This window comes from Pseudomonas sp. D(2018), from assembly GCF_005502555.1.
GTDB lineage: Bacteria > Pseudomonadota > Gammaproteobacteria > Pseudomonadales > Pseudomonadaceae > Metapseudomonas > Metapseudomonas resinovorans.
The window spans coordinates 1-55,537 of sequence record NZ_SCOK01000033.1 but is presented as its reverse complement, the minus strand read 5'-3'; the positions used below and the strand labels follow the sequence as shown (position 1 = coordinate 55,537).

Below are 55,537 nucleotides of genomic sequence, written 5' to 3'. Positions count from 1 at the left end.
GTGGTTCCGATCCAGAGGAAAGTGCAATGACCCACAACAACAAGCTCGAAGCCCTGTTCCCCACTGCCGACCAGATTCCCGAGCGCTACCGCCCCGGTGCGCCGATCGAACAGCGCGAATACCTCGTCAACGGCGAGCTGATCCGTTGGGACGGCCCCCTGGCCGCCGTGCGCAGCCCGATCTTCCTGGCCACCGACAAGGGTGATGAACAGGTGGTGCTGGGCAGCACGCCGCTGCTGGACGCCGACGCCGCGCTGGCCGCCCTGGAGGCCGCCGTTGCCGCCTATGACCATGGTCAGGGGCTGTGGCCGACGATGCGCGTGGCCGACCGCATCCAGCATGTGGAGAAGTTCCTTGCCCGCATGCGTGAGCAGCGCGACGCGGTGGTGAAGTTGCTGATGTGGGAGATCGGCAAGAACCTCAAGGATTCCGAGAAGGAGTTCGATCGCACCTGCGACTACATTGTCGACACCATCGAGGCGCTCAAGGAGCTCGACCGCCGCTCCAGCCGCTTCGAACTGGAGCAGGGCACGCTTGGCCAGATCCGTCGCGTGCCCCTGGGCGTGGCGCTGTGCATGGGCCCCTACAACTACCCGCTGAACGAGACCTTCACCACGCTGATCCCGGCGCTGATCATGGGCAACACCGTGGTGTTCAAGCCGGCCAAGTTCGGTGTGTTGCTGATCCGCCCGCTGCTGGAGGCCTTCCGCGACAGCTTCCCGGCCGGCGTCATCAACATCATCTACGGCCGTGGCCGGGAAACCGTCAGCGCCATCATGGCCAGCGGCAAGGTGGACGTGTTCGCCTTCATCGGCACCCACTCCGGCGCCGCCGACTTGAAGAAACTGCACCCGCGCCCGCACCGCCTGCGCGCGGCGCTGGGCCTGGACGCGAAGAACCCTGGCATCGTGTTGCCCAAGGTGGACCTGGACAACGCCGTCAGCGAAGCCATCACCGGTGCGCTGTCGTTCAACGGTCAGCGCTGCACGGCGTTGAAGATCCTCTTCGTCCACGAGGATGTGCTCGAACCCTTCCTCGACAAGTTCTGCGCCAAGCTGGCCGCGCTCAAGCCGGGTATGCCCTGGGAAGACGGCGTGGCCCTGACCCCGTTGCCCGAACCGGGCAAGGTCGATTACCTCAACACTCTGCTGGCGGATGCCGTGACCAAGGGCGCCAAAGTGGTCAACCCGGGTGGCGGCAGCCACCGGCAGAGTTTTTTCTATCCCGCTGTACTGAGCCCGGTGAGCCCGGCCATGCGCCTCTACAACGAAGAACAGTTCGGCCCGCTGATTCCCGTGGTGCCTTACCGCGAACTGGAAGAGGTGATCGACTACGTCCTGCATTCCGACTACGGCCAGCAACTCAGCCTGTTCGGCAACGACTCGGCACAGGTTGGCCGGCTGGTGGACGCCTTCGCCAACCAGGTGGGCCGCATCAACATCAACGCCCAGTGCCAGCGCGGCCCGGACACCTTCCCCTTCAACGGGCGGAAGAACTCGGCCGAGGGCACGCTGTCGGTACATGACGCCCTGCGCGTGTTCTCGATCCGCACCCTGGTGGCCACCAAATTCCAGGCGGACAACAAGGAACTGGTCAGCGAGATCATCCGCAACCGCGAATCGAACTTCCTGACCACGGATTACATTTTCTGACCATCCCAGCAGGGGCGACACTCTTGTAGGGGGGATTGAATTTGCCCCTACAAGATCGGTTAACGGAGATTCCAATGCCCCGCACCATCAGCCGGGATACCCAACTCTGCATGTCGCTGTCCGGCCGCCCCGGCAACTTCGGCACGCGCTTTCAGAACTACCTCTACCAAGCCCTGGACCTGGACTTCGTCTACAAGGCCTTCACCACCCGCGACCTGCCGGCCGCCATCGGCGGTATCCGCGCCCTCGGCATTCGCGGCTCGGCGGTGTCCATGCCATTCAAGGAAGCCTGCATTCCGCTGCTGGACGAGCTGGACGCCTCGGCCGCAGCCATCCAGTCAGTGAACACCATCGTCGCCGACAACGGCTGGCTGAAGGGCTACAACACCGACTACAGCGCGGTGGCCAGCCTGCTGGCGAGCCATGCCGTACCCAAGGACATCCACTTCGCCCTGCGCGGCAGCGGCGGCATGGCCAAGGCCGTGGCCAGCGCCTTTCGCGACAGCGGTTTGCGCCACGGCACCATCGTTGCCCGCAACCCGGACACCGGCCAGGCGCTGGCACGAGGCTGTGGCTATGAATGGCGGGCGGAACCGGGTGATGAAAAGCCGCAGATGCTGGTCAACGTGACCCCGCTAGGGATGGAAGGCGGCCCCGAAGCCACGGCCCTGGCCTTCACCCGCGAGCAGGTGCAGGCGGCCGACTGGATTTTCGACGTGGTGGCCCTACCGGTGGAAACCCCGCTGATCCAACTGGCCCGGGAGCTGGGCAAGCCGGTAATCACCGGCGCCGAAGTGATCGTGCTGCAAGCGGTGGAGCAGTTCGTGCTCTACACCGGCGTGCGGCCGGAGGCCGAGTTGATCGAGAAGGCGGCGGAGTTCGCGCGTGGTTGAACAGGGCAGGGGGGTCGACTTGTCCATCTATCTGGATTTGAGATAGTTGTTCTGAGCGATATTCGGGAGAGGCCCATGTTTATTGGGGTTCATGTGGTAGATTTCGAAATGTTCAAATTTATCGCTCTGGATGATTGTCGAGATGCCATCCTTTTCCCACTTTGAGCTGACCCTGCTAAATCCATCGTTCGATTCACCCCTGGTGGATGTGCTGAATGAACTCGAGCATCTGCGCCGCTTTCGCCTGAGTGGCTCCACGCCGCCTGCCATCTTCTTCCAGCTTAAGGACATCTTCCACATCCTCGAGAGCCTCGGGTCTGCCCGCATCGAGGGGAACCACACGACGCTTGCCGACTATGTGGAAAGCAGGGTTGAGGGGACGGATTCCGCCAGTGACCCATTGCGGGAGATTTCCAATATCGAGAAGGCGATGGCCTATATCGAAGAGGTCATCACGCCAGGCTGCGAACTGACCCAGCATTTCATCCGTGAACTGCATGCGATGACGGTCGCCAATCTCGATCGGGAAGGCGACCGAACGCCAGGTGCCTTTCGCACTGGGGAGGTACGGATCGCCTTGTCCAACCACCTCCCGCCTGACGCATTGCTCGTTCCCGGCTACATGGAGGAGTTGGTGGGTTTCGTGAATCGCAATGAGCCGCCAAAGTACGATCTGATGAAGGTCGCCTTGGCACACCATCGTTTCGGCTGGATTCACCCCTTCGCCAATGGCAATGGCCGGGTTGTTCGTCTGTTTACCTACGCGTTGCTCATCAAGTACGGCTTCAACGTTTCCACTGGCGGCCGTGTACTCAATCCGACGGCAGTCTTCTGCAACGACCGGGAGCGCTATTACGCCATGTTGGGCACCGCGGACCAGGGGGCGCCGGGCAGCCTGGAAAGCTGGTGTGTGTATGTGCTGGAAGGCATCCTGCATGAGTTGAACAAGGTCGGCCAACTGACCGACTACCAGTACCTGAAGCGTGCGATCCTCAGTCCGGCCATCAGCCATGCGCGAGAGCGCGGATTGATCAATTCCATGGAGCACAGCGTGCTGGAGCAACTGCTACGCACCGATGACGGCGTGGCCAAGGCGGGCGATTTGGCCGTTGCCATGCCCGGCCTGAAGCCGCCCCAGTGCAGCTACCAGATCAAGAAGCTGGTTGAGCGGGGGATGTTGCGGCCGATTCAGCCCAATGCGCGGCAATACACCCTGGGCTTCTCCAGCAACTACCTGATACGCGGTGTGATACGTGCTCTGGCGGCGGAAGGGTTCATTCCCGAGCCGGTCGCACGCGGCTGAGGCGCCAAACAGGAGGGCGCTCAATCCTCCGGCAGGTTCGCGTAGATCTTCTCTAGCGTGCCGTTGAGCTTGGCGATCTGGGCTGCGCTGAGGTCCTTGAAGCTGTTGGTGAAGATATGCGCGGTGTTGACCTGGATTTCTTCCACCATGTGCCGGCCCTTCTCGGTAATGGTCACCTGGGTGACGCGGCCGTCGTTGCTGCAGGGGGCGGTGTCCACCAGGCCGTCTTCCTTCATGCGGTAGACGATCTTGGTGACGGTGGAGAGCTTGGCGATGGCGTGCTCGGAAATCTCCGAGATGCTCGACTGGCCGTTCTCCTTGAGGATGAAGAGGATTCGCCAGCGCGGGATGTCCAGGTCGATCTTCTTCAGGGTCTTTTCCATGGCCATGTTGTAGCGGCCATAGACGCGGGCGATCCAGTAGAAGGGGAATTCCTCCTTCTTGAAATCGTCACTGGCGGGGTTGTAACGGTTGAGGCGCTTCTTCGGGGTGATCATGCGAAGTGGGGCAAAGGTTCCGGCTGACAGGGGAAGAGTTATAGGGGGTTGCGCGTGGGCTGTCGACAGTGATCTGTGCCCGGCTTGATCCTGGTTAGCGTTACGGGCCGCCCCGAGAGATGCGGAAGAGTGCGAGCGGGATCATCAGCCGCTCCGGCTTGGTGACGTTTCATCTTCCTGACTCTGTGGCGCCGCTCGATGCACATGGCGCACCGGCGGCTCGATCAGGCGAGGCCGCAGCGTCACTCCTTGACGTTAAGGTATTCCCCCGCCCAGGCGATGTAGTCGTCAGGGCTTGTGTATCGGGCCACCAGTTCCGAGGCATTGAGGCCGTTGCCGAGGGAGATGCAGCGCTGTTCCCGCAGGCTGTCGTAGGTGGCTTTGATCGCCGCGAAGTAGGGGGCGTGGCCGTCCACCACGATGCGCACGCCCAGTTCGGCAAGGCGGCTGTCGTCGCGCAGTTTCGGATTGCCGTAGGTGACCAGCATCAGCGGCACGCGCAGGTCCTCGGCAATGGCCTCGAGATGGGCGAGATCTTTCACTCCGACGAGGCAGATGCCGTCAGCGCCGGCGCCCTGGTAGGCGCGGGTGCGGTGGATGACGTCGGCAAGCGGCTGCCCGCCGGCGTGGGTGCGGGCGATGATCGCCATCGCATTGTCGTCGCGCACTTCCTGGGCGGCGCGCAGTTTGCCGATGCCTTCCTCGACGCTGATCAGGTCATACGACTTGCGGCCGAATTGCGCCGGCAGCAGCGTGTCTTCGAGCGTCAGTGCGGCAACACCGGCGCGCTCCAGCTCGATCACCGTGCGCATGGTGTTGAGGGCATTGCCGTAACCGTGGTCGGCGTCGGCGATCACCGGCAGACGGGCTACCCGGCCGATGCGGGTGGCTTGCTCGGCGAACTCGCTGAGTGTGATCAGGGCAATATCCGGGGCGGCGAGTACCTGCAGAGAAGCGACCGAACCGCCAAGGATGCCGATCTCGAAACCGAGGTCGGCGGCGATGCGCGCGGACAAGGGGTCGAACACCGAAGCGGTGTGGTAGCAGGTGGGGCTGGCAAGCAGTGCACGGAAGGCGTTGCGCAGCTCATGGTGACAGGCTTTCTGCATGATCTTATCCAGTGAGTCTTTGACGGGGTATTTGTCGTTCAAGCCTGCAAGACCTGCACCTGAAGGCTGTATTGCGCTTGTTCAGGCTGTTTGAGCCGCGATCCGGGCGATTGAGTGGAGAAAGGTCGCCGCTGCCCTTGCAGAGGATGGCGGAAATCCGCCGGGAGCCGCGTCAAGGCGGGCCTTGGGTGCCGGCGGGGCAAGGGGGCGATCACGGCTTCCCTGCCGTGCCCGCCCGGCCGCGTCACTTGATGAAGCGCACCTGGCTGTTGATCTTCTCGATGACCGAGCTCTTGCGCTCGTTGAAGCGCAGCTTGTTCTGCTCGAACAGGTTATTGCCCTTGGTATCGATGGAAATGATCAGCGGGCCGAACTCGCGAACCCGGTTCACCCATAGGGTCTCCGGCATGCCCAGGTCTTGCCACTCGGCGCGCTCGATCTCCTCCACCTTGGTGGCGGCGAGCACCGCGCAGCCGCCGGGGAAGACCGCATGCACCGCCTTGTTCTCCAGGCAGCCGGCGGTGGTTTCCGGGCCCATGCCGCCCTTGCCGATGATCATCTTGACGCCGGTTTCCTCGATGAATCGCTTCTCGAACTTCTCCATGCGCATGCTGGTGGTCGGACCGATGGAGACCATCTCGAAGCTGCCGTCATCCTTTGTGCGCACGATCGGCCCAGCGTGGAAAATCGCCCCGCCGCGCAGGTCGACTGGCAGTTCGCGCTTCAGTTCGATCAGTCGGCGGTGCGCGACGTCGCGGCAGGTCACCAACTGGCCAGTCAGGTAGACCACGTCACCGACGTTGAGGGCAGCGAGATCTTCGTCCTTGATCGGGGTGGAGAGGATCTTTTTCACAGTACTACTCCTTCGTGGGAGAGGATGTCGTAGGACAGGTCGGCGTTGATGCGGATCTTGCCGCGGCGGTGCGCCCAACATCCGGTGGAGACGGCCACGCCGATGGTAGAGGGGTGGCGCGCCGAGGATTCGATGTTCACGCCCATCACGCTGCTGTTGCCGGTCAGGCCCTGCGGACCGATGCCGATCTCGTTGAGGCCCTCCTCGAGGAGCCTTTCCATCATCGCTGCGTTCTCGTTCGGGTGACAGGAGTCCACCGGGCGCAGGATCGCCCGCTTGGACAGGCGTGCTGCGGTCTCCACCGAGGTGGACACGCCGACGCCGACCAGCAGCGGCGGGCAGGCATTGATGCCGCGCGAGGTGATCACGTCGAAGACGAACTCGGTTACCCCCTCGTAACCTTGGCCGGGCATCAGCACTTTGGCCGAGCCCGGTAGGGTGCAGCCGCCGCCAGCCATGTAGACGTCGATCAACGCGTAGTCGGCGTCAGGGATGATTTCCCAGTCCAGCCACGGGATCTTCGAGCCGGTATTGGTGCCGGTGTTCTTCTCGTCGAAAGTCTCCACGGCGTTGTGACGCAGCGGGCCCTTCCTGGTCGCTTCCAGGGTCGCGTTCTGCAGGATGCCTTCGAGCTCGCCGAGCAGCGGAAAACTGGCACCGGCGGAGATGAAGTACTGGATCACCCCCGTGTCCTGGCAACTCGGACGGTCGAGCTTGTCCGCGTAGTCCTGGTTCTCGGCCATGGAGTCGTAGATCTCGATGGCCAGCGAATTGGTTTCCGCGGCACGCAGCTTGGCAGTCTTTTCCTTGACGTCCTTGGGCAGACGCTTGCCGATATAGGCGGTGAAACTGGCCATCACGTCGGTAAGCGATTGAACGGCTGATTCTTTTTCCACTTTTGTTCTCCTAACTACATCTCAAGGCTGATTTGTTGGTGCGTTGCGGGCGTGTTTGCGGAGTCAGGCGCCGCTGGCGGGAGTTGCCGGTTTCACGGTTTGGATCAGTGGCGATGATTCCTGCGTCTGGTTCTGTGCCGGCAGCGAGCGGTCGTTCAGAACCTGCTCCATACGTGATTTGTCGAGCGCGCCGACCCACTTGGCGATAGCCATGGTCCCAACCGCGTTACCAATGGTGTTGGTGATGGCGCGCGCCTCGGACATGAAGCGGTCGACGCCAAGTAGCAGCACCATGCCGGCGACCGGGATGTTGTCCAGCGAAGCCAGGGTGGCCGCCAGGGTGATGAAACCGGAGCCAGTGACACCCGCCGAGCCTTTCGAGGTGAGCAGCAGCACGCCGAGCACGATCAACTGGTCGGTCAGGGTCAGCGGGGTGTTGGTGGCCTGGGCGATGAAGATGGCCGCCATGGTGTAGTAGATGCACTGGCCGTCGGGGTTGAAGGTCAGCCCGGACGGAATCACCAGGCCCACCACTGGCTTGGAGACGCCGACGTTCTCCAGCTTGTTCATCAATTGCGGCACCACCGATTCCGAGGAACTGGTGCCCAGCACGGTGAACAGTTCTTCCTTGAGGTACTTGAGGAACTTCCACAGGCTGAAGCCGGACAGGCGGGCGATGAGGCCGAGGACAATGACCACGAACAGGAAGCAGGTCAGGTACATGGTGGCCATCAGCTTGCCGAGCGAAACGATCGAGCCCAGCCCGTACTTGCCGACGGTGAAGGCCATTGCGCCGCAGGCAGCCAGCGGGGCGACGCGCATGACCATGCCGACGATGTAGAACATGCCGTGGGAGAAGGCTTCCAGTACGTCCACCACTGGCTTGCCGCGCGGCCCCAGGTGAGCCAGGGCGATGCCGAACAGGGTCGAGAACAGCAGGATCTGCAGGATCTCGTTCTTGGCGAAAGCGTCGGTGACGCTGGCAGGAATAATGTGCAGCAGGAAGTCGGTGAAACTGCCGGAGCCGCTCGCCGCGGTGGCCGTGTAGGTGGAGATGCTCTTGATGTCGAGGGTGGCAGGGTCGACGTTCATGCCCTGGCCGGGCTGCACGAAGTTGACCACCACCAGGCCCAGCACCAGGGCGAAGGTCGAGAGGACCTCGAAATAGATCAGCGAGCGCACGCCGACCCGGCCGAGCTCCTTCATGTTCTCCATCTTGGCGATGCCGAGCACCACCGTGGCGAAGATGATCGGTGCGAAGACCATCTTGATCAGCTTGATGAAGGCATCGCCAACGGGCTTCAGATCGGCACCGAACTGCGGCCATAACGCACCGAGCAAGATGCCGAGGGTCACGCCGATCAGGACCTGGACATAGAGCTTTCCTATGAATCGCTTGGCCATGGTTTTCTCCGAATTATTGTTGTGAGTCGGATTCAGTTGTTTTCACCCGGGCGGCTATACCGGGCTGGGGCTGGCAAATGACCCAGGTTTTTTGTGGGTAATTCACGGAAGTAAAGTTAATGGTTTTCATGAAATGGTGTAATACAATGAAAGTTATTTCATTGTTTCCTTCAGGTTAATTATGAATCAGGTATCGGAGCTGGCTTTCTTCACCCAACTGGTCAGGGTGGGCAGCCTTGCGGCCACCGCGCGGGAGCTCAATCTGACGCCGCCGGCGGTCTCCAAGCGTCTGGCGCAACTCGAACAGCGGCTTGGCGTGCGCCTGCTCAATCGCACCACGCGCAGCATCAGCCTCACCGCCGAGGGCGAGCTCTATCTGATCAATGCGCAACGGATCCTCGGCGAGATCGAGGAGATGGAGAGCCAGGTGTCGAGCAGCCGGGCCGAGCCCAAGGGGCTGCTGCGGGTCAATGCGCCGCTGGGCTTCGGCCGCACCCATGTCGGCCCGGCGATTTCTTCGTTCCTCAGGCGCTATCCGGAAGTCGAGGTGCAACTGCACCTGACCGACCGGCCGATCAACCTGCCGGACGATGCCATCGACGTCGCCATCCGCTTCGGTGAGCTTCCCGACTCCCGGCTGATCGCCCGCAAGATCGCCACGAACCGCCGCCGGCTCTGCGCTGCGCCGGCCTACCTGGAGGCCTTCGGCCGCCCTGAAACGCCCAAGGACCTGATGCAGCACAACTGCATCGTGCTACGCCAGAACGACGCGGCCTTCGGTATCTGGCGGCTGAGCCGCGGCAAGCAGACCGAGTCGGTCAAGGTACGCGGCGGCCTCAGCACCAACGATGGGGAGGTGGCGCTGAACTGGGCGCTGGATGGCCACGGCATCCTCATGCGCGCAGAGTGGAACCTCGCAAGTCACTTGCGCTCTGGCCGACTAGTGGAAGTGCTGGGGGACTACGAAACGCCTCCAGCTGATATCTACGCCACCTATCTTGAACGCCTCAACCTGTCCGCCAAGGTGTCCTTCTTCGTCGAGCATCTACGCGACTTCTTCCGGCAAAACGCCGGAGAGCGGGGGGATAGCCTCGCGGCGTGGCAGTGAGCACGTGGTGCGCTGGCCTGCCGTGGTCCCACCCTGTTCAGCGCCGCGGCAGGCATTACAGGGTGCAGGCCAGCAAGATCATGGTCGCAACGTTCTAGACAGCATTTGGTAATGCCGGCACTGGTTTTCCTGTACCGACAATTCCCCAAGTGCCTGACGCTCCCGCGGGCAACCGGCGTGTCTCAGCCCTGCAGGAAACGCTGGGCCAGGTCGAGTTGGGAGTGGGCCAGTTGGTGCAGCTCCTGGCCGATCTGGGTGCTGCGTTGCGCCTGGCCGGCGCTCTGCTGGGCGAGACCGGCGATGCGGGCGATCTGGCGGTTGATTTCCTCGGCCACCTGGCCCTGTTCCTCCACCGCGCTGGCCATCTGCAGGCTCATGCCGCTGATCTGTCCGACTTCGCCGCTGATGCGCCGCAGCGCCTCGCGCACTTCCGCCACGTCGCGGCTGGATTGCTGAGCCGCCGCCTCGCCGCGCCGGGCGGTGGCCAGGGCGTCGGCGCTGCCGTTGCGCAGGCGTTCGATGGATTGCTGGATCTGCCCGGTGGAGTCGCGGGTCCGGGAGGCGAGGGTGCGAACCTCATCGGCCACTACGGCGAAGCCCCGGCCCGATTCCCCCGCCCGGGCCGCTTCGATCGCGGCGTTGAGGGCCAGCAGGTTGGTCTGCTCGGCGATGCTCTGGATCACTTCAGCGATACCGCTGATGGATTCGATGGACTCGGCGAGCTGGCCCACCGCGTCACCGATGGCTTCCACCGAGCCGCTCAGGGTTTCCATGGAGGCCTGGCTGTCGGCCGCCAGCCGGTCGCCGTCGCGGGCCAGGTGATCGACCGCCTGGGTCGCCTCGGCGCTGTCCTGCAGGTTGCGCGACAGTTCCTGGATGGTGCTGCTCATCTGCTGCACCGCGGCGGCGGACTGCTCGGTTTCCTCCAATTGGCGTTCCAGTTGCCCGGCTTCGCCGGCGACCAGTGCCGACGATTCCCCGGCGCGGCTGCGCAGGATGTCGCCGTTGATATGGATGCGCGCCATTACCGTGCGCAGGCGTAGCTGCAGGTTGCCCAGGGCCATGTCCAATTCGGCGTCGATGCCGCCGCGCGTGCTGTAGGCCGAAGCCAGCAGCGGGTCGCTGTAGACCTGTGGATAACGCGCCAGGCCGCCTCGGGTGCCGCGCCGGCGATTGTGGGCCGCCTGCAGGGTGATGGCGCTGATGCCCGCTAGCAGACCCAGCGCCTCCAGGGGCGACAGGGCGCCGGCGACGGTGGCCGTGCCGACGCCGAGGGCGGCCAGCAGCGCCAGGCTGTGCTCCCGGGCCAGGCGCAGGCCGCGTTGCCAGGGGGCTTCGGCGCTCAAGCCCCGGCGCAGCCTGACGTAGAGGGCATCGGCGCGTCGGCAGGCCTCCCGTTCCATGGGGTGGTAGACGGTGCCGAGGGCCACCAGTTGGCCGCCGTCGAACAACGGCACCACGTAGAGGTCGCTCCAGAAGGTGCCGCCCTCCCGGTGCTGGCCCATCAGCGGGCCGTTCCAGGGCACGCCGGCGCGCAGGGTACGCCACATCCGCTCGATCACCTGCTCGGGCATGCCCGGGTGGTTGATGCAGGTGAAGGCCTGGTTCAGCAACTGGTCCCGGCGGTAGCCGCACAACGCCAGGTATGCGTCGTTGCACTGGAGCAGGCGACCGTCCGGGTCGAGGCGCGAGATGGGCGGTTCGATGAAATCCTGGGTGTTCATCCGCAGCTCCTGTTTACCAGCCCGGGCCGCGACTGGTGTGCATCTTGCGCACCATGGCATCGAAGAACTTGGTGGCGAAGCCGCTTTCGCGGATCAGCATGGCGGTGAGGTCGGTGCATTTCGCCTGGATGGCCACGGGCAGCGGGTGATCCTCGCCGCCGAGGGCGCCGGCTGCGCACTGGATCTCCGCCGCGCGCTGCACGGTCCAGAGCAGGAAGAAGGTGTTGGCGATGCTGCTCTCGCCCACGGCGATACCGTGGTTGCGCAGCACCAGGATGTGTTTGTCCCCGAGGCTCTCGATCATCCGCACCTTCTCGTCATCGAACAGGGTGATGCCCTCGAACTCGTGGTAGCCGATGCGGCCGTAGAGCTGGGCGCCGTAGAAGTTGTCGTGGGAGAAACCGGACTGCTTCTGGACGATCGCGGAGATGGGCGTGGTGTGGGTGTGAATGAGGCAATGGATATCGTCCCGCGCGCCATGCACCGCGCTGTGCAGGGCGAAGCCGGCGGGGTTGGCATCGAAGGGGGACTCCTCCAGCTTGCGGCCGTGCAGGTCCACCTTGAGCAGGTTGGCCGGCGTGACCTCGGTGTAGTTGAGGCCGAAGGGGTTCACCAGGTAGTGATGGGCCGGGCCGGGCAGGCGCGCGGAGATGTGGTTGAAGATGGTTTCGGTCCAGCCGAAGTAGTCCACCAGGTGGTAGCAGTGGGCGAGCTGGACGCGCAGGGCCCACTCTTCGTCGCTGCAGTGGCTCGGCTGGGTGATGGGGGCGATGGCGTTCATGGACGGCTCCGGTCAGGGGCGTGGCTGGTCGGCGCGAAAGCGCGCCAGGGCGACCAGGTGGCGAGTGATGGGCATGGGCAGTTCAAGGCGCTCGGCCAGTTCCAGTACCGAGTCACCGATGGCGGCCAGTTCCAGGGAGCGGCCTTTGTCATAGTCCTGGAGCATCGAGGTGCGCACCGCGCCCATGCCGGCGCCCAGGTCGAGGAAGGTTTGCGGATCGAACTCGATGCGTGCGCCATAGGCCGCCGCTGTCAGCAACGTCTCGTGCAGGCAGTCGCCGGCGAGCTGACGCAGGTCGGCCTGGCCGTAGATCTGTTCCAGGGTGGCGCCGGTAATCACCGACAACGGGTTGGAGCTGAGGTTGGCGATGGCCTTGGTCCAGACCGAATCGCGGATGCGCTCGCTGGCGCGGGCTTCGATTCCCGCTCCCGCCACCACCGCCCGCAGCTGTTCCAGGCGCGATGTGAGGCGGTTGTCGGGCTCGCCGAAGATCATCAGGTGCGGGTTCTGCGCCTCGGCCACGGCGGGGGCCGGGCATTGCGCGGTGATGAAGACCACGCAGCCGATCACCCGGGTGAGGTCGATGCGTTCGGCGAGCAGGCCCTGCGGGTCCACGGCGCGGATGTGCTGGCCGGCGAAGCGGCCTTCCAGGCCGTGGAAGTACCACCAGGGCAGGCCGTTGACGACCGGCACCACCAGGCTCTCGGCGTGTAGCAGCGGCTGGATGTCGGCGGCGAGGGCGGGCAGGGCGTCGGCCTTGGCACAGAGGAAGACGATGTCCTGGGGGCCGAGGTCGTGGGCGCGGTCGCTGGCGGGGACGCGGACGAAGTGGTGGCCGTCGAGGTCGTCCAGGTGGATGCCGTTCGCGCGGATGGCTGCCAGGGTGGCGCCTCGGGCCAGGACCGAGACCGCATTGCCGGCGTCGGCCAGGCGTGCGGCCAGGGTGCAGCCGATGGCGCCCGCCCCGGCGATGCAGATACGGGGTGAGTGGTTCATGGTTCCTCCTTGAGGGCCCGGCCTTGGCGGCCGGGCCGGTGCGTCAGCTGGCGAGCATCTCCTGGTGCTTGCTCGCCAGGCCGAGGTAGGCCTCGATCACGCGCGGGTCGTCGGCCAGTTGGGCGGCGGGGCCTTCCATGGCGATCTGTCCGGTTTCCAGTACGTAGGCGTAGTCGGCCACCCTCAGCGCGGCGCGGGCGTTCTGTTCCACCAGCAGGATGGACACCCCCTGTTGGCGCAGGGTGGTGATGATGCGGAAGATTTCGCGGGTGATCAGCGGCGCCAGGCCCAGGCTGGGTTCGTCGAGCATCAGCAGCTTGGGTTTGGCCATCAACGCGCGGCCCACGGCGAGCATCTGCCGCTCACCGCCGGAGAGGGTGGCGGCCAGTTGGTCGCGGCGCTCCCGCAGGCGCGGGAAGAGGTCGTAGACCTCCTTCAGGGTTTCGCCGTGGTCGCGCTTGCCGCTGCGGTGGCGCTGGAAGGCGCCGAGCAGCAGGTTGTCGGCGACGGTCATGCTGCCGAACAGCTCGCGCTTCTCCGGCACCAGGCCGAGGCCGCGCGACACCATCACTTCCACTTCCGGCACCGCTTCCAGGCTGCCGTCGAACTCGACCCGGCCACGGGAGCCGAGCACGCCCATGATGGCCGAGAGCAGGGTGGTCTTGCCGGCGCCGTTAGGGCCGATCACGGTGACGATCTGCCCCTGGCCGACGGTGAGGCTGGCGTTGCCAAGGGCCTCCACCTTGCCGTAGGCGACGCTGAGATCACGGACCTCCAGCACGGCGTTGGTCACGAGGTTTTGCGGCTGCTTCAGGTCTTGAATCGGCATGTTCATCACTCGGCTCCTCCGAGATAGGCTTCCAGCACGGCCGGGTCCTTCTGTACGTCGGCCGGCAGCCCGTGGGCGATGCGTTGGCCGAACTCCATCACCACCACCCGGTCCACCAGGCCCATGACGAAGTCCATGTCGTGCTCCACCAGCAGGATCGCCATGCCTTCGCTGCGCAGGCGGCTGAGCAGCATGCCGAGGGCTTCCTTCTCCTTGTGGCGCAAGCCGGCGGCGGGCTCGTCGAGCAGCAGCAGGCAGGGGTTGGCGCAAAGGGCGCGGGCGATCTCGAGGATGCGCTGCTGGCCGAGGGCCAGACTTCCGGCTTCGGCATCGAGGTAGTCGCCCAGGCCGACGCGCTCCAGCTGGCGGCGGGCTTCGGCCAACAGCTCGGCTTCCTCGGCGCGGTCCAGGCGCAGCGCGGCGCTGAGCACGCCCTTGTGGCCGCGCAGGTGGGCGCCGATGGCAACGTTTTCCAGCACGCTCATTTCCGGCAGCAGCTTCACATGCTGGAAGGTGCGGCTCATGCCCATGGCGGCGATGTTGCGGGAAGCGATGCCGTTGATGCGCTGCCCGCGGAACAGCACCTCGCCCGAGGTGGGCGTATCCACACCAGAGAGCTGGTTGAACAGGGTGCTCTTGCCGGCGCCATTGGGGCCGATCAATGCGAGGATTTCCCCGGCGCGCACGTCCAGGTTCATGTCGTTGTTGGCCACCAGCCCACCGAAGCGGCGGGTGACATTGCGGGCTTCCAGCAGCACTTCACCGGCCGCAGGCAGATCGCGGCGCGGCAGCTCGGCGGCGGCGCCGACACTGATCACCCTGCGTGGTTTCCAGGACGCCGGCACCAGGCGCAGCAGCAACGGCCAGAGGCCGCCGGGCGCACGCTGCATGAGCAGGATGATGATCAGCCCGAAGACAATCACCTCGTAGTTGCCGGTGCTGCCGAAGAGTTGCGGCAGCAGGTCCTGCAGCCACTGCTTGAGCAGGGTCAGCACGCCGGAGCCGAGCAGTGCGCCCCAGACGCTGGCCACGCCGCCGATCAGCGCCATGAACAGGTAGTCGATGCCCATGTGCAGGCCGAAGGGCGTGGGGTTCACGAAGCGCTGGGTGTGGGCATAGAGCCAACCCGAGACGGCGGCGAAGAGGGCGGAGATGACGAAGATCACCAGCTTGGAGCGGAAGGTGTTCACCCCCATCGACTCGGCCATCAGCTGGCCGCCTTTGAGGGCGCGGATGGCGCGGCCTTCGCGGGAATCCAGGAGGTTCTGGGTGACCAGCATGGCGCAGAGCAGCACCGCCCAGATCAGGTAGTAGATCTCCTCGCCCTTGTTCAGCTCCCAGCCGAACACGGAAATGGAGGGCAGGCCGCTGACGCCGGTGTGGCCACCCAGGGATTCCATCGTGCCGAACAGGTAGTAGAGCGACAGCCCCCAGGCGATGGTGCCCAGCGGCAGGTAATGACCGGAGAGCTTGAGGGTCAGGGCACCGAGCAGCAAGGCCACCGCGCCGGTCAGGACCAGCCCCACCAGCAGGGTCAGCCAGGGCGAGGCGCTGGCCCAGGCCAGCCAGCCCGGCAGGTCCTGCACGGTAGTCAGGTAGGCGCTGGTATAGGCGCCAAGGCCAACGAAGGCGGCCTGGCCGAAGCTGGTCATGCCGCCGACGCCGGTGAGCAGCACCAGGCCGAGGACCACCAGCGTGTAGAGGCCGATGTAGTTCAGCAGGGTGACGTAGAAGGGCGGCAGCAGCAGCGGCGCGAGGCCGAGCACGGCCACCAGGGTGAGGATCAGGTAGCGCGGTTTCATTCATCGTCCTCCACATGACGGCTGGTGAGGGAGCGCCAGAGCAGGAAGGGGATGATCAGGGTGAAGACGATGATCTCCTTGTAGGTGCTGGCCCAGAACATCGAGAAGGCCTCGATCAGGCCCACGCCCAGGGCGCCCAGGGCAGCGACCGGGTAGCTCACCAGGCCGCCGATGATGGCGCCGACGAAACCCTTGAGGCTGATGACGAAACCCGAGTCGAAATAGAGGGTGGTGATGGGGGCGATGAGGATGCCCGACAGCGCGCCGATGAAGGTGGCCAGGGCGAAGGTGGATTTGCCCGCCAGCGTCGGCGAGATGCCCATCAGTCGCGCGCCCAGGCGGTTCACTGCGGTGGCGCGCAGGGCCTTGCCATACAGGCTGCGCTCGAAGAACAGGAACAGGCTGATGATCAGTGCCAGGGACACGGCGATCACCCACAGCGTCTGGCTGTTGAAGGTCACCGGGCCGAGGGTCAGGCCGGCCTCGGAGAACGGTGCGGTGCGCGCGCCTTCCGGGCCGAACATCAGCAGGCCGATGCCCACCATGGACACGTGCACGGCGATGGAGACGATCAGCAGCACCAGGGCGCTGGCCGAGGCCAGGGGCTGGAACACCAGGCGATAGAGCTGCGGTCCGAGGGGCACCACCAGCGCCAGGGTCAACAGTGCCTGGATCGCCATGGGCAGGTCGGCCAGGGGCAGCCCACGGATCAGGCCCACCATGGCCAGGGCGTAGGCGAGCTTGAGGACAATCCGCCTGGGAAAGCGGAACCCGCGGCTGGCGCGGGTGGCGTCATACAGGTCCATGGCGCAGTCGGCCAGGGTGAGGGCGAGCAGCAGCCAGACCAGTGCGGTGGGCTGGCCAGCCTGCAGGGCGGCCATGGTCAGCGCGCCGTAGGTGACGAACTCGCCCTGGGGGATCAGCAGGATGCGCGTCACGGTGAAGACCAGCAGGATCGACAGCGCCAGCAGCGCATAGATGGCGCCGTTGGTGATGCCGTCCTGGCCGAGCAGCAGGGCAATCTGGAAATTCATGGTGGGAACTCTTGTTGCGGTGTGAGTAGCCGCGGCCTCGCTCTGTAGGGTGGTCTTCATCCCACCCTGCAGAGCGAGGCCGTGCAGGCTGCGATCAGTTGCTGCCGAGCAGGGTCCAGGTGCCGTTCTTTACCTGGATCAGTTCGCGACCGCGCTCGTCAAAGCCGCTGTGGTCATCCGGCGTCATGTTGTAGACACCCTGGGTGGCGGGTACCTCGTGGCTTGCCTCCAGCGCATCGCGCAGGGCGGCGCGGAACTCCGGGGTGCCCGGCGCGGCCTTGGCGGCGGCCAGCGGGATGGCCTTCTGCAGCAGCAGGCCGGCGTCGAAGGTGTTGGCGCCGAAGGTGGCCGGCTTGCTGCCGTTGAGCTTTTCGTAGGCGGTCACGTACTCGCCTGCGATGGCCTTGGACGGGTGGCTGTCCGGCATCTGGTCGAGCACCAGCATCAGGCTCGCAGCCAGGATGGTGCCTTCCACCTTCTTGCCACCGAGCTTGAGGAAGTCCGGCAGGGCGGCACCGTGGGTCTGGTACATCTGGCCGCGATAGCCCTGGTCGAACAGGGTGGTCTGCGGCAGTACCGCGGCGCTGCCGGGGGCGGCCACCAATACGGCGTCCGGGCGGGACGCGAGCACCTTCAGGCTCTGGCCGGTGACCGAAGTGTCCTGGCGCTGGAAGCGCTCATTGGCCACCAGCTTGATGCCGTGCTCGGCCGCCATGGCGCCCATCACTTTGGACCAGTTCTCGCCGTAGGGGTCGGCGGTGCCGATGAAGCCCAGGGTCTTCACGCCACGGGTGGTCATGTCTTCCACCAGAGCCTTGGCGATCAGGTCGTCGTTCTGGGTGGTCTTGAACACCCACTTCTTCTGCTCGTTCATCGGCAGCACCACGGCGGCGGTGCCCACCGGAGCCAACAAGGGTACGCCGGCCTCGGCGACGAACTGGATCACGCCCATGGCGTTGGGCGAACCGCTCGGGCCGATGATGGCGTCCACGTTTTCCTCGCTGATGAGTTTCTTCAGCGCCTTCACGGTGGCGGTGGGGTCGCTGCCGTCATCCAGGGCGATGTACTTCACCGGCTGGTCGCCGGCCTGGGTGGGCAGCAGCGGCACGGAATTCTTCTGGGGCAGCCCGACGAGGGCGATGGGACCGGTGGAGGAGGTGATGACGCCGACCTTCACTTCGGCCTGTGCGAACGACAGGCAGGCGGCGCTGAGGAGCAGGGTGGACACGGCTTGTTTGAAGTGCATGACGTACTCCGGGGTTGCAAGGCTATTGGAGAGGCAAGGACCCGCAGTGCGCGTCGGCTGCTAGGGACCGATGCGCGGATGGCTTGCCGCCTTCTTGTTGTTCTGGCGCCACGAGGCGCTACCGGCGGGTATCCCGCTCGGCGGGAAACCAAAGTGCAGCTCCCGTGCCAGAAAACCTGCTCCGTGCCGGTGCGGTGATGGCGGGGACCTGCTCGCCCTGCCTGTTTTTCCATCAAGTCAGCGCTTTCTGACGCCTCCATCGGACGCTTCCGAAAACCCCTTTTGCACCAGTGGCAATCGGCCTTGCAGCAGTCTTTTGCATGGTGTTTTTTGCGTCTAAATCAGTAATTTTTATGGCTTTAAAATCTCTGTTTTATTGCTCGTTTTTTTGCGACGAAGTGAAAACATTTCGTTCGATAAACGCACAAGCGCAGAAGCTGAGAAAGACGAGTGTTTCCCTTTTTATGGATGAGAAGTAGTCGTATCTAAATCATAAATATATGAAAAATAACGATTAATTTGATTGTGATGCGTGATTTTTCCAATTTGTACGTGTTACTGAATTGCACGTTACTGGTGCTTGGCAACTCAGAAATGCACCGAAAATACACACTCCTTTTCTTGTGATAATTCAATTGACATTTCACGTAATTCTTCCGATTTTAGATTTACGCGATCGACACCCCGGACAGGGTCTCGATCGAGCACCAACAAGAACGCCAATGGGTGAAGCAAATGACGATAGTGGTCGAGAAGCTGGAGCTGGGGGGCGCGGGGCGAACCGTGATGGTGAAGGACACCATCGATATCGCCGGCCACCCGACCCGTGCCTCCAGTCGTGCGCTGGAAGAAGCGCACGACGCCGAGCGTCATGCCGATGTGGTCCAGGCGCTGCTGGACGCGGGCTGCCGCATCACCGGCAAGACCAGCCTGCATGAACTGGCGTTCGGCACCACCGGCCTGAATGCCTGGACCGGTACTGCGGAGAACCCGCGTTATCCCGGCCGCGTACCCGGCGGTTCTTCCAGCGGTTCGGCTGCCGCCGTCGCCGCTGGCCTCTGCGACTTTTCCCTGGGCACCGACACCGGCGGTTCGGTGCGCGTACCCGCTGCCTGTTGCGGCGTGTTTGGCCTCAAGCCCACCTTCGGCCGCGTCAGCCGCGCCGGTGTGATGCCGGCGCAAACCTCCCTGGACTGCGTCGGTCCCTTCGCCGCCAGCATTGATCTGCTGATCGAAGCCATGGCGGTCATCGACCCGTCATTCAAGGCGCTGCCCGACGTCAGCGGCATTCGCATCGGCGTGGTGCCGGTCGAGGCCAACCCGGAAGTGCAGGCGGCCCTGGATGCCGTGCTGGAAGCCTCGGATTTCGAGTTGCACAGCGTCCCGCTGCCCGGCATGCAAGCCGCTTATGACGCGGGTCTGGCTGTCATCAACCGGGAAACCTGGAACGCCTGCGGTCACCTGGTGGAAACCGGCCTGGTGGGCGCCGATGTCGCGTCCCGTCTGCTGGCCGCCAGCAAGACCACCGATGCCGCCCTGGCTGAAGCCGAAGCCATTCGCGCCGCCTTCACCGCCGAGGTGGACGCCGCCCTGGCGCACTGCCCGATCCTCGCGCTGCCGACCCTGCCCGATTACCCGGCACGGGTCGCAGACGCCGCCGACACCCGCGCGGCCATCGGCATGACCGCCTTCGTGCGGCCGTTCAACCTCACGGGTCACCCGGCGTTGAGCATCCCCTTCGAGGGCGTCTCGAAACTGCCGGTGGGCCTGCAACTCGTTGCCGCCAAGGGCGCGGATGAACTGCTTTGCGCAGTCGCCCGCGAGTTCGTGCGGCGCCTCGAACAATAACCACAAAGCCCACCTGGAGAGCCCCATGTCTTCGCTAAGCGCGCTGGATTACCAGCCCCCCGCCCCGATTACCGCGAGTGAAGGATTCCAGGCGCTGCTCGCCGACATCCGCGAGCGTGCCCGGCACGAGGAATTCGACCGGCAGAAATTCATTTCCCAGGACGTGATCGAGCGCTTCAAGGAACTTGGCGTCTACCGCGCGCTGGTGCCCACCCGCTTCGGCGGCGACCAGCGCTCGCCCATGGAGTTCTGCCAGATGGTGGAGGAAATCTCCGCCGCCGACGGTTCCGCCGGCTGGGTCGCCAGTTTCGGCATGAACCCGGTGTACCTGGCCGCGCTGCCCATGGCGACCCTGGAAAAGATCTACGCCAATGGCCCGGACGTGGTCTTCGCCGGTGGCATCTTCCCGCCGCAGCCGGCCGCCTTCGTCGAGGGCGGGCTGGAAGTGAACGGGCGCTGGAAGTTCTCCAGCGGCTGCATGGGCGCCACCCTGATCGGTGTCGGCATCAGCCCGAAGAATGGCGACACCGTGGGCCTGCCGCGCTTGGCGGTGATGCCGCGCGAGAAGGTGAAGATCGAGGAAACCTGGGATGTGGTCGGCCTGATCGGCACCGGCAGCCATGACGTCGTGATCGACGGCGTGGTAGTGCCCGAGGATTGGACCTTCGTTCGCGGCGGTCCGGCCAACCTCGACGAGCCGATGTTCCGCTACCCGTCGCTGTCGTTCGCCACCCAGGTGCTGTCCGTGGTCGGCCTGGGCGTTGCCCGCGCCGCGCTGGACTATCTCAGCGGCATGGCCAGCGGCCGTTTCTCCGTCACTGGCGCTCCGGCCCTGGCCGACCGCCCCCTGGCGCAGATGCAGATGGCCAAGGCCGAAGCCGAGCTGCGCGCCGCCCGCGCCTGGTTCTACGAGGCAATGGAAAGCGCCTGGGCAACCGTGCTCGCCGGCGACGCCGTGAGCGTGGAGCAGACCAACCTGCTGCGCCTGTCCTCGACCCACGCCACTCGCGTGTCTGCCGAAGTGGCGCGCAGCGCGCAGATGCTCTCCGGCATGACGGGTGTCTACCGCGACAACCCGCTGTCGCGCTTCGTCAACGACACCCTGGTGATCACCCAGCACGCCTTCATGGGCGACATGACCTACCAGAACGCCGGCGCGATCTTCTTCGGCAACAAGCCGCTGCCCGGCTACCTGTGAATTCCAACTGACTGATCGGTGATTTCGATGAGCGAGAAAAAAGCCCTGCGCGTCCTGTTCTGCATGGGTATCAACCAGAACTTCTTCGACGCCCCGCGCGACGAGCAACTGCAGGTGTGGGCCGCCTTCAGCGAAATGTGGAACGGCATCCACGACCTGCCCGGCGTGAAGGTGTTCGGCAACATGGACGACGACCAGAGCATGGTCGGCCCGTCCACCGGCTACCCCTGGACCACCTACCTGCTGGCTGACGTGCCGGACATCGAGACCGTGCACGCCGCCTGCAACCTGTTCCGCACCACGGCGGTGGGCGACGGCACTTACAAGCTCTGGCGCTACGCCAAGGTCGAGGCCCGCACCGGCCGCGAACTGATTATCCAGCGCGCGTGACCGCCATGACCGAAGCCCTTGAGCAACGCCTGCGCCAACTGGAAAGCGAGCACGCCGTACGCGCCTGCATGAACCGCTACATGGAGCTGTGCGACGCGCTGGATGCCCGCACGCCACTGGATGAGCTGGCCGGCCTGTTCACCGCCGATGCCATCTGGGAAGGCAAGGGCGCCAAGTACGCCAAGAGTTTCGGTGGCTACCAGGGCCGTGAGGCGATTCGCGCCATGTTCGCCACCTACATGGTGGAGCCGGCGCACTTCGCCCTGAACGTGCACTTCCTCTGCTCCGAGTTGATTCGTGTGCACGACGACAGCGCAGACGGCAGCTGGGTGATGTTGCAGACCTCGACCTTCGCCAGCGGCGCTTCGCACCTCAATGCGGCGCGCCTGACGGTGAAGTTCCGCGAGGAGGAGGGCGCCTGGCGCATGGCGCATTTCCAGACCGAGAACCTGTTCAGCCGCCCGGTGGATGCCTGGAACGATTCCGCGCACCTGCCGGTGCCGGGCAAATGAAGACGCCTGCGCGCGAACTTGTAGGAGCGAGCTTGCTCGCGAAAGGAGAGCGACCGGGGTTCGCGAGCACGCTCGCTCCTACGGAAGCCACCAACAAGAGATTTCTGTGAGTCGGCGTATTGCGCCGACGAGGAGTGACCGTGACCAACCTGATCGAAACCGTGAACCTGGCCAGCTCGCCGGCCGACCTGGTGCTGCACGACCGCGTGCACACCTCCCTCTACACCGACGCCCGCCTGTTCGACGAAGAGCTGGAGAAGGTGTTCTACAGCACCTGGATCTGGGTCGCCCATGCCAGCGAGATTCCCGAGGCCGGCAGCTACAAGAGCACCTACGTCGGCAAGCAGCCGGTGATCGTCGTGCGTGACCGCAAGAAGGACGTGCACGTCCTGCTCAACCGCTGCCGTCACCGTGGCGCCACCGTCTGCGAGCACAAGAAGGGCAAGACCAACAGCTTCGTCTGCCCCTACCACGGCTGGAGCTACGCCCTGGACGGCAGCCTGCGCGGCGTGCCGCACCCGGAGAGCTACGCCGACTGCCTGGACAAGGGCGAGCTGCCGCTGGTGAGCCTGCGTGTCGAGCAATACAACGGCATGATCTTCGCCACCTTCAAGGACGATATCGAGCCGCTGGTGGACTTCCTCGGCCCAGCCAAGAAGTGGATCGACCTGTTCATGAAACAGGGTGCCGGCTACGGCGTGAAGGTTTCCGGTGAGCACCGCTTCCGCTTCCCCGGCAACTGGAAGATCCAGCTGGAAAACACCACCGACGCCTACCATTTCCCGCTGGTGCACAAGTCGTTCCTGTCCTCGGTGGACGAACAGACCCTGGAGCTCTTCGACTTCGTCAAAGGCCCGGGCTATGTCGAAGACCTCGGCAACGGCCACAGCGTGATGGTGATGATCCCCGACCTGGTGGACCTGGAAGCCAATCTCGACCTGCCGATCCCCGAACGCTTCGAGGCCCTGGCCGCAGAACTGCGCGCCGAAGGCATCGAGGAGCAGCAGGTGCGCCGCATCGTCCGCGCCGTCGGTGGCTCCGGCTTCAACCTCAACCTGTTCCCCAACGTCGCCTGCTCCATGGCCTTCTTCCGCGTGCTGCAACCGATCTCGGTGAACGAGACCGAAATCCACCACGCAGTGATCACCATGGACGGCGGCCCGGCCGTGGCCAACCGCTACCGCCTGCGCCTGCACGAACACTTCCAGGGCCCCATGGGCTTCGGCACCCCGGACGATTCCGAGGCCTGGGAGCGCGTGCAGAAGGGTGCCCAGGCGGGCACCGACCTCTGGATCATGCTCAACCGCGGCCTGCCTGGCGAGAAGCCGAGCGAGGACGGGCTGATCAGCGACGTGAGCGCCGAAACCGGCATGCGCGCGGCCTATCAGCAGTGGAAAAAGATGATGTCGGCCTAACCCCATCCGACGCCGCGCGCGCCCTTCCCCTGCGGTGAGAAGGGCGGCGTGGCCACGCAACGCACAGTTTGAAGAGACCAGCCATGAACCTTGAATTGCTCAACCACGTCAGCGCCTTCATCTGGCAGGAAGCGGACATGCTCGACCACGGCGAATTCGACGCCTGGTTGAACCTGTGGTCCGACAAGGGCACCTACATCATCCCGATCGATCCGAACGAGACCGATTTCGAGAACACCCTCAACTACGCCTACGACGACCACCACATGCGCCAACTGCGCGTGCAGCGCCTGATCGGCGGCGAGTCCATCTCCACCAGCCCGCGTGCCCGCACCGTGCGTGCCCTGTCGCGTTTCCGTGTGCTGGGCGAGGAAGGCGGCGTGGTGACCGTGCGCTGCGCACAGAACCTGCGGGAGTTCCGCAAGGACGTGCTCAAGCACTACACCGCCGACATCACCTTCCAGCTCAAGCGCGAAGGCGAGGGCTTCAAGATCCAGCGCAAGCTGATCCAGCTGATCAACTCCACCGATACCCTGGCCGGTATCGGCTACATCCTCTGAGGGCCAGTCCATGAGCTGCTGCGCGTTGGCGATACCGCGTCATCATTGGCTTCGAGATGCTCATTTACGGCACGTAAACTCCGCTCTCTCAGCCCTTGCTTCCTTGTCTCGCTCTAGCTCGCGAGCCCATGAACAGACCCTCGGGAGCGCGCCATGAGCCAAGTAGCCCTGGTTACCGGCGCGGCGCAAGGCCTCGGCCTCGCCATCGCCAGCCGCCTGTTCGCCGCCGGTCACGCGGTGGTGATCACCGACCTGTCGCTGGAGCGTGCCCACGCCGCTGCCGATCGGCTCGACCCCAGCGGCGAACGCAGCCTGGCGCTGAAGCTCGACGTGGCCAGCAAGGCCGACTTCGAGTCGGCACTGGCGGCGACCCTGGAACGCTTCGGTGCGCTGCACGTGGTGGTGAACAACGCCGCCATGACCATGACGACGCCGGTCATGCAGATCAGCCCCGAAGAGTTCGACCGCGTCCTGAGCCTCAATACCCGCAGTGTCTTCGTCGGCTGCCAGGTGTTTGGCGCGCACATGGCCGCAGCCGGCTACGGGCGGATCGTCAACATGGCTTCCCTGGCCGGGCAGAACGGCGGCACCGCCACGGGCGCGCACTACGCCGCGTCCAAGGGCGCCATCGTCACCCTGACCAAGATCTTCGCCAAGGAGCTGGCGGCCAATGGTGTGACCGTCAACGCCATCGCGCCCGGGCCGATCGAATCGCCCGCCGTGCGCGCAGCGGTGCCGGCCGAGCGCATGGAAGGGCTGCTCGCCAATATCCCGGTCAAGCGTCTGGGCGATGCGGATTTCCTCGGCGACCTGGTGGTGCAGCTGGCGCGTCCTGAAGCCTATTTCACCACCGGGGCGACCTGGGATGTGAACGGTGGGTTGTTCATGCGCTAAGTGCGCGAAGCGACAAAGCAAGGCCGTGCGTGCAGTGCGGTGGGTAACAACGAGAACAAGCAGCACCTCGAAGGTGCGGGAAGGCCGGTATGAGTGAGCAAGTGTTGAATCTGGTGGTCCGCAAGCGGGTGGAGCAGGGCGAGGGCGTGGTGATCCTCGACCTCGCTGACCCGTCGGGCAAACCCCTGCCGGCGTTCGAAGCCGGCGCCCATGTGGATATCCACCTCAAGCCCGGCCTGGTGCGCCAGTACTCCCTCTGCGGTGATCCGGCGAATGCCTCCGTCTACCGCCTCGGCGTGCTGCGTGACCCGGCTTCCCGTGGTGGTTCGGTGGCGGTCCATGAACTGCTGCAGGAAGGCAGCGAGGTGGCCATCGGCGCACCGCGCAACCTCTTCCCGCTGGCTGCCGACGCCAGCCGCTCGATCCTGATTGGCGGCGGCATTGGCATCACCCCGATGATCGCCATGGCCCACGAACTGGCCGCGCAGGACAGCGCCTTCGAGCTGCATTACTGCGGTCGTTCGCGCAGCCGTACCGCCTTCCTCGATGAGCTGGAAAACGCCGACTTCGCGGCCTGCGTGCACACCCACTTCGACGACGAAGACGCCGCGCAGAAGCTCGACCTGCCCACCGTGCTGGGTAAGCCGGCCGACGACGTTCACGTCTATGTCTGCGGGCCGGCCGGGTTCATGGACTGGGTGATTGCCGAAGCCGGTAAGGCCGGTTACGCCGACGATCACATCCACCGCGAGTACTTCCAGGTTGAAGTGGACGCCAGCGGCGACAGCTTCGAAGTGGTCGCCGAGCGCAGTGGCAAGACCGTGCAGGTGGCCGAGGGCCAGAGCATCGTCGACGCGCTGGCCGGCGTCGGCATCAAGATCGAGATTTCCTGCGAGCAGGGCGTTTGCGGTACTTGCCTGTGCGACGTGCTGGAAGGGGAGCCGGACCACCGCGACGTCTACCTGACCGATGAAGAGAAGGCCGCCAACGACCAGATCCTGGTCTGCTGCTCGCGGGCCAAGTCACAAAAACTGGTGCTGGACATCTGACAGCAGAGGGGCAAGACCATGGTCGATACCACTGGATTCCGTAATGCCATGGCGCTGCTGGGCGGCGCCGTTTCAGTCATCACCACCGACGGTGCCGCAGGCCGCTTCGGCTTCACCGCTTCGGCAGTGTGCAGCGTTACCGACCAGCCGCCGACGCTGCTGGTGTGCATGAACCGCTCCTCGTTCGCCAATGGCCATTTCAAGCAGAACGGCGTGCTCAGCGTGAACGTGCTGACCGCCGAGTTGAAGGACATCTCCGCCGTGTTCGCCAACCGCGAACTGAGCCCCGACGAGCGCTTTGCCCGCGCCAGTTGGAGCACCCTGGAGAGCGGTTCGCCGCTGCTGGACGACGCCCTGGTGAGCTTCGACTGCCGCATCGCCCAAGCCCATGAGGTGGGTTCCCACACCATTTTCTACTGCGAAGTGCTGGGCATTCGCCACGGCAAGAGCCAGGAAGGCCTGGTGTATTTCAACCGCGCCTACCACCGCCTGGGAGATGCCTCGCGCTCGGCGTGCTGAGCCGTCGGTGGCGGTGGGCTGAAGCCCACCCTACAGCACGGATACCACGCGTAGGGTGGGCTTCAGCCCACCAATGAAAGAATTCCGGAGTTTCTCCGGATTACCTGGCGAGTTTCCTTCGCCAAGTTTTGAGTTGTACGCATAACTAGAAATCGAGGGCGCCCGTACATATTCGGGTAACGGGCCTTGCTACGCCTTTTTGCAGTAAGTGGTCATAAAAACAACACTGCGGATTAACTGCCTGAGTTGCTCTTTAGCTAATTAATCTGCTCCCACTCAATGTGCTTTGCGTGCACATGTAATAAAGGATCACGTCCATGTTTCAGAAAAGCTGGCTGGCCAGCGGCGTAGCTGCCGCAGGCCTGATGGGAATGCTCGTGCCGATGTCCGCCCAGGCGGACTTCGTGAAGGATCGGCAGATCAGTCTCGGACTGCGTAACTTCTATATCGACCGTGACTTCAAACAGGACAATGCCCCGCAGTCACGAATCGGTAGTTGGACCCAGGGTTTTGATTTTCGCGCTATCTCCGGATATACCGAAGGCCCGTTGCAATTCGGGCTGGATCTTTCCGGGCAATATGCCTATCGCCTGGACGGCGGCGGTGGACGCGGCCCGGATAGCATCATTCCCTACGACGACAGCAAGGGTGAGCAGGCGCGTGATTACGGCCGGGCCGCGCTGACTGGCAAGATGCGCTATTCCAAGACCGAGCTGAAGGTCGGCGAGCACCGACCGATGCTGCCGGTTGCCTTCTACGACGACAGCCGTCAGTTGATCACCACTTACCACGGCTTCCTGCTCGAATCCCGTGAACTGGACAAGCTGACCTTCACCGCCGGCCGCTTCACCGAGATCAGCAGCCGCGAGTCGTCCAACCGCGAAAAGATGTACCTGTTCACCGGCCCCAATGGCCCGCGTCGCACCAGTGATGGGCTGAACTTCGGCGGTGCCACCTACGCCTTCAATCCGAGCCTTTCCGCCACCTACTTCTATGGCCAGCTCGAAGACATCTACCAGCAGCACTACGCCGGCCTGACCCACAACGCCGACCTCGGCAACGGCTACGGCCTGAAGACCGACCTGCGCTACTTCGACAACAGCGAAGACGGCAAGGCGCTCTACGGCGACATCGATAACCAGTCCTACGGTGCCATGACCACTTTGCGCAAGGGCGCTCACGCCATCGGCGTCGGCTACCAGCGCATGCTCGGCGAGAGCACCTTCCCGACCCTGAACGGCTACGCGCCGCAGCCCTACCTGGTGAACTGGTCCACGGTCGGTTTCGTCAAGCCCAATGAAAGCTCCTGGCAGTTGCGCTACGACCTCGACTTCGCCGCCTACGGCGTGCCCGGCCTCAAACTGATGACCCGCTACCTGCGCGGCACCGGCATCGACCGTGGCAACAACGCCCTGGACCAGAACGTCGAGAGCGAACGCAACTTCTTCCTCAGCTACGTGGTGCAGAGCGGCCCGCTCAAGGGCGTCGGCGTCGAGTGGCGCAACATCGACGTGAAAACCCGCTATGGCAATGGCGGCGCCTCGGGCCCGGACTACCAGGAGAACCGCCTGATCACCACCTACACCTTCAAGTTCTGAGCCGCACGGGGCCGGCCGAGATGGTCGGCCCCGCTTTCGGCCAAGGCGAAGAGACTCCCATGCGACTCTACGAACTCATCACGTTCACCCTGCGGGTGCGCACCCCGGCTACGGCCCTGGCACGCCTGGAATCCACCCTGGCCGAAGCGCTGCCGGGCTGCACCCTGGTCGGCTGCTGGTCGTCCGAGATCGGCCCCCTTAACCAGGTCGCCGTGTTGCGCGGCTTCAGCGACGAACAGGCCCGCCAGGCCGAGCGCGAGCGCTACCTGCTGGCGCGGGATGCATTCGATATCGAGGAATTCATGCTCGACATGAAGGTGGAGAACTACAGCCTGTTCCCCTTCCTCGAACCCCTCGCGCCGGGCGCCCACGGCCCCTTCTACGAACTGCGGGAATACAACCTGATTCCCTCCGGCCTGGCTCCCACCCTGGAAGGCTGGAAAAAGGCTGTCGGGCCGCGCACCGGAGCAAGTTATTCACAGGTCTACGCGGCCTTCTACGCCACCGACGGACGCACGCCGCGCTACCTGCACATCTGGCCCTACGCGACCCTGGAGCAGCGGCTGGATGTCCGCACGCGAGCCGTCGAGGACGGTGTCTGGCCGCCGGAGAACTCCGGGCCACAGCTGCGCGAGATGCACTCCACCGCCTACCTGCCGGCGAAGTTCTCGCCGTTGCAGTAGGGCGGGATGTGAAACCTTTTTAGCTTTACCTCGGCCCGTTCCACTCCTTTGCGGGCCTTTTTTTCTTGTTGTGGGGGCGTGGCACCAGCAGGTTCTGCCGCCGGCTCAGAACCGTAGGATGGGTTGAGGCACGAAACCCATCGCTTCGGAATGATGGGTTTCGCTCCGCTCTACGCCATCCTACGAATCGCCCCCTGCATGCTCACGCGCCGATATGCCCTTCAGACAGTTCCTCGATCAGCGCGAGGCAATGGGTCAGCGCCGGCGAGGCATCGCCTACACGGCGGCTGATGATGATGGGGGAGGTGGCCTGGGCTTCCTGCAGGGTGGCGTAGCCGATATCGGCGCGGTGCAGCACCTGCACCGAGGCCGGTACCAGGGTGATGCCGATGCCGGCAGCCACCAGGCCGATGGCGGTCTGCAGTTCGTTGGTCCACTGCGCCACCTCGATCTGCAGGCCGTAGGCGGCGAACAGCGCGAGCACGTGGTCGGCATAGCTCGGTCTGGGGTTGCCCGGATAGAGCACGAAAGGCTCCTGGGCCAGGTCGGTCAGGCTCACGGGGCCGGGCAACAACGGATGCCCGGCGGGCAGGGCGGCCACCAGCGGGTCCAGGGTCAGCACCTGCTGCTGGATGGCGGGGTCGTTGATGTGGATGCGGCCGAAGCCCACGTCGATGCGCCCGGCCTTGAGCGAGTCCACCTGCTGCAGGGTGGTCATCTCCGACAGGCCCAGCTCCAGCCCGGCGTCGCTGCGCAGGCGGCGGATCAGGTCCGGCAGCACACCGTAGAGCGTGGAGGGCGCGAAGCCGATGCCGAGCCAGGCTTTTTCGCCCGACCCAATGCGGCGGGTATTGTCACAGACCTTTGTCAGCTGCTCGAGAAGGGTGCTGGAATGTTCATGGAAAAAGCGCCCCGCTTCGGTCAGGCGCAGAGGTCTGCCACGCTCCAGCAGGGCCACGCCCAGCTCCTCTTCGAGCTGCTGGATCTGCCGGCTCAGTGGAGGTTGCGCAATGTGCAGGCGTTCTGCGGCGCGGGTGAAGTTGAGGGTTTCGGCGAGCGCCTGGAAGTAGCGCAGGTGGCGAAGCTCCATGGTGACTCCGGGGCGGTTGCGTTTCAGGTTGTTCGATACCCTGGAGGTATCGAGCTAGACAAACTCTATATTGGACCTCGCGATTTGTCGCGGCCACTATCGGGACCAGATGAAACGAACCTGATGGGTATTGAAGTGAGCCAAGTTCTGATCGAAAGCGTCGAGGCGATCATCGTCGACCTGCCGACCATCCGCCCGCACAAGCTGGCCATGCACACCATGCAGAACCAGACGCTGGTGGTGATCCGCCTGCGTTGCTCCGATGGTGTCGAAGGCCTTGGCGAGTCCACCACCATCGGTGGCCTGGCGTACGGCAACGAGAGCCCCGAAAGCATCAAGCAGAACATCGACAGCCACCTCGCGCCGCTGCTGATCGGCCAGGACGCCTGCAACATCAACGCCGCCATGCTGCGCCTGGACAAGGCCGCCAAGGGCAACACCTTCGCCAAGTCCGGCCTGGAAAGCGCACTGCTGGACGCCCAGGGCAAGCGCCTCGGCCTGCCGGTGAGCGAACTGCTCGGCGGCCGTGTACGGGATGGCCTGGAAGTGGCCTGGACCCTGGCCAGCGGCGACACCGCCAAAGACATCGCCGAAGCCGAGCACATGCTGGAAATCCGCCGTCACCGCATCTTCAAGCTGAAGATCGGCGCCGGCGAAGTGAACCGCGACCTCAAGCACGTGATCGCCATCAAACAGGCCCTGGGCGACAACGCCAGCGTGCGCGTCGACGTGAACCAGGCCTGGGACGAATCCGTCGCCCTGCGTGCCTGCCGCATCCTTGGCGACAACGGCATCGACCTGATCGAGCAGCCCATCTCGCGCATCAACCGGTCCGGCCAGGTGCGCCTGAACCAGCGCAGCCCGGCGCCGATCATGGCCGACGAATCGATCGAAAGCGTCGAAGACGCCTTCAGCCTGGCCGCCGACGGCGCCGCCAGCATCTTCGCCCTGAAGATCGCCAAGAACGGTGGCCCGCGCGCCGTGCTGCGCACCGCGCAGATCGCCGAAGCGGCCGGTATCGCCCTGTACGGCGGCACCATGCTGGAAGGCTCCATCGGCACCCTGGCGTCGGCCCACGCGTTCGTTACCCTCAAGCAACTGACCTGGCACACCGAGCTGTTCGGCCCGCTGCTGCTGACCGAGGAAATCGTCAGCGAAGCACCGGTCTACCGTGACTTCCAGCTGCACGTGCCGCGTACCCCCGGCCTTGGCCTCGCCCTGGACGAAGAGCGCCTGGCGTTCTTCCGCCGCAAGTAAACAGGAGTCCGATCCCATGCTGTTCCACGTAAAAATGACTGTGAAGCTACCGGTCGACATGGACCCGGCCAAGGCCGCCAAGCTCAAGGCCGACGAGAAAGAACTGGCCCAGCGCCTGCAGCGCGAGGGCAAGTGGCGTCACCTGTGGCGTATCGCCGGTCACTACGCCAACTACAGCGTCTTCGACCTCGCCAGCGTCGAGGAGCTTCACTACACCCTGATGCAGCTGCCGTTGTTCCCCTACATGGAGATCGAGGTGGACGGCCTCTGCCGCCACCCATCATCGATTCACGAAGACGATCGCTGATCGTTTCGCGCCGATAACAACAAGATGAGGAAATAGCCATGACTATCAAACTGTCCAGCACCGAAAGCGTCCAGAAGTTCTTCCAGGAAGCCAGCGGCTTCAACAACGATCAGGGCAACCAGCGCATGAAGAAGCTGGTCAACCGCATCCTGGTCGACACCGTCAAGATCATCGAAGACCTGGAAGTCACCACCGAGGAATTCTGGAAGGCGGTGGACTACTTCAACCGCATGGGCGCTCGCGGTGAAGCCGGCCTGCTGGTGGCTGGCCTGGGCCTTGAGCACTACCTCGACCTGCTGCTGGATGCCCAGGACGAGCAGGCCGGTCTGTCCGGCGGCACCCCGCGCACCATCGAAGGCCCGCTGTACGTAGCCGGTGCGCCGCTGTCCGAAGGCGAAACCCGCATGGACGACGGCACCGACCCGGGCACCGTAATGTTCCTCGAAGGCCGCGTACTCGATACCGAAGGCCAGCCCATCGCCGGCGCGGTAGTCGACCTGTGGCACGCCAACACCAAGGGCACCTACTCCTACTTCGACACCACCCAGTCGGACTACAACCTGCGCCGCCGCATCGTCACCGACAGTGAGGGCCGCTACCGCGCCCGCAGCATCGTGCCGTCCGGCTACGGCTGCCCGCCCGATGGCACCACCCAGGAAGTGCTGAACCTGCTGGGCCGCCACGGCAATCGTCCGGCGCACATCCACTTCTTCATCTCTGCGCCGGGTTATCGCCACCTGACCACCCAGATCAACCTGTCCGGCGACGAGTACCTGTGGGACGACTTCGCCTACGCCACCCGCGACGGCCTGGTAGGTGAAGTGCGCTTCACCGAAGACGCCGCTGCCGCCGCTGCCCGTGGCGCCAAGGATCGCTTCGCCGAGATCGAGTTCAACTTCGAGCTGCAACCCGCTTTGACTCCGGAACAGGAAGCGATCCGCGACCGCGTACGCGCCGAAGCCTGAGTCACCGAATTGGTGGGGGAGGCTGGTTCCTCCGCCATTTGAGCCGGCCGTTTGGCCGGCTTTTTTATAGTTCTTCGCGGATTTCCGGGGTGACTTGCGTCGGGCACTCACTACCAATCCTGCACGGAAAACCCCCTCTGGGGTGAGGGTCATGGACCCGCGCTCGGTCTTGCCACGAATGACTACTCCAACTCCCCGGATAACCATCCCCGACTTTCCGGATTTCGCCCCTCCTCGGGATGCCGCCTAATCGCTGGACAACCATCGGAGGTGCCCATGACCCGCCCCAGCGATCCGGCCGAACTGGCCGCCTACTACGACGTGCAATACAACGCTCGTGCCAGCGTCGAGGACTTCGACCAGTACCCGCGCCAGTACCGCGCGCTGAGTGACGAGGCCCATGCCGGCCTGCGCTGTTTCAAGGATGTTGCCTACGGACCGGGTGCGGGCGAGCGGCTGGATATCTTCCCCGCCGAACAGCCGGATGCCCCGGTGCTGCTGTTCATCCACGGCGGTTACTGGCGAGCCTTGTCCAAGGCGGACTCCGCCTTCATGGCGCCGGCCCTGACCGCCGCCGGCGCGTGCGTGGTGGTGCTGGATTACGACCTGGCGCCTGCCGTGACCCTCGATCACATAGTCGACCAGACCCGCCGAGCGCTGGTCTGGCTGCATCGGCATATCGCCGAGTTCGGCGGTGACCCACAGCGCCTGTATGCGAGCGGCAGTTCGGCGGGCGGACACCTGACCGGGATGCTCCTGACCGGTGGCTGGCACGGGCGCTACGGCGTGCCGGACAGGGTGCTGCGCGGCGCGCTGCCGATCAGCGGGTTGTTCGACCTGCGTCCGCTGCTGGAGACACATATCAACGGCTGGATGGGAATGGACGAGGTGGCGGCACGGCGCAACAGCCCGGTCTTCCACCTGCCCACGCGAGGCGCCGAGCTGGTGATCAGCTACGGGGCGCTGGAGACGGCGGAGTTCGCTCGCCAGTCCCACGACTTCCTCGACACCTGGACCGCGCGGGGGCTGCCAGGTCGCTTCGTGGCCGCACCCGGCAAGAACCACTTCGATGTGGTGCTGGAGCTGGGCCAGCCGGAGACGCCGCTGTATCGGGCGGTGTGCGAACTGATGGGCCTGAATGGGTGAGCCTTTAGGGGCGAATGAATTCGCCCCTACAAGAGAAGCAGTGGTGATCAGCCCAGCAACGCCCGTAACTGCCCGGTGATCCGCTGCTTCTCGTCCAGCCGCTGCATGATGCGCTGGACGATTTCGTAGCGTGTGGTGGCCACGGTCTTCATCTCTGCCAGGGCCTGCAGGGCGATGACGGATTTATCCAGGCCGGAGCGGGTCGAGCCATCCACCTGGGCCAGGCCCGTGCGTGCGTTCTCCGAGGCGTGCTGCAGGCCGCCGACAATCTCCCTGATCTGTTCGCTGGCTTCGTTGGCGCGGCGGGCGAGGTTGCGTACTTCATCCGCCACCACAGCGAATCCGCGACCCTGCTCGCCGGCGCGTGCCGCTTCGATGGCGGCATTGAGGGCCAGCAGGTTGGTCTGCTTGGCGATCTCCTGGATGCTGCCGACGATGGAGCCGATGCGCTGCGACTGGTCACTGAGGTCGTTGAACACCTCGGTGATATGGACCATGTAGTCGCCCAACTGGCTGATCGAGGTTTTCGAGTCTTCGATGCTGCGGGTGCTCAGTTGCAAGCACTCGCCTGCCTGCCGCGCCAGGGTATTGGCTTGCTGCATGTCGGCCTCGCTCTGGGCGATGGCGTCACCGAGGTCGGTCAGCCTGGCCAGCAGTGGTTCAAGGGGCAGGCTGGGCGTCGGCGACGCGGAGATATCCACAGGGGACGGCGGGGCGGGCAACGGCTCCGGGGCTGGCTGGATCACCGGAATCTCGATGACCTGGGCAGGCAGATGGTGGTAGAGCAGCCCGCCGCAGAAGGTGCAGGCGCTGGCCAGGACCAGTGGCCAGGAGCTGGTCTGCAGCCAGGCAGCGAGCATGAAAAGGCCGCCGAGACAGAGCAGCAGGGCGGCCAGGAGTTTTCGGGGCATGGGCAGTTCCTTGTCGGTGTGCAGGGACACCTGTGGGGGCGAACTCATTCGCCCCCACAGGTCTTAGAACAGCGCCAGGGTGTAGTTGAGGATCAGGCGGTTCTCGTCGATGTCGGTGCGGTAGTTGGAACGTGCGGTGACATTGCGGATGCGCACGCCCAGGCCCTTGAGCGAGCCGCTCTGGATCACGTAGCCGATATCCAGGTCGCGCTCCCAGTCCTTGCCTTCGAAGCCGTTGCCGGTATCCACGTTGTCGCCCTTGATGTAGCGCACCGTGGTGGTCAGGCCGGGGATGCCGAGCGCGGCGAAGTCGTAGTCATGGCGCACCTGCCAGGAGCGTTCGTCCGCCGAAGCGAACTCGTAGGTCGGCACTTCGTTGCCCAGCGGCGTGATGTTGGCGAACACCTTGGGGAAGCCCTGGTCGCCGTACATGCCCTGGTAGCCGACGAAGAAGGTGTGGCCGCCGCGCTTGGCCGAGAGCAGGGAGTAGAAGGCCTGGTTGTCGACGTCGCCGATCAGTTGCTTGCCGTCTTCGGCAGAGTCGTAGAAGCCGAGGTTCGCGCCTAGCACCCAGTCGCCCACGGGCTCGGCGTGCTTGAGGCTGACCAGGCGCTGGTCGTAGATGTCTTCCAGCTGCGCATACCAGGCACCGACCGTGGTGCGCTTGCCGTTGAAGGCGTAATCGGCGCCCGCGTAGTTGAAGGCATCGCTGGAGGCCTGGCGCTGCGGTTGGTAGCCGATCTGGGCCTGGATCTTGTCGTCGCCGGCTTCGTTGCGCAGGCTGGTGCCGGTCAGGTGGCCGCCCTGCAGGGTCAGGCCGGCGATCTCATTGGAGGTGATGCTGGCGCCCTGGTAGCTGGGCGGCAGCAGGCGGATGTCGCTGAACATCAGTACCGGCAGGTTGGGTTGCAGCTCGCCGACTTTCAGCTCGGTCTTCGACACGCGCATCTTGCCGGCCACGCCCAGGCGGCTGTAGTCGTCGGCGGCCTCGCCATCCTCCTGCACCGGCAGCAGGCCGGTGTTGACCCGGTCGGGGCTGCTGTCGAGCTTGATGCCGAGGGTGCCGATGGCATCGATGCCGAAGCCCACCGGGCCTGGCGTATAGCCGGACTTGAAGTTGAGGATGAAACCCTGGGCCCATTCCTCGGCCTTGGACTGCTGGTTCGGCCCGACGATGTCGGAGAAGTCGCGGCTGAAGTAGTAGTTGCGCAGTTGCAGGGTGGCGGTGGAATCCGCGATGAAGCCGGATTCTGCAGCCAGGGCGGAAAGCGGGAGGGTGCTCAAAAGGATCGGGAACGCACGGGACTTGTAGATCATCGCAAGGCTCTTCTTCTTCTGGTTTTCTGGGCGCAACCGTCCGCCGCCGGCCTTTGAGGGGGCCGATGGAGGGCGGGTTGCGTCGGGGTGTCCGGCCCGTCGTGACTACGGGCCGGATTCAAGGGCGCGCTAGACGCCCAGGTATCGGTGCGACAACTCCGGTGTCGCGGCGAGCTGATCCGGCGTGCCCTGCCAGACCTGTCGGCCCTTCTCGATGATGTGGTGGCGATCGACCACCCGCGCCATCTCCTTGAGGTTCTTGTCGATGACCAGGATGGTTTCGCCCTCGGCCTTGAGGGTGGCCAGGCAGTTCCAGATGGTCTCGCGGATCACCGGGGCCAGGCCTTCGGTGGCTTCGTCGAGGATCAGCAACTGCGGGCTGGTCATCAGCGCGCGGCCCACCACCAGCATCTGTTGCTCGCCGCCGGAGAGGGTCTTCGACAGTTGCTCCTGGCGCTCTTCCAGACGCGGGAACAGCGCGTAGATGCGCGCCAGGTCCCACTTGCCGCCCTTGGTGGCGGTGGCCAGCAGGTTCTCCTTCACGCTCAGGCTGCCGAAGGCGCGGCGGCCCTCCGGCACCAGGCCGAGACCCGCCTGGGCGATGCGGTAGGGCAAGGCGCCGCGCATCTCCTGGCCGTGTATGCGGATACTGCCGGCACTGGGCTTGAGCAGGCCCATGATGGATTTCACGGTGGTGGTCTTGCCCATGCCGTTGCGGCCGATCAGCGAGACCACCTGACCCTGTTCGATGCTCAGGTGCATGTCGAACAGCACCTGGCTCAGGCCGTAGCCGGCCTGCAATCCACTGACTTCAAGCATGTTCTTCCCCCAGGTAGGCGGCGCGGACCTGCGCGTTGCTGCGGACTTCTTCGACGGTGCCGGTGAGGATGGTCTGGCCGTAGACCAGTACGGTGATGCGGTCGGCCAGGGCGAACACCGCATCCATGTCGTGCTCCACCAGCAGGATGGCGTAGCGCCCCTTGAGCGACTGGAGCAGCTCGGTCATGCGCGCGGATTCTTCCGCACCCATCCCGGCCATGGGTTCGTCCAGCAGCAGCACCGACGCCTCCTGGGCCAGCGCCAGGGCCAGTTCCAGCTGGCGGCGTTCGCCGTGGGACAGCTCGCTCACCAGGTCCTGGGCGCGGCGGCCGAGGCCCACCTGCTCCAGGTAGCCCAGGGCCGGGTCCAGCAGGCTGCGGTCGCGGGACAGCGGGTTCCACATACCGAAACTCTTGCCTTCGCGGGCGGCGATGGCCACCGCGACATTCTCCAGCAGGCTGAAGTCCGGGTAGAGCTGGCTGACCTGGAAGGAGCGGGCCAGGCCCAGGCGTGGTCGCTCATGGGCCGGCACCTCGGTGATGTCCTGGCCGGCGAAGAGGATCTGGCCCTTGTCCGGTCGGATTTCCCCGGCGATCTGCGAAATCAGCGTCGACTTGCCGGCGCCGTTGGGGCCGATGATCGCGTGCAGCTCGCCAGCGGCCAGCTCCAGGTTGGCGCCGTTGGTGGCTTTCACTGCACCGAAGGCCTTTTCCAGGCCACGGATGGACAGTTGCGCGCTCATGGGTGCACCTCGCGGGTGGTGGCGACAGGGGCGGACTTGGCGGTGGCCTTGCGCGGCCGCTGGCCGGCCATCAGCAGGCCGTAGATGCCCTGGCGGCCGAACAGCACCACCAGCAGCAGCAGGGGGCCGAAGATCAGCAGCCAGTGTTCGGTCCACAGGCTCAACAGCTGTTCCAGGCCGAGGTAGACGGCCGCGCCCAGCACCGGGCCGAGGAGGGTGCCGACGCCGCCGAGGATGACCATGGCCATCAGCTCGCCGGACTTCTGCCAGGCGCCCATGTCGGGGCTGACGAACAGCGCGTAGTTGGCCCAGAGCACGCCGGCCAGGCCCGCGCCGAGGCCGGCGATGACGAAGGTGGTGAGGCGATAGCGCAGGGGTTTCAGGCCAAGGCTGATGGTGCGTCGCTCGCTCTGCTTGAGGCCGCGCAGGACGAAGCCGAAGCGCGAGTCCACCAGGCGCCGGCAGAACAACAGCCAGGCCACCAGCAGGGCCACGCAGAGGTAATAGAACGCGTTGGCGTCGTTCAGGTCGAGGCCGGGCAGGCTGTTGCGCTCGTTCATCAGGATGCCGTCGTCACCGCCGTAGAGGGACAGCGAGCCGAGGATGAAGTAGAGCATCTGGCTGAAGGCCAGGGTGATCATGATGAACTGCACGCCGCTGGTGCGCAGCGACAGGTAGCCCATCACCAGGCCGAGCAGGGCACAGCAGAGCAGGGCCAGCGGCCAGACGATGAGCGCGCTGTTGCTGCCTTCCCAGCCCCACAGCGGCATCGCCTGCGAACTGTGGAAGGCGATGATGCCAACCACGTAGCCGCCCAGGCCGAAGAAGGCCGCGTGGCCGAAGCTGACCAGGGCGCCGTAGCCGATCAGCAAATCCAGGCTGGCGGCGGCCATGCCGTAGATGGCCAGGCGCGTGAACAGGCTGACCAGGAAGGGTTCGTCGAACAGCGCTGCCACCAGGGGCATCAGCGCGAAGGTGGCCAGGCAGGCCAGGTCGATAATCAGGCGTCGGGACATGGGATTCTCCTCAGGCGCGGGCCGGCAGCAGGCCGCGCGGACGCACCAGCAGCACCAGGGCCATGACGATGTAGGCGCTGGCGGAAATCAGCCCGGCGCTCAGGGCGCCGCTGACCTCGGCCGGCAGCAGCTGGTCCAGCAGTTGCGGGATGTAGGCGCGGCCCAGGCTGTCGACCATGCCGATCAGCAGGGCGCCCACCAGGGCACCGCGCACCGAGCCAACGCCGCCGACGACGATGACCACGAAGGTGGTGATCAGCACCTTCTCGCCCATGCCGATCTCCACCGAGAGCAGCGGCGCGGCCATGAACCCGGCGAGGCCGCAGAGCATGCAGCCGAAGACGAACACCAGGGTGTAAAGGCGGCTGATGTTCACCCCCAGGGCGCCGACCATCTCGTGGTCGTCGGCGCCGGCCCGGATCAGCATGCCCAGGCGGGTGTGGTTGATCAGCAGCCACATGCCCAATGCCACCAGCAGGCCGGCGCCGATGAACAGCAGGCGGCTGACCGGGTACATCAGGCCGGGAAGCACTTCGACGAAGGCGTTGTACCAGTCCGGCGTCGGCATGGCCGGCGGGCTGCGGCCGAACAGCAGGGTGATCAGCTCGTTGGTGAAGAACACCACGGCGAGGGTGGCCAGCACCTGGTCCAGATGGTCGCGGTTGTAGAGGCGGCGGATGATCCCGGTTTCGATCACCAGGCCATAGAGCGCGGCACCGGCCAGGGCGGCGAGGCCGCCGAGCCAGAACGAGCCGCTGGCGATGGCGGTATAGGCGGCACAGAAGGCGCCGACCATGTAGAAGGCGCCGTGGGCCAGGTTGATGACGCCCATGATGCCGAAGATCAGCGTCAGGCCGGAGGCGAGCAGGAACAGCAGGGCGCTGTACTGCAGGCCGTTGAGAAGTTGTTCGAGCAACAGCATGGCGAAGTCCTGCGGTGGTGGCCCGCCGGTGTGGCCGGCGGGCTGGCGGATCAGGTTGGAATCAGAGCGCGCACTGGGTCGCGTAGCTGTCCACCTGGGCCTTGGCGATGGTCTTCACCGGCACTTCGGCGAGCTTGCCATCGGCGCCGGCCTGGACCTTGAGCAGGTGCCAGTCGATCACCGCATGCTGGTTGCTGCCGAAGCGGAAGTCGCCACGTACCGAGTCGAAGTGGGCATCGCGCAGGGCCGCGCGGAAGGCATCGGCGTCCTTGAGGTTGCCGTTGGTGGCCTTGAGTGCCGAGCCGATCAGGCGCGCGGTGTCGTAGCCCTGGGCGGCATACATGGTCGGCGCGCGGTTGTACTTCTCGGTGAAAGCCTTGATGAAGGCCTGGTTGGCCGGGTTGTCGGACTGCGGGTTCCAGCCGCTGACTACGTTGACGCCCTCGGCCACGTTGCCGGTAGCCGCCAGCATGCGTTCATCCATGGAGAACACCGGCACCACCATCGGAATGCTTTTTGCCAGGCCCGAGCTGCCGTACTGCTTGGCGAAGTTGATGCCGGCACCACCGGGATGGAACTGGAACACGGCGTCCGGGTTCAGCGAGCGGATGCGCGCCAGTTCCACGGAGAAGTCCAGCTGGTTGAGCTTGGTGTAGATCTCGGTGACTTCACCCTTGAAGGTGCGCTTGAACCCGGCCAGCGCATCGCGGCCCGCCTGGTAGTTGGGGGCGAGGATGACCATCTTCCTGTAGCCCAGGTCGTTGGCGGCAACGCCGGCCATCTCGTGGGGCACATCGTTCTGGTAGGAGGCAGCGAAGTAGTTCGGCTTGCACTGCGCGCCGGCAAGGTTGGACGGTGCGGCGTTGGTGCTGATGTAGAAACGGTCGCCCTGGGTGGCGCCGTTGACCACCGCGGCCAGAACATTGGAGAACATCACGCCGGTGTAGAGGGAGATGCCGTCCAGGCTCATGCGGTCGATGATCTGCTTGCCCTTGGCGGGTTGCAGGCCGTCGTCCTCGACCACCAGTTCCACCGGCACGCCGCCGAGCTTGCCGCCTTCCTGGTCCATGGCCAGGCGGAAGGCGTCGCGGGCGTCTTCGCCGAGGTAACCGGCCGGGGTCGAAAGGGTGGTGATGAAGCCGATGCGCACAGGGTCCTGTGCCAGGGCGGGAAGGGAAGAGGCCAGTGCGGCCCCGAGCATCGCAAGGTTCAGAGTCGTTTTCATGGTTACCGCCTTGGTTACGCAGTGCCGTCGTGACCCGGCCTGCTAGTTGTTGTGTGGGCAGTTGGTGAAACAGGTGGAGCGGATTTGTTGTTCTTGCTCTTCGTAGGATGGGTAGAGCGGAGCGAAACCCATGCTGGCCGTGCCAGGGCATCGAGTCCGATGGCGCCTGAGGTCGCTAATTGATGGGTTTCGCAGGCTCTACCCCTCCTACGGAAAGGGCGGAGCCGGGATTCAGGTATTGCTCTCGGTGAACTTCTCGAAATACAGGTGGCCGTTGTCGAGGCTGTTTTCCCTGAGCCAGGTCTTCACCGACTCGACCATCGGCGGTGGGCCGCACAGGTACATGTCGAAGGGGGCTTCGCGCAGGGCGGCTGCATCGAAGTGCTCGGGTACGTAGCCGCGCTTGCCGTTCCAGTCCTGGCCTTCGTCGCTGATCACCGGGGTGAAGCTGAAACCGGGGATGCGCGCGGCGTAGCCCTGGATGCGCTCCAGCTCGCAGAGGTCGGCCACCTGGCGCACGCCGTAGAACAGGTGCACCGGCTGGCCGCAGCCGCCGCGCGCGGCGATTTCGTCGAGCATGCCGAGGAAGGCCGAGAGGCCGGTGCCGCCGGCGACCAGCAGCAGCGGCTTTTCGATGTGGCGCATGTAGAAGGCACCCAGCGGGGCTTCGAAGCGGATCTCGTCTCCCACCGTGCAGCGTTCGCGGATGTAGTTGCTCATCACTCCGTCCGGCAGCAGGCGGATGAGGAACTGCAGCTTGTTCTGGGCATTCGGCTGGTTGGCGAAGGAGTAGGAGCGCTTCGAGTCCGTGCCCGGCACCTGTAGCCGGGCGTACTGGCCGGGCAGGAAGTCCAGTCGCTGGCCGTCGACGCCGGCATCCAGGTGGAGGATGGCGGTGGTCGGCGACACCTGCTCCACAAAGGTGACGATGCCGCGCTCCTGCACCGTCTTCGACGCACCGCAGAGTGCGGAGTCGAAGTCGAAATAGAAGGACGCGTCGGACTGCACGCGGGTCTGGCAGGTGAGCATCTTGCGCTGCGCCAGGTCCTGCTCCGACAGCGCCTCTTCGTCCACGTAGTCCATTGCGTAGCGGCCGGACTCGCAGCGGCCCATGCAGGTGCCGCAGACGCCCTCGCGGCAGTCCAGCGGGATGTTGATGCCGTTGCGCAGGGCAGCGTCGAGGAGGATCTCGTTGCCCTGCACGGGGAAGAACAGGGTTTTGCCATCGGCAAAACTGAAGGCGACCTTGTGGTTCATGGCGCGTACTTCCGGTGGATCAGAGGTGGTAGAAATCGAGCACCGAGTTGATGGTGTCGTTGAGCAGGACCATGTGTTTGCGGGTGATCTTCCAGCTCTCGCCCGTGGGCTTGAGGTGGTAGGTCGCATGGCCGAAGAACTGCTCGCTCTGGCCCAGCCGGAAGTACAGGGTGTGCCAGTTGGCCTTCACTTCCAGCTGGCCGTCTTCGCGCTCGGCGATGCGCACGTTGCTGATCTGGTGCAGGGTGCGCGGCATCGGGATGGTCGAAGCGGCCTTGCCGGTGCGGATGCGGAACACGCGGTCTTCCAGGCCCGAGCGGTTGCTGTAATAGATCAGCGACATGCCGCGCTTGGGGTCCGTGGTGTACTGGTGCTCGGACTCCCACTGCGGCAGGTGGTACTCGCACTGCTCGTCGAACAGGTCCAGGTAGGCGTCCCAGTCCTGGGCGTCGCACAGGGCGGACTTGCGATAGAGGAACTGTTCGATCTGGTATTGCAGCTGCTGGTTCATGCCTGCACCTCCTGCAGTTTCAGGGCTTTCTGGTCCAGGCCCTGGAGCAGGAACCGCTGCCAGTTGCTGTGCTGGCTCACGTACAGGCCTTCATGGGTGAATTCGGTGCCGGTCATCACCGGGGCGATGCCCAGGGTCTGGCTGTTCGGCGTGGCGCCGGTGACCCACTTGCCATAGCCGCGGGAGATGTCGCTCCAGCGCTCCAGGCGTCCCTGGAAGCCGCGTTGCTGTTCGCGGAACTCCACCAGGTCATCGGGGGTGCCGAGGCCGGAGACGTTGAAGAAGTCCTCGAACTGGCGGATGCGGCTCTCGCGGTCGGCGTCGGACTCGCCCTTCACGCCGATGCACTGGCTGATGATCTCGGTCTTGTTCCAGGCCACCGGGCGCACGATGCGCAGCTGCGAGCTGATCTGGTCCATGAAGAACAGGCTGGGGTAAATGTTCAGGTTGCGCAGGCGGTGCATCATCCACTCCGCCTTGGCCTGGCCGTGCTCTTCCACCAGACGCGGCATCACGGTGGCGTAACCGGGACGCACGGTGGGGTTGGGCATGTCGCTGAACAGCACGCTGTGGCCGTTGTTGAAGGAGAACCAGCCGTCGTCGGTTTCGGCATCGCCGGCGCCAAGCTTGCTGTAGTCCAGCGTGCTGCTGGCGCCACCCTTTTCAGCGTTGACCTGCTGGCGGTGCTGCACGGTGGCCACGTAGTTGTAGTGCACGGTGCTGACGTGATAGCCGTCCAGGCCGTTCTCGTTCTGCAGCTTCCAGTTACCGTCGAAGGTGTAGGTGGACTTGCCGGGCAGCACTTCCAGTTCACCGGTGGGCGACTGGGCGACCATCATGTCGAAGAACACCTTCGCGTCGCCGAGGAAGTCTTCCAGGCTGTCGGTGCCCGCGACGTCGAGGCTGATGAAGACGAAGCCCTTGTAGCTTTCGATGCGCGCCTTCTTCAGGCCACGGGTGGCCTTGTCGAAGCCTTCCGGGTACTCACCGGGCGCCTTGACCTTCACCAGGCGGCCGTCGCTCTTGTAGCACCAGGCGTGGAAGGGGCAGGTGAAGGTGGACTGGTTGCCCTTGCCGACGCGGGTGAGGGTGGCGCCGCGATGCTGGCAGGCGTTGATCAGGGCGTTCAGCTCGCCATTGCCGTCACGGGTGATGATCATCGGCTGGCGGCCGGCACGCAGGGTCATGAAGTCGTGGACGTTGGGGATCTCGCTCTCGTGGCAGGCGTAGATCCAGTTCTTCTCGAAGATCAGCTCCATCTCCAGGTCGAACAGGTCCGGCTCGGTGAACATGTCCCGGGCAATGCGGTACACGCCTTCGGCCGGACGGAAGTCCAGGCAGCCGCTGACGTACTCTCTCCACTGCGCAACGTTTTTATTCGAAGTATTCATGGGTGGCACCTTCCACATCGGGCGAAACAGTGGAGGTCATTAGAAGGAGCCGGGACTTCCCCGGTCTATCCGCTTGGTTGGCAAAGACGCGCCGAAAATTTTGTGTCCGGCCGGCTGGCCGCAAGGCGCAAGGGGCGGGGTTTTCAGCGACTTTCGAGCGGCCGGAAAAAGCGGATAGCCTTTGTCCAGGAAGCGGATAGCGGCGAGGCCCTGAAGGGGAATTGAATCCACTCTGTCGGCAGGTTGGCGGGGCGCGGTAACGACCGCCGGGCCTGGATTGGCCCGAGGTAACGCAAAGTCGTGGAAAGGACGGATGGCTAGCCGATTCGTTCGCTGCGCGCTATCCGAAAAATTGGCAAAGACTATCCGCCGGTGCTGCGCGGGTAACCCTTTGCCTGCGCACCCTTCCCAAGTCGGGTAACACTGGGGCGCTTCACCTGTCTGGCGGTGCTTCATCGAGTGACGCCGGTGACGGTGGGCCACACGCGCATGGAAGCGTTGCTGCGCGTGCTTCAGGGCGAGGCAGCGAGGCTCTGGGATGAGGCGTCCAGACGAGTTTTCGGGCTCCTTGGAGTGACCCGTCCGGGGGCGCGAGGAACGGTTCTATCCGGAAAGTTGGCCAATGCTATCCTCGTTTTCTGCTCTTCGAAGGATCGTGCTGGCGTGGCATGGAGCTTGCCTGCTTTAACTCGACGCGCCGCTAGAGCGCGCATCTCCAATTGCCGTGTTGGGTGCCGCGTGATGAGTACGAAGAACCATCTTCATTTTCGAGACATATCCGCCGATCGCTACGATCTGGCCGGAGCCCGGTCCTGGATGTCGAATATTTGCGGCCCTCACCACTTGAAGGTGGCGAAGCCCGAACGCATCCAGTTCCACCACAGCGGCAATGTGCTGCCCTCGATGTCCACGACCCTGGGCTACGTGGAGTACGGCACCGACGTCACCATCGGCGTCGGTGAGGAGATGAACCTCAACTGCTACAGCGTCAGCCTGCCTCTCTGCGGTGAGCAGGAGCTGGCCAAATCCGGTCGCCTGCTGCATTCGGATCGCGATTGGGGCGTGATCGTCTCGCCCCACGAGCACCAGGAGCTGACCATCGGCGGCGACTGCCACAAGTTGCAAGTGGCCATTCCCCGTGCAGCCATGCAGCAGACGCTGGAAGACCTGCTGCAGCGCAGTGTGGACTTGCCCATATGCTTCCAGGCCGAGATGGACGCGGTGGATGGCGCGGCCGCGTCCTGGTGGCGCATGGCCCGGCACCTGATCGACGAGCTGGAGCGCAGTCGCGATCTCTACGGCCAGCTGTTCTTCACCCGCGACCTGGAAAGCGCGCTGATCAAGGGGCTGATCCTGGCCCAGCCGAACAACTATTCGGACGAGCTGCGCGAGCGTCTGGAGATCAAGCTGCCGCACTACCTGCTTCGCGCCCGCTCGTTCATCCAGGCCCATGCCCGCGAGGACATCTGCCTGGAAGATATCGAGCGAGCCGCCGGTGTTTCGCGCTTCAAGCTGTTCGAGGGCTTCAGGAAGTACTTCGACCTGTCGCCGATGGCCTACTTGAAGAAGCACCGGCTGACCGCCGTGCGCCAGGACATCCTCGAGGATCGCTCGCAGCGCAACATCTCCGAGATCGCCATGGCCTGGGGCTTCAATCACCTCGGGCGCTTCTCCAGCGAGTACCGCAAACTGTTCGGTGAAACACCGAGCGCCACTGTCCAGCGGCTGGAGGCCAGACGCGGCCACAGCTTCTGAGGCCAGACCGCTCGTCGCCAACGCTTTGCGCCATTGTCGAGCGCACCCTCTGCCGGACGACTACCAGGGCGAGTTCCCTATCAACGTCTGGTTCAGGAGTGCGCACCATGAAAATCGACAATCACCCCGTAGTTTCTCGAGCAGAATGGCTTCAGGCCCGTGAGGCGTTGCTGCGCCAGGAAAAGGCCTTCACCCGCGAGCGCGACAAGCTCAGTGCCGAGCGCCGTGCGCTGCCCTGGGTACGCATCGAGCAGGTCTACGCCTTCGAAGGGCCGGACGGCTGGGAAACCCTGGCCGACCTGTTCGACGGGCGTAGCACGCTGGTGGTCTACCACTTCATGTTCGCTCCCGGCTGGAAAGAGGGCTGCCCGGGTTGCTCCTTCCTGGCCGACCATATCGACGGCGCCAACCAGCACCTCAAACACCACGATGTGACGCTGCTCTGCGTGTCGCGGGCGCCCTTGCAGGAGTTCCAGGCTTTCCGCAAGCGCATGGGCTGGACGTTCAAGTGGGTGTCGTCCCAGGGCAGCAGCTTCAACCAGGACTTCGGCGTGGCCGCACGGCGCGAGGACATCGACGCCGGCACTGCGCGCTACAACTACGGCACCAGCAAGGACCCGGGCGAAGACATGCCCGGGCTCAGCGTGTTCTACCGCAACGAGGCGGGGCAGATCTTCCACACCTATTCCACCTACGCCCGGGGGCTGGATCTGTTGGTGGGGGCGTACAACTTCCTCGACCTGCTGCCCAAGGGACGGGACGAGCAGGAGATCATGGACTGGATGACCTACCACGACCGCTACGAGGACGAGCCCGCCAAGGTGCATAGCTGCTGCGCGGAGTAGCCTCTCGCAATTGTGAGGTGAATTCATTCGCCAAGCAGGCCGAAGGTCTGCCCTGGGGGAGTGTCAGGGGCAACTGCGTTGCCCTTGGCGAATGAATTCGCCCCTGCAGGAGGTTTACCGCCTCATGCCAGGGCCGCTGCGGTGGTTATCGGTTTTTCCTTCCGCAACACCAGTGCACACAGCGCCGGCAGGAACAGCAGGGTCAGCACGGTGCCCACCAGCACGCCGCCGATCAGCACGTAGGCCAGGGATGACCAGAACACCGAGAAGGTCAGCGGGATGAAGGCCAGGGCGGCGGCCAGGGCCGTGAGCAGTACCGGGCGGGCGCGGCGGACGGTGGCTTCGATGATGGCTTCGCGCAGGGGGCGGCCGTGGGCTCGCTCCTGTTCGATCTGGTCGGTGAAGATCAGGGTATTGCGCATCAGGATGCCGCCGATGCCGATCAGCGCCAGGATGGCGTTGAAGCCGAAGGGCTGGTTGAACAGCAGCAGCGCCGGGATCGCGCCGATCAGGCCCAGGGGCGCGGTGGCGAAGACCATGAACATCACGCCGAAGGAACGCACCTGGAACATGATCACCACCAGGGTCAGCAGGATCATCACCGGGAACAGCACGGCGAGCGCCTTGTTGGCCTTGGCGCTTTCTTCCACCGGGCCGGCGATAGTCACCTTGTAGCCCGCCGGCAGCTTGGCGATCAGCGGTTGCAGTTGGGCGTAGACGGCCTTCTCTACATCCGGCGGCTGGGTGCCGGCAATGATGTCGGCGCGCACTTCGAATGTGGGTTCGCGGTCGCGGCGCTTGAGGATGGGTTCTTCCATCACAGGCTGGAAGCGGCCCACCTGTTCCAGCGGCACCGAGACGCCGGCTGAGTTGGTGATGGTCAGGCCTTCGATGCCGCCGAGGTTCTGCCGTTGGGCATTCAGCGCCCGCACCATCACGGCCACGGTGCGTGTGCCCTCGCGCACTTCGGTCACCGGGTTGCCGGTGAGCAGGGCATTGAGCTGGCTCTTGACTTCGTTGGGGGTGAAGCCGAGCAGGCGCAGGCGGTCCTGGTCGAGTACCAGGCGATAGGCGCTGCTGCGCTCGCCCCAGTCGACGAAGGTGTCGCGGGTCATGCTGTTGGCAGCGACCACGGTGCGGACGTCTTCGCTGATCTGGCGCAGGGTGTCGAGGTCCGGGCCGGAAACGCGGAACACGACCGGGAAGGGGACCGGTGGACCGAACAGCAGCTGGGTGACGCGTACGCGTGCGGAAGGGAATTCACCCGCTTCGATGCGCTCACGCATGCGCGCCTTGAGGGCGTCGCGGGCCTCTGAGTTCGCCGTCTGCACGATGATCTTGGCGAAGGCCGGGTCCGGCAGTTCGGGGTTCAGGGACAGGAAGAAGCGCGGTGCGCCGCCACCCACGTAGGCGTCAACCAGCTTGGTTTGCGGCTCGTCCAGCAGGGCTTTTTCCAGCTGCGCGACCACGGCTTCGGTGGCCTTGAACGCGCTGCCGGGCGGCATGTAAACCTCGACCAGCAGTTCGGAGCGGTCGGAGTTGGGGAAGAACTGCTTCTTCACCACGCCCATGCCCAGGCCGCTGAGCACGAAGGCCAGCACCACCAGCGCGGTGACCGACTTGCGATGGTTGACGCACCAGGTGACCAGCGCGCGCAGGCGCTGGTAGAGGCGGGTGGCGTAGAGCGCTTCATGGCCGCCGGGCACCGGCTTGATGTTCGGCAGCAGTTTCACCCCCAGGTAGGGCGTGAAGAACACCGCTACCACCCAGGAGGCGATCAGGGCGAAGCCGACGATCCAGAAGATGTTGCCGGCGTATTCCCCGGCGCTGGACTTGGCGAAGCCCACCGGCAGGAAGCCGATCACGGTTACCAGGGTGCCGGTAAGCATGGGCGCGGCGGTGGAGGTCCAGGCGAAGGTGGCGGCCTGCACGCGGTCCAGGCCTTCCTCCAGTTTCACCACCATCATTTCGATGGCGATGATGGCGTCGTCCACCAGCAGGCCAAGGGACAGGATCAGCGCGCCGAGGGTGATGCGGTCGAACTCGCGGCCGGTCATCAGCATCACCACAAAGACGATGGACAGGGTCAGCGGCACCGCTGCCGCCACCACCAGACCGACGCGGAAACCCAGGGCCAGCAGGCTGATCAGCATGACCACGCCGAGGGCGACGAAGAACTTGAGCATGAACTCGTTGACCGCGATGCGGATCTTCTCGGCCTGGTCGGACACCTTGTCGAAGGTCACGCCAAGCGGCAGCCCGGCGTGGATGCGGTCTTCCTCGGCCTGCAGGGATTTGTCCAGCTCCAGGCCGTTGAAGTGCTTCTCCATGATCACGCCGAGCATCAGCGCCGGCTCGCCCTGGTGGCGGATACGGTAGCTGGGCGGATCTTCATAGCCGCGCTTTACCGTGGCGACGTCGGCGATGCGCAGCAGTTTGCCGTTGGCGTTGATGGGCACGTTCTCGATCAGCTTCAGGCTGTCGAAGGCACCGTCCATGCGGATGTAGGCGCGCGGGCCGGCGGTTTCGACGAAGCCGGCCGGGGCCACGCCGTTCTGCTTGGCCAGGGCTTCGAAAATCTGCTCGGGCTTGAGGCCCAGGGTCGCCAGGCGCTCATAGGAGAACTCGACGAAGATGCGCTGGGCCTGTTCGCCGAGGATGTTGATCTTCTTCACGCCGGGCAGGTTGAGCAGGCCCTGGCGCAGGTCCTCGGCCATTTGCACCAGCTGACGGTGGGGCAGTTGCTCGGCTTCGAGGGCATAGAGGGCGAAGTAGACGTCGGAGTATTCGTCGTTGAAGAAAGGCCCGATCACGCCTTGCGGCAGGCGATTGGCTTCGTCGGAAAGCTTCTTGCGGGTCTGGTAGAAGAGCTCCTGGATGTCGCCCGGCCGGGTGGAGTCGAGGTACTGGAGCTTCATCGAGACAAAGCCGGGCTGGGCGATGGTTTCCACGCGGTCGTAGAAGTCCAGTTCCTGCAGGCGCTTTTCCAGACGGTCTGCCACCTGCTCCTGCATTTCCCGCGCGGTGGCGCCGGGCCAGGCGGCGGTGATGGTCATGGTCTTGACCGTGAAGGACGGGTCTTCGGCGCGCCCCAGCTTGCTGAAGGCAATGGCGCCGGCGACCAGGGTAGCGATGATCAGGAAGAGGGTGACGGCGCGGTTCTGCACCGCGAAGGCCGAGAGGTTGAAGCGGCCCATGTCAGTGCTCCAGGGCCAGCGACGGCGCCGGCAGTTCGCGGACGCTGTCGCCGATGTTCAGCAGGTGGGCACCGAGGGCGACGATGCGCTCGCCGGGTTGCACGCCACCTTCCAGCACGGCCTCTTCCTGCTCCAGGCGCACCACGCGTACCGGTCGCAACTCCACTTTGTTGTCCGTACCTATCACCCAGACACCGGCGCCCTGGCCCTTGTCGTGCAGGGCGCCCAGCGGCACGCGCACCAGCTTTTGCTGGGCTGCGCCGTCCAGGCGCAGGGTGACGGTGGAGCCGATGGCCAGGGCGGCCGATTCCCCGCCCAGGGTGTAGCGAGCACGGAAGGTGCGCGTGGTGGCGTCCGCTGCGGCGGAGAGTTCGCGCAGGGTGGCGGGCACCGCCTCAGCCGCGGCGCCGTAGGGATAGGCACGGGCCGCGTGGCTGGCCAGGGCGCGCTGGGTTTCCGGGATGTCGATCACCGCTTCGCGAGCGCCGTCATGGGCCAGGCTGGCGACCACCTGACCTTCCGCGACCACCTGGCCGCGGTCCACGCGCACGTCAGTGATTACACCGTCGGCATCGGCCTTCAAGGTGGAGTAGGCGCGGCGGTTTTCCACCTGGGCGGCTTCGGAGGTGGCCGCGGCTTGCTCGGCCTGGGCCACCCGCAGGCGTGTGGCGGCCTGATCGAATATCTGGCGGGAAACCGCGCCGGTGCCGGCCAGCCGGCGGTAGCGGGATTCGTCATCGCGCGCCTGGCGCAGTTCGGCTTCGGCAGCGGTAACGCGGTTGCGTGCGGCGCGCAGGGCCAGTTCGAAGTCGGTGTTGTCCAGCACCAGCAGCACGTCGCCACGCTTGACGCGGGTTCCCGGGTCCACCTTGCGGGCGATCACTTTGCCGCCGACGCGGAAACCCAGGTCGCTGGCGGTACGCGCTGCCACCACGCCGGTGTAGAGGGCGTCCTGCTGGGCGGCGGCCTGCACCTCGGCCACCAGGACAGCGCGCGGCTGCGGCGCCGCGACGCGGGTATCGGCCTGACTGTTGCAGCCACTCAGGGCCAGCAGGGCAGCAGGAATCAGGGCGAGAAGGGCGGCGTGCGAACGGTTCATGGAGCGATCCTCTGGTTCGGCGGCACAGGGCGGTAATACCGTGGGTCGAAAATATGATAGGCATAATCTAATTTCGTGTATATATGTCACTCGTAATTTAAATCGTCAGCCCAAGGGCGAAGCGACCAACGGAGGTGCATGCGATGAACTATGAACAACACGCCGTAGAACGCGTCGCGGACTGCGGTGCGCCGTCCGCCGTCAGTAATGACGACTGGCAGGCACTGGAGTGGCAACTGATGGCCCTGGCGCTGGAAGCCGAAGAAGAAGGAGTCCGCGCATGAGCCCGTCACGCCTGCTGCTGGTGATCCTCATGGTGCTGACCGCCATGGGCGAGATATCCACCCAACTGATCATTCCCGCCCTGGGCAGCCTCGAGCAGGGCCTGGGCGCCGCCCGTGGTGCCAGCCTGGCCGCGTTGTCCGCCTTCGTCGCCGCCTTTGGCGTCGGGCAGTTGCTGCTAGGACCGCTGTCCGACCGCATCGGCCGTCGCCCGGTGCTGATCGGTGGGCTGAGTCTGTACCTGGTCGCCACGGCCTGGATGCTGCTGGCCGACAGCATGACCGGCTTCATCCTCGGGCGCGTGGCCCAGGGCCTCGGCGCCTGCGCCGCGCTGGTGTTGGCGCGGGCCATCGTGCGCGATGTGTGGAAGGCCCAGGCCGCGCCGGCCCTGGCGATGACCGTGATCGGCATGCTCAGCGCCATCGCCCTGGCCCCGATGCTGGGCGGCCTGCTCACCCAGTGGGGCGGCTGGCACGCGCCCATCCTGGCCTCGCTGACCATTGGCAGCCTGGCGCTGCTGGCGGTGCTGGCCTTCTACCGTGAATCCAATCCCAGCCTCGACCCCAAGGCCGGCCATCCGACGACCCTGGCGCGGGACTACTTCGACCTGCTCAAGCAGCGATCCAGCCGTGCCCTGGCGTTCACCCTGGCGGGCACCTACGGGGCGATGTTCGCGGTCGTGGCCGGTTCCTCGGCTGTCTATATCGGCCTGCTGGGGCTGAGCGCGGCCGAGTACGGCCTGGCCTTCGGCGCCACCATTTCCGGGTTGATCGCCGGGGCGCTGTTCACCCAGCGCAAGATCATGCAACTCGGCCCGCAGCGTATCGTCGGCATCGGCGTGAGCCTGGTCGCAACTGGGGCCCTTGCCACCTTGCTGGTGCATGCCACGCTCGGGTTGTCGGTGCTCGGCCTCTCGCTGCCGCAGGTGCTGGTGACCCTGGGCGGCGGCATGCTGATCCCGGCGTCGGTAGCCGGCGTGGTCATGCCCAACGCCCACCGCGCGGGTCTCGCCGCCGGCCTGATGGGGTTCGCGCAGATGCTCGGCGCCACCTGCAGCGGCCTGCTGCTCGGTGCCCTGCAGGATGGCACCGCCTGGCCGATGATCGGCCTGCAATCGCTGTTCGCCCTGGCCGCCATCAGTGGATTCACCCTGATGACTCGCAAGCCGCGCAGCGCAGCGGTATCAGCGGCGGGGTAGGGCGGTCAACGCGGGAAGGGGCGGATGGATTCGCCCTTGCGGTGATCTGCTGGAGGCCAAGGGGGCGGCTCGCCGGACACCTGGGCCGGTCGAATTTCAGTGCTGATAGGCGAGCAGTAGCGTCTAACTGCCGAACAGGCCGGTCAGCAACAGCGCGCTCAAGGTGAGCTTCCTCATTGCTCGGTTCCTCTGTGGGATCGAGGTGCGACAGAACCTGGTTCCCCTGTCATGTCAGGTTCATGGCGATGTACGAATATACGGTTTACCGGATGTTTTGGGTGGTGTAGGGAAGCACAAGTGCCCGGGTCAGTGCTGGTTCATTATCCTGCTGGCGAGAAGCTCTCTGCACAGATCGAGTGTTCCGGTTTGGTGGCTTTACCTAATATTCGAAAAATCATATATTTGCCAAACCATATCTACTCGAGAGAATGGCCATGACTTCCAAGACCCGGTGACCAGCAGCAGGCCCGACGCCTTCCGCCACACCGTTCACGAGATATATGAACGCATCAGGATGTTCGCTCTGGTGAAAACCAAACGTTGAGACCGCTATGGCCGACCATCTGACCCCCACTACTGTATTCAAATGCCTGGCTGACGAAACCCGCGTTCGCCTGATGCTACTCATCACCCGCGAGGACGAGTTGTGCGTCTGCGAACTCACCTGCGCGCTGGATGAGAGCCAGCCGAAGATCTCCCGCCACCTGGCGCAGCTACGCACCTGCGGGCTATTGGCGGATCGCCGCCAGGGCCAGTGGGTCTACTACCGCCTGCATCCCAACCTGCCCGATTGGGTACACCGTGTGCTGATCACAGTGCTGGACGCCAACCGGCACTGGCTGAGCCCCGACTCGAAGCGCCTGGAAGGCATGGGCGACCGTCCGGAACGCGTCGCTGCCTGCTGCTGAGTTTGCGTGCCCGGCGTTATCAGCCCGGCGATCAAGACCCACAGGTGTCTGGCCGTACCAGGGCAGCCCTGAGGGGATCGAACAACGTTCCATTTGATCCACGCATTTTTCGAGAATACGAGCATGAGCATCAAAGTCGGTATCAACGGTTTCGGTCGTATCGGTCGCCTGGCGCTGCGCGCTGCCTGGGACTGGCCGGAGTTCGAGTTTGTCCGCATCAATGACGTCGCGGGTGACGCCGCCACCCACGCCCATCTGCTGAACTTCGATTCGGTTCACGGCCGCTGGCAGCACGAAGCCAGTGCCGAAGGCGACTGCGTGGTGATCGGCGGCAAGCGCATCCAGGTCACTGCCAACAAAGCCATCGCCGACACCGACTGGTCCGATTGCGATCTGGTAATCGAGGCCAGCGGCAAGATGAAAACCGTCGCCGTGCTCCAGGCCTATCTGGACCAGGGCGTGAAGCGGGTGGTGGTCAGTGCGCCGGTCAAGGAGAAGGGCGCGCTCAACGTAGTGATGGGGGTCAACCAGCACCTGTTCGACCCGGCGCAGCACCGCATCGTCACCGCCGCGTCCTGCACCACCAACTGCTTGGCGCCGGTGGTCAAGGTGATCCACGAAAACCTCGGCATCCGCCACGGTTCCATCACCACCATCCACGACCTGACCAATACCCAGAGCATTCTCGACCAGCCGCACAAGGACCTGCGCCGCGCCCGTGCCTCGGGCATGAGCCTGATCCCCACCACCACCGGTTCGGCCACCGCCATCGCGGAAATCTTCCCCGAGCTGCGCGGCCGCTTGAACGGTCACGCCGTGCGGGTGCCGCTGGCCAACGCATCCTTGACCGACTGCGTGTTCGAAGTGGAGCGCGCAACCACGGTGGAGGAGGTCAACCAGCTCCTCAGGACGGCGTCGGAGAATGAACTGAAGGACATCCTCGGCTATGAAGAGCGCCCGCTGGTGTCCATCGATTACCGCACCGACCCGCGCTCGTCGATCATCGACGCACTGTCGACCATGGTGGTCAACGGCACCCAGGTGAAGCTCTATGCCTGGTACGACAACGAGTGGGGCTACGCCAACCGCACTGTCGAGCTGGCCCGGCTGGTCGGCCTGGCCGGTTGATAGCACCGGTAGCCCGGATGAAATCCGGGAATGCCCCGAAGCACATTTCCCCGGATGGGTATCCGGGCTACCCACCAGGAGTGGAACCCGATGAAGGCGTTGTCCGGCCTCTCCCCTGAAGTGCGCCAGTACCTGCTAGTGACCGGCAACTACTGGGCCTTCACCCTCACCGACGGCGCCTTGCGCATGTTGGTGGTGCTGCACTTCCACACCCTGGGCTACACGCCACTTCAGATCGCTGCGCTGTTCCTGTTCTACGAGATCTTCGGTGTCATCACCAACCTGGTGGGCGGCTACCTCGGCGCGCGCGTGGGGCTGAACCGCACCATGAACATCGGCCTCGGGATGCAGGTCATCGCGCTGCTGATGCTCACGGTGCCCGCCGCCTGGCTCACCATCCCCTGGGTGATGGGCGCCCAGGCGCTGTCGGGCATCGCCAAGGACCTCAATAAAATGAGCGCCAAGAGCTCGATCAAGCTCCTGGTGCCAGACAGCCAGCAGGGCACGCTCTACAAGTGGGTGGCGATCCTCACCGGTTCCAAGAACGCGCTGAAGGGCGTGGGCTTCTTCCTGGGTGGGGCGCTGCTTGCCCTGCTGGGCTTCACGGGCGCGGTCCTGGCCATGGCGGTCGTGCTGAGCCTGATCTGGCTCGGCAGCCTGGTGCTGCTGAAGAAGGATCTGGGCAAGGCCAAGGCCAAGCCGAAGTTCCGCGACATGCTATCCAAGAGTCGGGCCATCAACATCCTCTCGGCGGCCCGGCTGTTCCTCTTCGGCGCCCGCGACGTCTGGTTCGTGGTCGCGCTGCCGGTGTACCTGAGCACCGTTTTCGGCTGGGACTTCTGGCTGGTCGGCGGCTTCCTCGCCGCGTGGGTCATCGGCTACGGCATCGTGCAGTCCTTCGCGCCGGCCATCACCGGCAAACGGCGTGGGCATGTACCGGACGGCCGCGCGGCCTTCCTCTGGGCAAGTTTGCTGGCGGCGTTACCCGCGGCCATTGCGGTGGGCCTTTCAAGCGGCTGGTCGGCCCAGGTGGTGCTGCTGGGTGGGCTGATGGTGTTCGGTGCGCTGTTCGCCGTGAACTCCTCCCTGCACAGCTACCTGATCGTCAGCTATGCCAAGGAAGACGGCGTATCCCTGGACGTGGGTTTCTACTACATGTCCAACGCGCTGGGGAGGTTGATCGGAACGCTGCTGTCCGGCTGGATCTACCAGGCCTATGGGCTGGAGGCGTGCTTGTGGGTCTCCACGGCTTTCGTGGTGTTGGCCGCCTCCATCTCCATCGGCTTGCCCAGGCACTCGCAGAACCTGCAGTCGGCGTGACGGGGTTATCGCTGGAGCGATTCTGCGCAAGGCTGGGTTTGAGAGGCGGAAGGCGGGAAAGGCGACCAACCCCCTGGCATCAGCGGCCAAGTGATCAAAGGGTTTTCGCCATCTCGGCGGTGCCCGCCCAGCCCAA

At 64.8% G+C, this 55,537-nt stretch carries 51 protein-coding genes and 1 pseudogene; 27 read left to right on the top strand and 25 right to left on the bottom strand.

Annotation, left to right across the window (positions count from 1 at the left end; genetic code table 11):
- Positions 1–26: 26 nt before the first annotated feature.
- The 3 genes from FFS60_RS19655 (at position 27) to FFS60_RS19645 (ending at position 3,848) form a co-directional block, all read left to right on the top strand.
- The gene (locus tag FFS60_RS19655; protein WP_137822913.1) at positions 27–1,652 is read left to right on the top strand and encodes an NADP-dependent glyceraldehyde-3-phosphate dehydrogenase; all 1,626 of its coding nucleotides are present in this window, start codon (positions 27–29) and stop codon (positions 1,650–1,652) included.
- Between the two features lie 74 nt (positions 1,653–1,726).
- Positions 1,727–2,545, top strand: coding sequence for a shikimate 5-dehydrogenase (locus FFS60_RS19650; protein ID WP_028628765.1), 819 nt, complete (start codon positions 1,727–1,729; stop codon positions 2,543–2,545).
- 142 nt (positions 2,546–2,687) lie between these two features.
- Positions 2,688–3,848, top strand: coding sequence for a Fic family protein (locus tag FFS60_RS19645; RefSeq protein ID WP_137822912.1), 1,161 nt, complete (start codon positions 2,688–2,690; stop codon positions 3,846–3,848).
- 20 nt (positions 3,849–3,868) lie between these two features.
- On the opposite strand, the gene FFS60_RS19640 is transcribed toward FFS60_RS19645, so the two are convergent.
- The 5 genes from FFS60_RS19640 to FFS60_RS19620 form a co-directional block, all read right to left on the bottom strand.
- Positions 3,869–4,345, bottom strand: a complete 477-nt coding sequence (locus FFS60_RS19640) for a MarR family winged helix-turn-helix transcriptional regulator (protein WP_137822911.1) — start codon at positions 4,343–4,345, stop codon at positions 3,869–3,871.
- A 242-nt stretch (positions 4,346–4,587) separates the two neighbouring features.
- A complete protein-coding gene (locus FFS60_RS19635; protein WP_028628768.1) occupies positions 4,588–5,454 on the bottom strand; it encodes an oxaloacetate decarboxylase in 867 nt (288 codons plus the stop codon).
- A gap of 244 nt (positions 5,455–5,698) precedes the next feature.
- On the bottom strand, positions 5,699–6,307 hold the full coding sequence (gene ttdB / locus FFS60_RS19630) for a L(+)-tartrate dehydratase subunit beta (RefSeq protein WP_028628769.1): 609 nt from the start codon (positions 6,305–6,307) through the stop codon (positions 5,699–5,701).
- On the bottom strand, positions 6,304–7,203 hold the full coding sequence (ttdA, locus tag FFS60_RS19625; protein WP_028628770.1) for a L(+)-tartrate dehydratase subunit alpha: 900 nt from the start codon (positions 7,201–7,203) through the stop codon (positions 6,304–6,306). The genes ttdB and ttdA overlap by 4 nt, the downstream gene beginning before the upstream one ends.
- 63 nt (positions 7,204–7,266) lie before the next feature.
- Positions 7,267–8,607 carry a dicarboxylate/amino acid:cation symporter gene (locus FFS60_RS19620; RefSeq protein WP_028628771.1) on the bottom strand — a complete coding sequence of 447 codons (1,341 nt, stop codon included), beginning with the start codon at positions 8,605–8,607 and terminating at the stop codon, positions 7,267–7,269.
- Between the two features lie 181 nt (positions 8,608–8,788).
- Between FFS60_RS19620 and FFS60_RS19615 the strand changes: the two genes are divergently transcribed.
- Positions 8,789–9,715: a LysR family transcriptional regulator gene (locus FFS60_RS19615; protein WP_028628772.1), complete on the top strand. Its 927-nt coding sequence runs from the start codon at positions 8,789–8,791 to the stop codon at positions 9,713–9,715.
- A gap of 182 nt (positions 9,716–9,897) precedes the next feature.
- Here the strand turns inward: FFS60_RS19615 and FFS60_RS19610 are convergent, their stop codons facing one another.
- The 7 genes from FFS60_RS19610 to FFS60_RS19580 all read right to left on the bottom strand — a co-directional run bounded on the left by FFS60_RS19610 (position 9,898) and on the right by FFS60_RS19580 (position 18,127).
- Entirely contained in the window at positions 9,898–11,439 is a 1,542-nt protein-coding gene (locus tag FFS60_RS19610) for a methyl-accepting chemotaxis protein (protein WP_137822910.1), read from the bottom strand.
- A 13-nt stretch (positions 11,440–11,452) separates the two neighbouring features.
- On the bottom strand, positions 11,453–12,220 hold the full coding sequence (locus FFS60_RS19605; RefSeq protein ID WP_028628774.1) for a class II aldolase/adducin family protein: 768 nt from the start codon (positions 12,218–12,220) through the stop codon (positions 11,453–11,455).
- Between the two features lie 12 nt (positions 12,221–12,232).
- Complete coding sequence (locus FFS60_RS19600; RefSeq protein ID WP_137822909.1) at positions 12,233–13,216, bottom strand: ketopantoate reductase family protein; 984 nt, start codon at positions 13,214–13,216, stop codon at positions 12,233–12,235.
- 43 nt (positions 13,217–13,259) lie between these two features.
- Positions 13,260–14,051: an ABC transporter ATP-binding protein gene (locus FFS60_RS19595; RefSeq protein ID WP_137822908.1), complete on the bottom strand. Its 792-nt coding sequence runs from the start codon at positions 14,049–14,051 to the stop codon at positions 13,260–13,262.
- A complete protein-coding gene (locus FFS60_RS19590; RefSeq protein ID WP_137822907.1) occupies positions 14,051–15,847 on the bottom strand; it encodes an ATP-binding cassette domain-containing protein in 1,797 nt (598 codons plus the stop codon). The genes FFS60_RS19595 and FFS60_RS19590 overlap by 1 nt, the downstream gene beginning before the upstream one ends.
- On the bottom strand, positions 15,844–16,881 hold the full coding sequence (locus tag FFS60_RS19585) for a branched-chain amino acid ABC transporter permease (RefSeq protein ID WP_028628777.1): 1,038 nt from the start codon (positions 16,879–16,881) through the stop codon (positions 15,844–15,846). Before FFS60_RS19585 ends, FFS60_RS19590 begins: the two co-directional genes overlap by 4 nt.
- Before the next feature lie 94 nt (positions 16,882–16,975).
- Positions 16,976–18,127: an ABC transporter substrate-binding protein gene (locus FFS60_RS19580; RefSeq protein WP_028628778.1), complete on the bottom strand. Its 1,152-nt coding sequence runs from the start codon at positions 18,125–18,127 to the stop codon at positions 16,976–16,978.
- A 735-nt stretch (positions 18,128–18,862) separates the two neighbouring features.
- Between FFS60_RS19580 and FFS60_RS19575 the strand changes: the two genes are divergently transcribed.
- From FFS60_RS19575 to FFS60_RS19525, 11 genes are all read left to right on the top strand, one after another.
- Positions 18,863–19,975, top strand: a complete 1,113-nt coding sequence (locus FFS60_RS19575; RefSeq protein ID WP_137822906.1) for an amidase — start codon at positions 18,863–18,865, stop codon at positions 19,973–19,975.
- A gap of 25 nt (positions 19,976–20,000) precedes the next feature.
- Positions 20,001–21,173: an acyl-CoA dehydrogenase family protein gene (locus tag FFS60_RS19570; RefSeq protein ID WP_137822905.1), complete on the top strand. Its 1,173-nt coding sequence runs from the start codon at positions 20,001–20,003 to the stop codon at positions 21,171–21,173.
- A gap of 27 nt (positions 21,174–21,200) precedes the next feature.
- Positions 21,201–21,563, top strand: a complete 363-nt coding sequence (locus FFS60_RS19565; protein WP_028628781.1) for a hypothetical protein — start codon at positions 21,201–21,203, stop codon at positions 21,561–21,563.
- 5 nt (positions 21,564–21,568) lie between these two features.
- Positions 21,569–22,075, top strand: a complete 507-nt coding sequence (locus tag FFS60_RS19560) for a nuclear transport factor 2 family protein (RefSeq protein WP_137822904.1) — start codon at positions 21,569–21,571, stop codon at positions 22,073–22,075.
- A 140-nt stretch (positions 22,076–22,215) separates the two neighbouring features.
- Positions 22,216–23,490 (top strand): Rieske 2Fe-2S domain-containing protein, encoded by a 1,275-nt coding sequence (locus tag FFS60_RS19555; protein ID WP_137822903.1) that lies wholly within the window; start codon positions 22,216–22,218, stop codon positions 23,488–23,490.
- Between the two features lie 83 nt (positions 23,491–23,573).
- A complete protein-coding gene (locus tag FFS60_RS19550; RefSeq protein WP_137822902.1) occupies positions 23,574–24,050 on the top strand; it encodes an aromatic-ring-hydroxylating dioxygenase subunit beta in 477 nt (158 codons plus the stop codon).
- 153 nt (positions 24,051–24,203) lie between these two features.
- On the top strand, positions 24,204–24,944 hold the full coding sequence (locus tag FFS60_RS19545; RefSeq protein ID WP_137822901.1) for an SDR family NAD(P)-dependent oxidoreductase: 741 nt from the start codon (positions 24,204–24,206) through the stop codon (positions 24,942–24,944).
- Positions 24,945–25,033: 89 nt separating this feature from the next.
- Entirely contained in the window at positions 25,034–25,993 is a 960-nt protein-coding gene (locus FFS60_RS19540) for a PDR/VanB family oxidoreductase (protein WP_137822900.1), read from the top strand.
- Positions 25,994–26,011: 18 nt separating this feature from the next.
- The gene (locus FFS60_RS19535; protein ID WP_137822899.1) at positions 26,012–26,512 is read left to right on the top strand and encodes a flavin reductase; all 501 of its coding nucleotides are present in this window, start codon (positions 26,012–26,014) and stop codon (positions 26,510–26,512) included.
- A gap of 317 nt (positions 26,513–26,829) precedes the next feature.
- On the top strand, positions 26,830–28,110 hold the full coding sequence (locus FFS60_RS19530; RefSeq protein ID WP_137822898.1) for an OprD family porin: 1,281 nt from the start codon (positions 26,830–26,832) through the stop codon (positions 28,108–28,110).
- 59 nt (positions 28,111–28,169) lie between these two features.
- On the top strand, positions 28,170–28,793 hold the full coding sequence (locus tag FFS60_RS19525) for an NIPSNAP family protein (protein WP_137822897.1): 624 nt from the start codon (positions 28,170–28,172) through the stop codon (positions 28,791–28,793).
- Positions 28,794–28,995: 202 nt separating this feature from the next.
- Here FFS60_RS19525 and FFS60_RS19520 read toward each other — a convergent pair whose 3' ends face one another.
- The gene (locus FFS60_RS19520) at positions 28,996–29,883 is read right to left on the bottom strand and encodes a LysR family transcriptional regulator (RefSeq protein ID WP_028628790.1); all 888 of its coding nucleotides are present in this window, start codon (positions 29,881–29,883) and stop codon (positions 28,996–28,998) included.
- A 135-nt stretch (positions 29,884–30,018) separates the two neighbouring features.
- On the opposite strand from FFS60_RS19520, the gene FFS60_RS19515 reads away from it, so the two are divergent.
- The 4 genes from FFS60_RS19515 (at position 30,019) to FFS60_RS19500 (ending at position 33,558) form a co-directional block, all read left to right on the top strand.
- Positions 30,019–31,140: a muconate cycloisomerase family protein gene (locus FFS60_RS19515; RefSeq protein WP_028628791.1), complete on the top strand. Its 1,122-nt coding sequence runs from the start codon at positions 30,019–30,021 to the stop codon at positions 31,138–31,140.
- Between the two features lie 16 nt (positions 31,141–31,156).
- On the top strand, positions 31,157–31,447 hold the full coding sequence (gene catC, locus FFS60_RS19510; protein WP_137822896.1) for a muconolactone Delta-isomerase: 291 nt from the start codon (positions 31,157–31,159) through the stop codon (positions 31,445–31,447).
- Positions 31,448–31,485: 38 nt separating this feature from the next.
- Positions 31,486–32,412, top strand: a complete 927-nt coding sequence (gene catA / locus FFS60_RS19505) for a catechol 1,2-dioxygenase (protein ID WP_028628793.1) — start codon at positions 31,486–31,488, stop codon at positions 32,410–32,412.
- A gap of 276 nt (positions 32,413–32,688) precedes the next feature.
- Positions 32,689–33,558 (top strand): alpha/beta hydrolase, encoded by an 870-nt coding sequence (locus FFS60_RS19500; protein ID WP_137822895.1) that lies wholly within the window; start codon positions 32,689–32,691, stop codon positions 33,556–33,558.
- A 47-nt stretch (positions 33,559–33,605) separates the two neighbouring features.
- On the opposite strand, the gene FFS60_RS29455 is transcribed toward FFS60_RS19500, so the two are convergent.
- The 10 genes from FFS60_RS29455 to antA all read right to left on the bottom strand — a co-directional run bounded on the left by FFS60_RS29455 (position 33,606) and on the right by antA (position 43,669).
- On the bottom strand, positions 33,606–34,160 hold the full coding sequence (locus FFS60_RS29455; RefSeq protein WP_256658115.1) for a methyl-accepting chemotaxis protein: 555 nt from the start codon (positions 34,158–34,160) through the stop codon (positions 33,606–33,608).
- Positions 34,161–34,532: 372 nt separating this feature from the next.
- A complete protein-coding gene (locus FFS60_RS19490) occupies positions 34,533–35,786 on the bottom strand; it encodes an OprD family porin (protein ID WP_137822893.1) in 1,254 nt (417 codons plus the stop codon).
- A 129-nt stretch (positions 35,787–35,915) separates the two neighbouring features.
- Positions 35,916–36,605 carry an ABC transporter ATP-binding protein gene (locus FFS60_RS19485; protein ID WP_028628796.1) on the bottom strand — a complete coding sequence of 230 codons (690 nt, stop codon included), beginning with the start codon at positions 36,603–36,605 and terminating at the stop codon, positions 35,916–35,918.
- Positions 36,598–37,347 (bottom strand): ABC transporter ATP-binding protein, encoded by a 750-nt coding sequence (locus FFS60_RS19480; RefSeq protein WP_028628797.1) that lies wholly within the window; start codon positions 37,345–37,347, stop codon positions 36,598–36,600. The genes FFS60_RS19485 and FFS60_RS19480 overlap by 8 nt, the downstream gene beginning before the upstream one ends.
- Positions 37,344–38,363, bottom strand: coding sequence for a branched-chain amino acid ABC transporter permease (locus FFS60_RS19475; RefSeq protein ID WP_137822892.1), 1,020 nt, complete (start codon positions 38,361–38,363; stop codon positions 37,344–37,346). The genes FFS60_RS19480 and FFS60_RS19475 overlap by 4 nt, the downstream gene beginning before the upstream one ends.
- A gap of 10 nt (positions 38,364–38,373) precedes the next feature.
- On the bottom strand, positions 38,374–39,285 hold the full coding sequence (locus FFS60_RS19470) for a branched-chain amino acid ABC transporter permease (RefSeq protein WP_137822891.1): 912 nt from the start codon (positions 39,283–39,285) through the stop codon (positions 38,374–38,376).
- Between the two features lie 61 nt (positions 39,286–39,346).
- The gene (locus FFS60_RS19465; protein WP_137822890.1) at positions 39,347–40,510 is read right to left on the bottom strand and encodes an ABC transporter substrate-binding protein; all 1,164 of its coding nucleotides are present in this window, start codon (positions 40,508–40,510) and stop codon (positions 39,347–39,349) included.
- Positions 40,511–40,741: 231 nt separating this feature from the next.
- On the bottom strand, positions 40,742–41,767 hold the full coding sequence (gene antC, locus FFS60_RS19460; RefSeq protein WP_137822889.1) for an anthranilate 1,2-dioxygenase electron transfer component AntC: 1,026 nt from the start codon (positions 41,765–41,767) through the stop codon (positions 40,742–40,744).
- Positions 41,768–41,786: 19 nt separating this feature from the next.
- Positions 41,787–42,278: an anthranilate 1,2-dioxygenase small subunit gene (antB, locus tag FFS60_RS19455; protein ID WP_137822888.1), complete on the bottom strand. Its 492-nt coding sequence runs from the start codon at positions 42,276–42,278 to the stop codon at positions 41,787–41,789.
- Positions 42,275–43,669: an anthranilate 1,2-dioxygenase large subunit gene (gene antA, locus FFS60_RS19450; RefSeq protein WP_028628803.1), complete on the bottom strand. Its 1,395-nt coding sequence runs from the start codon at positions 43,667–43,669 to the stop codon at positions 42,275–42,277. The genes antB and antA overlap by 4 nt, the downstream gene beginning before the upstream one ends.
- Before the next feature lie 741 nt (positions 43,670–44,410).
- On the opposite strand from antA, the gene FFS60_RS19445 reads away from it, so the two are divergent.
- Both FFS60_RS19445 and FFS60_RS19440 read left to right on the top strand, forming a co-directional pair.
- Entirely contained in the window at positions 44,411–45,424 is a 1,014-nt protein-coding gene (locus FFS60_RS19445; RefSeq protein ID WP_137822887.1) for an AraC family transcriptional regulator, read from the top strand.
- A gap of 107 nt (positions 45,425–45,531) precedes the next feature.
- Positions 45,532–46,269 (top strand): thioredoxin family protein, encoded by a 738-nt coding sequence (locus FFS60_RS19440; RefSeq protein ID WP_028628805.1) that lies wholly within the window; start codon positions 45,532–45,534, stop codon positions 46,267–46,269.
- Positions 46,270–46,391: 122 nt separating this feature from the next.
- Here FFS60_RS19440 and FFS60_RS19435 read toward each other — a convergent pair whose 3' ends face one another.
- The gene (locus tag FFS60_RS19435) at positions 46,392–49,466 is read right to left on the bottom strand and encodes an efflux RND transporter permease subunit (RefSeq protein WP_137822886.1); all 3,075 of its coding nucleotides are present in this window, start codon (positions 49,464–49,466) and stop codon (positions 46,392–46,394) included.
- Between the two features lies 1 nt (position 49,467).
- Positions 49,468–50,565: an efflux RND transporter periplasmic adaptor subunit gene (locus tag FFS60_RS19430; RefSeq protein ID WP_137822885.1), complete on the bottom strand. Its 1,098-nt coding sequence runs from the start codon at positions 50,563–50,565 to the stop codon at positions 49,468–49,470.
- A gap of 143 nt (positions 50,566–50,708) precedes the next feature.
- Here FFS60_RS19430 and FFS60_RS28740 point away from each other — a divergent pair, with 143 nt between their 5' ends.
- From FFS60_RS28740 to arsJ, 6 genes and pseudogenes are all read left to right on the top strand, one after another.
- Positions 50,709–50,849, top strand: coding sequence for a hypothetical protein (locus FFS60_RS28740; RefSeq protein WP_171016545.1), 141 nt, complete (start codon positions 50,709–50,711; stop codon positions 50,847–50,849).
- Entirely contained in the window at positions 50,846–52,045 is a 1,200-nt protein-coding gene (locus FFS60_RS19425) for an MFS transporter (protein WP_137822884.1), read from the top strand. Before FFS60_RS28740 ends, FFS60_RS19425 begins: the two co-directional genes overlap by 4 nt.
- Before the next feature lie 439 nt (positions 52,046–52,484).
- A pseudogene (locus FFS60_RS29090) lies at positions 52,485–52,589 on the top strand (arsenate reductase ArsC); the annotation flags it as partial.
- A gap of 7 nt (positions 52,590–52,596) precedes the next feature.
- Positions 52,597–52,953 carry a metalloregulator ArsR/SmtB family transcription factor gene (locus FFS60_RS19415; protein WP_137822883.1) on the top strand — a complete coding sequence of 119 codons (357 nt, stop codon included), beginning with the start codon at positions 52,597–52,599 and terminating at the stop codon, positions 52,951–52,953.
- Positions 52,954–53,076: 123 nt separating this feature from the next.
- Positions 53,077–54,081, top strand: coding sequence for an ArsJ-associated glyceraldehyde-3-phosphate dehydrogenase (locus tag FFS60_RS19410; RefSeq protein ID WP_028628822.1), 1,005 nt, complete (start codon positions 53,077–53,079; stop codon positions 54,079–54,081).
- A 90-nt stretch (positions 54,082–54,171) separates the two neighbouring features.
- Positions 54,172–55,401, top strand: coding sequence for an organoarsenical effux MFS transporter ArsJ (arsJ, locus tag FFS60_RS19405; protein ID WP_028628823.1), 1,230 nt, complete (start codon positions 54,172–54,174; stop codon positions 55,399–55,401).
- Positions 55,402–55,537 lie beyond the last annotated feature (136 nt).

Excerpts from the sequence above, each read along its gene's own strand:
- FFS60_RS19655 (WP_137822913.1), top strand. The coding sequence starts at position 27 with ATGACCCACAACAACAAGCTCGAAGCCCTGTTCCCCACTGCCGACCAG.
- FFS60_RS19650 (WP_028628765.1), top strand. The coding sequence starts at position 1,727 with ATGCCCCGCACCATCAGCCGGGATACCCAACTCTGCATGTCGCTGTCC.
- FFS60_RS19645 (WP_137822912.1), top strand. The coding sequence starts at position 2,688 with ATGCCATCCTTTTCCCACTTTGAGCTGACCCTGCTAAATCCATCGTTC.
- FFS60_RS19640 (WP_137822911.1), bottom strand. The coding sequence starts at position 4,345 with ATGATCACCCCGAAGAAGCGCCTCAACCGTTACAACCCCGCCAGTGAC.
- FFS60_RS19635 (WP_028628768.1), bottom strand. The coding sequence starts at position 5,454 with ATGCAGAAAGCCTGTCACCATGAGCTGCGCAACGCCTTCCGTGCACTG.
- FFS60_RS19620 (WP_028628771.1), bottom strand. The coding sequence starts at position 8,607 with ATGGCCAAGCGATTCATAGGAAAGCTCTATGTCCAGGTCCTGATCGGC.
- FFS60_RS19615 (WP_028628772.1), top strand. The coding sequence starts at position 8,789 with ATGAATCAGGTATCGGAGCTGGCTTTCTTCACCCAACTGGTCAGGGTG.
- FFS60_RS19610 (WP_137822910.1), bottom strand. The coding sequence starts at position 11,439 with ATGAACACCCAGGATTTCATCGAACCGCCCATCTCGCGCCTCGACCCG.
- FFS60_RS19605 (WP_028628774.1), bottom strand. The coding sequence starts at position 12,220 with ATGAACGCCATCGCCCCCATCACCCAGCCGAGCCACTGCAGCGACGAA.
- FFS60_RS19600 (WP_137822909.1), bottom strand. The coding sequence starts at position 13,216 with ATGAACCACTCACCCCGTATCTGCATCGCCGGGGCGGGCGCCATCGGC.
- FFS60_RS19595 (WP_137822908.1), bottom strand. The coding sequence starts at position 14,051 with ATGAACATGCCGATTCAAGACCTGAAGCAGCCGCAAAACCTCGTGACC.
- FFS60_RS19590 (WP_137822907.1), bottom strand. The coding sequence starts at position 15,847 with ATGAAACCGCGCTACCTGATCCTCACCCTGGTGGCCGTGCTCGGCCTC.
- FFS60_RS19585 (WP_028628777.1), bottom strand. The coding sequence starts at position 16,881 with ATGAATTTCCAGATTGCCCTGCTGCTCGGCCAGGACGGCATCACCAAC.
- FFS60_RS19580 (WP_028628778.1), bottom strand. The coding sequence starts at position 18,127 with ATGCACTTCAAACAAGCCGTGTCCACCCTGCTCCTCAGCGCCGCCTGC.
- FFS60_RS19575 (WP_137822906.1), top strand. The coding sequence starts at position 18,863 with ATGACGATAGTGGTCGAGAAGCTGGAGCTGGGGGGCGCGGGGCGAACC.
- FFS60_RS19570 (WP_137822905.1), top strand. The coding sequence starts at position 20,001 with ATGTCTTCGCTAAGCGCGCTGGATTACCAGCCCCCCGCCCCGATTACC.
- FFS60_RS19565 (WP_028628781.1), top strand. The coding sequence starts at position 21,201 with ATGAGCGAGAAAAAAGCCCTGCGCGTCCTGTTCTGCATGGGTATCAAC.
- FFS60_RS19560 (WP_137822904.1), top strand. The coding sequence starts at position 21,569 with ATGACCGAAGCCCTTGAGCAACGCCTGCGCCAACTGGAAAGCGAGCAC.
- FFS60_RS19550 (WP_137822902.1), top strand. The coding sequence starts at position 23,574 with ATGAACCTTGAATTGCTCAACCACGTCAGCGCCTTCATCTGGCAGGAA.
- FFS60_RS19545 (WP_137822901.1), top strand. The coding sequence starts at position 24,204 with ATGAGCCAAGTAGCCCTGGTTACCGGCGCGGCGCAAGGCCTCGGCCTC.
- FFS60_RS19540 (WP_137822900.1), top strand. The coding sequence starts at position 25,034 with ATGAGTGAGCAAGTGTTGAATCTGGTGGTCCGCAAGCGGGTGGAGCAG.
- FFS60_RS19535 (WP_137822899.1), top strand. The coding sequence starts at position 26,012 with ATGGTCGATACCACTGGATTCCGTAATGCCATGGCGCTGCTGGGCGGC.
- FFS60_RS19530 (WP_137822898.1), top strand. The coding sequence starts at position 26,830 with ATGTTTCAGAAAAGCTGGCTGGCCAGCGGCGTAGCTGCCGCAGGCCTG.
- FFS60_RS19525 (WP_137822897.1), top strand. The coding sequence starts at position 28,170 with ATGCGACTCTACGAACTCATCACGTTCACCCTGCGGGTGCGCACCCCG.
- FFS60_RS19520 (WP_028628790.1), bottom strand. The coding sequence starts at position 29,883 with ATGGAGCTTCGCCACCTGCGCTACTTCCAGGCGCTCGCCGAAACCCTC.
- catC (WP_137822896.1), top strand. The coding sequence starts at position 31,157 with ATGCTGTTCCACGTAAAAATGACTGTGAAGCTACCGGTCGACATGGAC.
- catA (WP_028628793.1), top strand. The coding sequence starts at position 31,486 with ATGACTATCAAACTGTCCAGCACCGAAAGCGTCCAGAAGTTCTTCCAG.
- FFS60_RS19500 (WP_137822895.1), top strand. The coding sequence starts at position 32,689 with ATGACCCGCCCCAGCGATCCGGCCGAACTGGCCGCCTACTACGACGTG.
- FFS60_RS29455 (WP_256658115.1), bottom strand. The coding sequence starts at position 34,160 with ATGCAGCAAGCCAATACCCTGGCGCGGCAGGCAGGCGAGTGCTTGCAA.
- FFS60_RS19490 (WP_137822893.1), bottom strand. The coding sequence starts at position 35,786 with ATGATCTACAAGTCCCGTGCGTTCCCGATCCTTTTGAGCACCCTCCCG.
- FFS60_RS19485 (WP_028628796.1), bottom strand. The coding sequence starts at position 36,605 with ATGCTTGAAGTCAGTGGATTGCAGGCCGGCTACGGCCTGAGCCAGGTG.
- FFS60_RS19480 (WP_028628797.1), bottom strand. The coding sequence starts at position 37,347 with ATGAGCGCGCAACTGTCCATCCGTGGCCTGGAAAAGGCCTTCGGTGCA.
- FFS60_RS19475 (WP_137822892.1), bottom strand. The coding sequence starts at position 38,363 with ATGTCCCGACGCCTGATTATCGACCTGGCCTGCCTGGCCACCTTCGCG.
- FFS60_RS19470 (WP_137822891.1), bottom strand. The coding sequence starts at position 39,285 with ATGCTGTTGCTCGAACAACTTCTCAACGGCCTGCAGTACAGCGCCCTG.
- FFS60_RS19465 (WP_137822890.1), bottom strand. The coding sequence starts at position 40,510 with ATGAAAACGACTCTGAACCTTGCGATGCTCGGGGCCGCACTGGCCTCT.
- antC (WP_137822889.1), bottom strand. The coding sequence starts at position 41,767 with ATGAACCACAAGGTCGCCTTCAGTTTTGCCGATGGCAAAACCCTGTTC.
- antB (WP_137822888.1), bottom strand. The coding sequence starts at position 42,278 with ATGAACCAGCAGCTGCAATACCAGATCGAACAGTTCCTCTATCGCAAG.
- antA (WP_028628803.1), bottom strand. The coding sequence starts at position 43,669 with ATGAATACTTCGAATAAAAACGTTGCGCAGTGGAGAGAGTACGTCAGC.
- FFS60_RS19445 (WP_137822887.1), top strand. The coding sequence starts at position 44,411 with ATGAGTACGAAGAACCATCTTCATTTTCGAGACATATCCGCCGATCGC.
- FFS60_RS19440 (WP_028628805.1), top strand. The coding sequence starts at position 45,532 with ATGAAAATCGACAATCACCCCGTAGTTTCTCGAGCAGAATGGCTTCAG.
- FFS60_RS19435 (WP_137822886.1), bottom strand. The coding sequence starts at position 49,466 with ATGGGCCGCTTCAACCTCTCGGCCTTCGCGGTGCAGAACCGCGCCGTC.
- FFS60_RS19430 (WP_137822885.1), bottom strand. The coding sequence starts at position 50,565 with ATGAACCGTTCGCACGCCGCCCTTCTCGCCCTGATTCCTGCTGCCCTG.
- FFS60_RS28740 (WP_171016545.1), top strand. The coding sequence starts at position 50,709 with ATGAACTATGAACAACACGCCGTAGAACGCGTCGCGGACTGCGGTGCG.
- FFS60_RS19425 (WP_137822884.1), top strand. The coding sequence starts at position 50,846 with ATGAGCCCGTCACGCCTGCTGCTGGTGATCCTCATGGTGCTGACCGCC.
- FFS60_RS19415 (WP_137822883.1), top strand. The coding sequence starts at position 52,597 with ATGGCCGACCATCTGACCCCCACTACTGTATTCAAATGCCTGGCTGAC.
- FFS60_RS19410 (WP_028628822.1), top strand. The coding sequence starts at position 53,077 with ATGAGCATCAAAGTCGGTATCAACGGTTTCGGTCGTATCGGTCGCCTG.
- arsJ (WP_028628823.1), top strand. The coding sequence starts at position 54,172 with ATGAAGGCGTTGTCCGGCCTCTCCCCTGAAGTGCGCCAGTACCTGCTA.